The 57,671-nt window shown below is 40.1% G+C and carries 46 protein-coding genes and 1 tRNA gene (1 of these 47 running past the window's edge); 25 read left to right on the forward strand and 22 right to left on the reverse strand.

Features of this window, described 5'->3' with window-relative positions:
• The 4 genes from B155_RS0110260 to rpsL form a co-directional block, all read right to left on the reverse strand.
• On the reverse strand, positions 1–542 hold a 542-nt coding region (locus B155_RS0110260; RefSeq protein ID WP_018128181.1), incomplete at its 3' end, for a GTP-binding protein.
• 27 nt (positions 543–569) lie between these two features.
• A complete protein-coding gene (gene fusA, locus B155_RS0110265) occupies positions 570–2,711 on the reverse strand; it encodes an elongation factor G (RefSeq protein ID WP_018128182.1) in 2,142 nt (713 codons plus the stop codon).
• A gap of 18 nt (positions 2,712–2,729) precedes the next feature.
• Complete coding sequence (gene rpsG, locus B155_RS0110270; protein ID WP_018128183.1) at positions 2,730–3,197, reverse strand: 30S ribosomal protein S7; 468 nt, start codon at positions 3,195–3,197, stop codon at positions 2,730–2,732.
• Between the two features lie 27 nt (positions 3,198–3,224).
• Positions 3,225–3,599 carry a 30S ribosomal protein S12 gene (gene rpsL / locus B155_RS0110275; protein ID WP_018128184.1) on the reverse strand — a complete coding sequence of 125 codons (375 nt, stop codon included), beginning with the start codon at positions 3,597–3,599 and terminating at the stop codon, positions 3,225–3,227.
• A 176-nt stretch (positions 3,600–3,775) separates the two neighbouring features.
• Here rpsL and recG point away from each other — a divergent pair, with 176 nt between their 5' ends.
• A complete protein-coding gene (gene recG / locus B155_RS0110280; RefSeq protein ID WP_040368483.1) occupies positions 3,776–5,860 on the forward strand; it encodes an ATP-dependent DNA helicase RecG in 2,085 nt (694 codons plus the stop codon).
• A 19-nt stretch (positions 5,861–5,879) separates the two neighbouring features.
• On the opposite strand, the gene B155_RS0110285 is transcribed toward recG, so the two are convergent.
• On the reverse strand, positions 5,880–9,986 hold the full coding sequence (locus B155_RS0110285) for a response regulator (protein WP_018128186.1): 4,107 nt from the start codon (positions 9,984–9,986) through the stop codon (positions 5,880–5,882).
• Between the two features lie 395 nt (positions 9,987–10,381).
• On the opposite strand from B155_RS0110285, the gene B155_RS13650 reads away from it, so the two are divergent.
• Complete coding sequence (locus B155_RS13650) at positions 10,382–13,339, forward strand: T9SS type A sorting domain-containing protein (RefSeq protein ID WP_051069987.1); 2,958 nt, start codon at positions 10,382–10,384, stop codon at positions 13,337–13,339.
• 87 nt (positions 13,340–13,426) lie between these two features.
• Positions 13,427–13,609: a PID-CTERM protein-sorting domain-containing protein gene (locus B155_RS0110295; protein WP_018128188.1), complete on the forward strand. Its 183-nt coding sequence runs from the start codon at positions 13,427–13,429 to the stop codon at positions 13,607–13,609.
• A 20-nt stretch (positions 13,610–13,629) separates the two neighbouring features.
• Here B155_RS0110295 and B155_RS13320 read toward each other — a convergent pair whose 3' ends face one another.
• From B155_RS13320 to typA, 3 genes are all read right to left on the reverse strand, one after another.
• Positions 13,630–14,103, reverse strand: a complete 474-nt coding sequence (locus tag B155_RS13320) for a DUF4112 domain-containing protein (protein ID WP_018128189.1) — start codon at positions 14,101–14,103, stop codon at positions 13,630–13,632.
• A gap of 39 nt (positions 14,104–14,142) precedes the next feature.
• Positions 14,143–15,594 (reverse strand): pyridoxal phosphate-dependent decarboxylase family protein, encoded by a 1,452-nt coding sequence (locus B155_RS0110305; protein WP_018128190.1) that lies wholly within the window; start codon positions 15,592–15,594, stop codon positions 14,143–14,145.
• Between the two features lie 145 nt (positions 15,595–15,739).
• The gene (gene typA, locus B155_RS0110310; protein ID WP_018128191.1) at positions 15,740–17,560 is read right to left on the reverse strand and encodes a translational GTPase TypA; all 1,821 of its coding nucleotides are present in this window, start codon (positions 17,558–17,560) and stop codon (positions 15,740–15,742) included.
• 276 nt (positions 17,561–17,836) lie between these two features.
• Between typA and B155_RS0110315 the strand changes: the two genes are divergently transcribed.
• The 4 genes from B155_RS0110315 (at position 17,837) to B155_RS0110330 (ending at position 19,946) form a co-directional block, all read left to right on the forward strand.
• The gene (locus tag B155_RS0110315; RefSeq protein WP_018128192.1) at positions 17,837–18,196 is read left to right on the forward strand and encodes a DoxX family protein; all 360 of its coding nucleotides are present in this window, start codon (positions 17,837–17,839) and stop codon (positions 18,194–18,196) included.
• Between the two features lie 121 nt (positions 18,197–18,317).
• Positions 18,318–18,893: a hypothetical protein gene (locus tag B155_RS0110320; RefSeq protein ID WP_026167315.1), complete on the forward strand. Its 576-nt coding sequence runs from the start codon at positions 18,318–18,320 to the stop codon at positions 18,891–18,893.
• A gap of 103 nt (positions 18,894–18,996) precedes the next feature.
• Positions 18,997–19,455 (forward strand): hypothetical protein, encoded by a 459-nt coding sequence (locus B155_RS0110325; RefSeq protein WP_018128194.1) that lies wholly within the window; start codon positions 18,997–18,999, stop codon positions 19,453–19,455.
• The gene (locus B155_RS0110330) at positions 19,455–19,946 is read left to right on the forward strand and encodes a GyrI-like domain-containing protein (RefSeq protein ID WP_018128195.1); all 492 of its coding nucleotides are present in this window, start codon (positions 19,455–19,457) and stop codon (positions 19,944–19,946) included. Before B155_RS0110325 ends, B155_RS0110330 begins: the two co-directional genes overlap by 1 nt.
• Before the next feature lie 12 nt (positions 19,947–19,958).
• Here the strand turns inward: B155_RS0110330 and B155_RS0110335 are convergent, their stop codons facing one another.
• Entirely contained in the window at positions 19,959–21,041 is a 1,083-nt protein-coding gene (locus tag B155_RS0110335) for a YihY/virulence factor BrkB family protein (RefSeq protein ID WP_018128196.1), read from the reverse strand.
• Positions 20,998–23,736, reverse strand: coding sequence for a S9 family peptidase (locus B155_RS0110340; RefSeq protein WP_157464839.1), 2,739 nt, complete (start codon positions 23,734–23,736; stop codon positions 20,998–21,000). The genes B155_RS0110335 and B155_RS0110340 overlap by 44 nt, the downstream gene beginning before the upstream one ends.
• Before the next feature lie 195 nt (positions 23,737–23,931).
• On the opposite strand from B155_RS0110340, the gene B155_RS0110345 reads away from it, so the two are divergent.
• Complete coding sequence (locus B155_RS0110345; RefSeq protein ID WP_018128198.1) at positions 23,932–24,867, forward strand: YeiH family protein; 936 nt, start codon at positions 23,932–23,934, stop codon at positions 24,865–24,867.
• Between the two features lie 2 nt (positions 24,868–24,869).
• Here B155_RS0110345 and B155_RS0110350 read toward each other — a convergent pair whose 3' ends face one another.
• The 8 genes from B155_RS0110350 to B155_RS0110385 form a co-directional block, all read right to left on the reverse strand.
• The gene (locus tag B155_RS0110350) at positions 24,870–25,448 is read right to left on the reverse strand and encodes a DUF2179 domain-containing protein (protein ID WP_018128199.1); all 579 of its coding nucleotides are present in this window, start codon (positions 25,446–25,448) and stop codon (positions 24,870–24,872) included.
• A gap of 74 nt (positions 25,449–25,522) precedes the next feature.
• Positions 25,523–25,611: transfer RNA gene (locus B155_RS0110355), tRNA-Ser, on the reverse strand.
• Positions 25,612–25,693: 82 nt separating this feature from the next.
• Complete coding sequence (gene hpt, locus B155_RS0110360) at positions 25,694–26,254, reverse strand: hypoxanthine phosphoribosyltransferase (protein WP_018128200.1); 561 nt, start codon at positions 26,252–26,254, stop codon at positions 25,694–25,696.
• A complete protein-coding gene (tilS, locus tag B155_RS0110365) occupies positions 26,251–27,597 on the reverse strand; it encodes a tRNA lysidine(34) synthetase TilS (protein ID WP_018128201.1) in 1,347 nt (448 codons plus the stop codon). Before tilS ends, hpt begins: the two co-directional genes overlap by 4 nt.
• On the reverse strand, positions 27,569–28,354 hold the full coding sequence (locus tag B155_RS0110370; protein ID WP_018128202.1) for a biotin--[acetyl-CoA-carboxylase] ligase: 786 nt from the start codon (positions 28,352–28,354) through the stop codon (positions 27,569–27,571). Before B155_RS0110370 ends, tilS begins: the two co-directional genes overlap by 29 nt.
• Positions 28,355–28,369: 15 nt before the next feature.
• Entirely contained in the window at positions 28,370–29,419 is a 1,050-nt protein-coding gene (locus B155_RS0110375) for a bifunctional phosphoglucose/phosphomannose isomerase (RefSeq protein WP_018128203.1), read from the reverse strand.
• Complete coding sequence (ptsP, locus tag B155_RS13325; RefSeq protein ID WP_018128204.1) at positions 29,419–31,134, reverse strand: phosphoenolpyruvate--protein phosphotransferase; 1,716 nt, start codon at positions 31,132–31,134, stop codon at positions 29,419–29,421. Before ptsP ends, B155_RS0110375 begins: the two co-directional genes overlap by 1 nt.
• A complete protein-coding gene (locus B155_RS0110385) occupies positions 31,127–31,399 on the reverse strand; it encodes an HPr family phosphocarrier protein (RefSeq protein ID WP_018128205.1) in 273 nt (90 codons plus the stop codon). Before B155_RS0110385 ends, ptsP begins: the two co-directional genes overlap by 8 nt.
• Before the next feature lie 135 nt (positions 31,400–31,534).
• Between B155_RS0110385 and gatC the strand changes: the two genes are divergently transcribed.
• The 8 genes from gatC to lysA all read left to right on the forward strand — a co-directional run bounded on the left by gatC (position 31,535) and on the right by lysA (position 43,218).
• Positions 31,535–31,822, forward strand: coding sequence for an Asp-tRNA(Asn)/Glu-tRNA(Gln) amidotransferase subunit GatC (gatC, locus tag B155_RS0110390; RefSeq protein ID WP_018128206.1), 288 nt, complete (start codon positions 31,535–31,537; stop codon positions 31,820–31,822).
• A 1-nt stretch (position 31,823) separates the two neighbouring features.
• A complete protein-coding gene (locus tag B155_RS0110395; protein ID WP_018128207.1) occupies positions 31,824–34,301 on the forward strand; it encodes a YfhO family protein in 2,478 nt (825 codons plus the stop codon).
• The gene (locus B155_RS13330) at positions 34,291–35,589 is read left to right on the forward strand and encodes a glycosyltransferase (RefSeq protein WP_018128208.1); all 1,299 of its coding nucleotides are present in this window, start codon (positions 34,291–34,293) and stop codon (positions 35,587–35,589) included. The genes B155_RS0110395 and B155_RS13330 overlap by 11 nt, the downstream gene beginning before the upstream one ends.
• A gap of 2 nt (positions 35,590–35,591) precedes the next feature.
• Positions 35,592–37,337 carry a hypothetical protein gene (locus B155_RS0110405; RefSeq protein ID WP_018128209.1) on the forward strand — a complete coding sequence of 582 codons (1,746 nt, stop codon included), beginning with the start codon at positions 35,592–35,594 and terminating at the stop codon, positions 37,335–37,337.
• Entirely contained in the window at positions 37,337–38,809 is a 1,473-nt protein-coding gene (locus B155_RS0110410) for an oligosaccharide flippase family protein (RefSeq protein WP_018128210.1), read from the forward strand. Before B155_RS0110405 ends, B155_RS0110410 begins: the two co-directional genes overlap by 1 nt.
• Before the next feature lie 61 nt (positions 38,810–38,870).
• Positions 38,871–40,142 carry a histidine--tRNA ligase gene (gene hisS, locus B155_RS0110415; RefSeq protein ID WP_018128211.1) on the forward strand — a complete coding sequence of 424 codons (1,272 nt, stop codon included), beginning with the start codon at positions 38,871–38,873 and terminating at the stop codon, positions 40,140–40,142.
• A 62-nt stretch (positions 40,143–40,204) separates the two neighbouring features.
• Complete coding sequence (locus tag B155_RS0110420; protein WP_018128212.1) at positions 40,205–42,058, forward strand: cation:proton antiporter; 1,854 nt, start codon at positions 40,205–40,207, stop codon at positions 42,056–42,058.
• Positions 42,058–43,218, forward strand: coding sequence for a diaminopimelate decarboxylase (lysA, locus tag B155_RS0110425; RefSeq protein WP_018128213.1), 1,161 nt, complete (start codon positions 42,058–42,060; stop codon positions 43,216–43,218). The genes B155_RS0110420 and lysA overlap by 1 nt, the downstream gene beginning before the upstream one ends.
• Here the strand turns inward: lysA and B155_RS0110430 are convergent.
• On the reverse strand, positions 43,215–44,423 hold the full coding sequence (locus B155_RS0110430) for a BaiN/RdsA family NAD(P)/FAD-dependent oxidoreductase (RefSeq protein ID WP_018128214.1): 1,209 nt from the start codon (positions 44,421–44,423) through the stop codon (positions 43,215–43,217). The genes lysA and B155_RS0110430 overlap by 4 nt on opposite strands.
• 149 nt (positions 44,424–44,572) lie before the next feature.
• Here B155_RS0110430 and B155_RS0110435 point away from each other — a divergent pair, with 149 nt between their 5' ends.
• Genes B155_RS0110435 through B155_RS0110445 form a run of 3 tightly spaced genes read left to right on the forward strand, consistent with a single transcriptional unit; the run spans position 44,573 to position 48,515 of the window.
• A complete protein-coding gene (locus tag B155_RS0110435) occupies positions 44,573–45,937 on the forward strand; it encodes an aspartate kinase (protein ID WP_018128215.1) in 1,365 nt (454 codons plus the stop codon).
• A gap of 40 nt (positions 45,938–45,977) precedes the next feature.
• Complete coding sequence (locus B155_RS0110440) at positions 45,978–47,957, forward strand: ABC-F family ATP-binding cassette domain-containing protein (protein WP_018128216.1); 1,980 nt, start codon at positions 45,978–45,980, stop codon at positions 47,955–47,957.
• Positions 47,958–48,515 carry a hypothetical protein gene (locus tag B155_RS0110445; RefSeq protein WP_018128217.1) on the forward strand — a complete coding sequence of 186 codons (558 nt, stop codon included), beginning with the start codon at positions 47,958–47,960 and terminating at the stop codon, positions 48,513–48,515.
• Between the two features lie 48 nt (positions 48,516–48,563).
• On the opposite strand, the gene B155_RS0110450 is transcribed toward B155_RS0110445, so the two are convergent.
• Positions 48,564–48,989 (reverse strand): VOC family protein, encoded by a 426-nt coding sequence (locus B155_RS0110450; RefSeq protein WP_018128218.1) that lies wholly within the window; start codon positions 48,987–48,989, stop codon positions 48,564–48,566.
• Between the two features lie 100 nt (positions 48,990–49,089).
• Here B155_RS0110450 and B155_RS0110455 point away from each other — a divergent pair, with 100 nt between their 5' ends.
• The 4 genes from B155_RS0110455 to B155_RS0110470 all read left to right on the forward strand — a co-directional run bounded on the left by B155_RS0110455 (position 49,090) and on the right by B155_RS0110470 (position 52,701).
• On the forward strand, positions 49,090–49,845 hold the full coding sequence (locus tag B155_RS0110455; RefSeq protein ID WP_018128219.1) for an alpha/beta hydrolase family protein: 756 nt from the start codon (positions 49,090–49,092) through the stop codon (positions 49,843–49,845).
• A 65-nt stretch (positions 49,846–49,910) separates the two neighbouring features.
• On the forward strand, positions 49,911–50,837 hold the full coding sequence (locus B155_RS0110460) for a bile acid:sodium symporter family protein (RefSeq protein WP_018128220.1): 927 nt from the start codon (positions 49,911–49,913) through the stop codon (positions 50,835–50,837).
• Positions 50,830–52,110 carry a lysophospholipid acyltransferase family protein gene (locus B155_RS0110465; RefSeq protein ID WP_018128221.1) on the forward strand — a complete coding sequence of 427 codons (1,281 nt, stop codon included), beginning with the start codon at positions 50,830–50,832 and terminating at the stop codon, positions 52,108–52,110. Before B155_RS0110460 ends, B155_RS0110465 begins: the two co-directional genes overlap by 8 nt.
• Positions 52,111–52,164: 54 nt before the next feature.
• Positions 52,165–52,701 carry a superoxide dismutase family protein gene (locus tag B155_RS0110470; RefSeq protein WP_018128222.1) on the forward strand — a complete coding sequence of 179 codons (537 nt, stop codon included), beginning with the start codon at positions 52,165–52,167 and terminating at the stop codon, positions 52,699–52,701.
• A 96-nt stretch (positions 52,702–52,797) separates the two neighbouring features.
• Here B155_RS0110470 and B155_RS0110475 read toward each other — a convergent pair whose 3' ends face one another.
• Positions 52,798–54,246, reverse strand: coding sequence for a glycine--tRNA ligase (locus tag B155_RS0110475; RefSeq protein WP_018128223.1), 1,449 nt, complete (start codon positions 54,244–54,246; stop codon positions 52,798–52,800).
• 197 nt (positions 54,247–54,443) lie between these two features.
• On the opposite strand from B155_RS0110475, the gene asd reads away from it, so the two are divergent.
• Entirely contained in the window at positions 54,444–55,493 is a 1,050-nt protein-coding gene (gene asd, locus B155_RS0110480) for an aspartate-semialdehyde dehydrogenase (protein ID WP_018128224.1), read from the forward strand.
• Positions 55,494–55,558: 65 nt separating this feature from the next.
• On the opposite strand, the gene B155_RS0110485 is transcribed toward asd, so the two are convergent.
• The gene (locus tag B155_RS0110485; protein ID WP_018128225.1) at positions 55,559–55,936 is read right to left on the reverse strand and encodes a hypothetical protein; all 378 of its coding nucleotides are present in this window, start codon (positions 55,934–55,936) and stop codon (positions 55,559–55,561) included.
• 278 nt (positions 55,937–56,214) lie between these two features.
• Between B155_RS0110485 and B155_RS0110490 the strand changes: the two genes are divergently transcribed.
• A protein-coding gene (locus B155_RS0110490) for a lamin tail domain-containing protein (RefSeq protein WP_018128226.1) crosses the window boundary here: on the forward strand, positions 56,215–57,671 show its 5' end (the start). 1,876 nt of this gene lie beyond the right edge of the window; 1,457 of the gene's 3,333 nt are visible here — the first part of the coding sequence; the start codon lies at positions 56,215–56,217; the stop codon falls past the right edge of the window.

Raw genomic sequence — 57,671 nt, forward strand, 5'->3', positions numbered from 1 at the left:
CCGTTAAGCGCGCCTAAAGCAGAACCTTGAATTACTGGAATCTCGTCGCCATCAAATTCGTAGCTGCTTAGTAGCTCACGTACTTCAAGCTCTACAAGCTCTAGAAGTTCTTCATCGTCTACTAAATCAACTTTGTTCATGAACACTACGATCTGAGGTACACCTACCTGACGTGCAAGAAGAATGTGCTCACGTGTTTGTGGCATAGGACCATCTGTTGCTGCTACCACCAAGATAGCACCGTCCATCTGCGCCGCACCCGTTACCATGTTCTTCACATAATCGGCGTGACCTGGGCAATCTACGTGTGCGTAGTGACGATTCTCAGATTCGTACTCTACGTGCGCCGTTGCAATGGTAATACCACGCTCGCGCTCTTCCGGAGCATTGTCAATCTGGTCGAATGCTTGCGCCGTTCCACCATAAGTCTTCGCCATTACCGTTGTAATTGCCGCTGTAAGGGTAGTTTTACCATGATCTACGTGTCCAATGGTTCCCACATTAACATGCGGCTTGGTGCGTTGAAAGGTCTCTTTTGCCATGATTAAATCTCGGTTTTATTAAATTCGTTATGATTGACTTTCGATAATTTCCTGAGCAATCTTGTCAGGAACGGTAGTGTACTCTTCAAACTCCATAGAGTACACAGCTCTACCTTGAGTCAATGAGCGAAGATCTGTAGAATAGCCGAACATTTCAGATAATGGAACATTCGCTTTAACAACAGAACCTTCTTTGTTTGAGTCCATACTTTGAATGATACCGCGACGACTGTTCAAGTCACCGATTACATCACCCATGTATTCCTCTGGAGTTGTTACTTCAACCTTCATAACCGGCTCAAGTAACTGCGGCTTAGCTTTTTTAGCAGATTCTCTGAATCCCATCTTAGCTGCAAGTTCGAAACTCAATTGATCCGAATCCACATCGTGGTAAGAACCATCAAATAAACGAACACCAACATTTTGTACAGAGTAACTTGCTTGGATACCATTTTCCAAAGCTGCCTTAAATCCTTTCTCTACAGAAGGGATGAATTCTCTTGGGATGTTACCACCAACGATTTCGTTGATGAACATAAAGCCTTCATCGCGTGAAATACGATCTTCTTTACCTTCGTAATTATCAAAGTAGCTGATTGGAGCAATTTCAAACTGAATATCAGCGAATTTACCACGTCCACCAGACTGCTTCTTGTAAAGCTCACGATGAGTTACTGGCTTAGAAATAGTTTCACGGTAAGATACTTGAGGAGCACCTACATTAGCCTCTACTTTAAATTCACGCTTTAGACGATCAACGATGATCTCTAAGTGAAGCTCGCCCATACCGGCGATAGTAGTTTGACCTGTTTCGTCATCAGTACGAACCTGGAACGTAGGATCTTCTTCTGCAAGTTTCTGAAGACCTGTAGATAGCTTATCACTATCTGCTTTTGTTTTTGGCTCAACGGCCAACTTAATTACTGGCTCAGGGAAAGTGATTTGCTCTAGAATAACCGGGCTATCTAAGTCACAGAATGTATCACCTGTGTAAACTTCTTTAACACCCACTACAGCTACAATATCACCAGCCTGTGCAAAATCTAAATCTTTTTTGTCGTTAGCATGCATCTCAAGTAAACGACCCACACGCTCTTTCTTACCTGTAGAGGCATTTAAGATGTATGAACCTTTTTCAAGACGACCAGAATACACACGAGCAAAGGTTAATTTACCTACGTAAGGGTCAGTCATGATTTTGAATGCCAGTGCTGAGAACGGAGCATCTACATCTGCTTCACGAACAACTTCTTCGTCTGTCTTAGGATCGATACCATGTACTGGAGGTACATCAAGTGGAGATGGCATAAACGAGATAACTCGATCTAACATCGCCTGAACACCTTTGTTCTTTAATGCAGTACCACACATTACTGGAGTAATATCCTTAGCAATAGTCGCCTTACGGATGGCTGCCAAGATTTCGTCTTCTGAAATCTCTTCTTCCATTAAATACTTTTCCATTAGAGACTCATCGTGATCTGCAATCGCTTCAATCAACTGAACTCTATACTCATTAGCTTTTTCAACTAAATCTTCTGGAATCTCAATTTCGTCGTATTTAGCACCTAGAGAAGCATCATCCCAAACGATACCACGCATGTTGATCAAGTCAACCACACCTTTGAAGTGCTCTTCCATTCCGATAGGAATCTGAATAGGAATAGGGTTCGCGTTTAGTTTAGAATCAAGCTGACCTACTACGTTATAAAAATCTGCACCAGTACGGTCCATTTTATTAACGAAAGCCATGCAAGGAACTTTGTACTTGTTAGCTTGACGCCATACCGTTTCAGACTGAGGCTGAACAGCACCTACAGAACAAAGTACGAATACCGCACCATCTAATACACGAAGAGAACGCTCTACCTCTACAGTAAAATCAACGTGACCAGGAGTATCGATGATATTAATACGGTGATCTTTCCAAATACAGTGAGTAGCAGCTGAGGTAATTGTAATACCACGCTCCTGCTCTTGCTCCATCCAGTCCATGGTAGCTGCGCCATCATGTACTTCACCAATTCTATGGCTACGACCTGTATAGAACAAGATACGCTCAGTAACAGTAGTCTTACCCGCATCGATGTGGGCCATGATACCAATGTTACGCGTGCGACGCATTTGGTCGAGCACTTTGGAGTTTTTTGCTGTTGTTGCTTCTGACATAGTGTTTACGAAATACTTTTAAAATCTAAAATGAGCGAATGCTTTGTTTGCTTCAGCCATACGGTGCACTTCGTCTTTCTTACGAACTGCGCCACCGTCATTATTTGAAGCATCAATCAATTCTCTTGATAAACGAAGAGACATTGACTTGTCGTTACGAGAACGAGCTGAACGAATCAACCATCTCATACCAAGAGCAGTACCGCGTTCCTGACGAACTTCCATTGGTACCTGGTAGGTTGCTCCACCTACACGTCTTGATTTTACTTCTACAACCGGAGTTGCATTTTGCATTGCTGCTTTGAAAATCTCAATACCGGTTTCTCCGGTCTTCTCTTCAATAATTTCAAACGCCTGATAAACAATCTTACGGGCAACATTTTTCTTGCCATCTCGCATCAAGTTGTTTACAAAACGTGTTATCAGCTTGTCCTCAAATATTGGATCCGGCTGTACATCTCGTTTTTCTGCTTTTCTTCTACGCATGCTCGATTAATCTAAATTCTTTATTGTTTACCCTTTTGGGCGCTTAGTTCCGTACAAGCTACGGCTTTGAGTACGTCCGTCTACACCAGCAGTATCAAGTGTACCACGGATGATATGGTAACGAACACCGGGTAAATCCTTTACTCGTCCGCCACGGATTAGCACAATACTGTGCTCCTGTAGGTTGTGACCTTCACCAGGAATGTATGCCGAAACTTCAATTCCGTTCGTCAAACGAACACGAGCTACTTTACGAAGTGCTGAGTTCGGCTTTTTAGGAGTAGTTGTATAAACTCGAGTACATACACCACGCTTCTGTGGACAACTCTGCATAGCAGGAGCTGTTGTTTTTCGAACTTTACTTTTTCTACCTTTTCTAATTAGTTGTTGTATAGTTGGCACGGTTCAAATTGTTTGGTTATTGCCATCAAATCGAGAGCTTGCAAATATAGAGCATTTTCTCGGTTTTATAAAATATTTTCTCAAATAAATTTCTAAAATATTCCAAAACCTTTGCTTATTCTCCCTATCGTTAGATTTCAGTTCAAAAAGAGCCTAATAAATACAACAACCGTTATATATCATTATATCAATTGAGTATTACCAAACTTCACGGACTTAGCACAAAGCGACTCGAAGCCCTACAGAAAGAAGGGGTCTTCAGTGAACGAGATTTACTGAACTATTTCCCCCGGAGATATCTGGATAGAAGTAACGTGCAACTCATCTCACATCTAATGGGAGCTGGAGAAGATGTAACTGTAGTTGGTACAGTGTTAGATGTTCAAGAAGCTGGTTATGGGAAGAGCAAACGACTGGAAGTAAGCATTAAAGACAAAACCGGCATACTTAAAGGTGTTTGGTTCAGAGGGGCTTCTTATTTCAAGCGCGTATTTAAGAAAGATGATAAAGTGGCATTTTTTGGGCAGGCTAAACGCTATGGGCGATCTATTACCATTGCACACCCCGAGGTCGAAAAGCTTTCTGAAAAAAAGGATATTGATAGCTTCTCTAAAATAGTACCTATATATCCTAGCAATAAAGATTTCAGCAAAAGCCGCCTAACTCATAAACTTATCGCTGACTGGGTTCAATCTTTACTCGACACTATAGATATAGAGGAATACCTCCCTCCTTCCATTATGGATACTTTTGGCTTCCCTGGTAGAGCAGATGCATATAGAATGATTCACTTCCCCGCTAATACCAATGAATGGAAGCGGGCCCTTGAGCGATTTAAGTTTGAAGAGTTTCTGATGTTCGAACTAAGTATGGCTAAGCTAAAGCACCGTGTTCAAGAACGAGCTTCAGGGCATATCTTTAAAACATTCGATCAATTTACCCCCCAGTTCTTCAAAAAGGTATTACCCTTCCAATTAACAGAAGGGCAAACCCAAGCACTATCCGACATAAAAAAGGATGTACAGTCGGGCCGACAGATGAATCGACTCATACAAGGGGATGTAGGAGCTGGCAAAACCATTGTGGCTATAGGGGCTTTATTAATGGCTATTGATAATGGCTATCAAACAGCTTTTTTAGCGCCTACTGAAATCTTAGCTGAGCAGCACTACCGAACACTTAGTAAATACCTTGAAGGAATGGGCATTAATATTCGGTTATTGGTAGGTGGACAGAAGTCTAAACTTCGGATGGATGTACTTACTGATATAGAAGGAGGTAATTGCCAAATTGTGGTGGGAACACATGCTATCATTCAACAAGATGTACGATTCCACAAACTTGGTTTAGCTGTTATTGATGAACAACATCGTTTTGGAGTTAAGCAACGCGCCGAGTTATTGAATAAAGGTGAACACCCTCATATACTGGTGATGAGTGCGACCCCAATTCCGAGATCCCTAGCCATGACAGTTTATGCGGATCTGGACATCTCAATTATTAAAGGGCTTCCATCTGGCCGAAAGCCTATCCGTACTGCCATTAGAGGTAGAAAGAAAAGAGAAGATGTCTTCAACTTTGTAGAACAAGAAATCAACAACGGTGGGCAGGTCTATATTATTTATCCATTGGTAGAAGAGTCGGAAGCTTTAGACCTTAAAGATGCTACTGCTGGTTTTGAGAAGATTCAGAAACGATTTCCAGATTTCAAGGTGGGCTTATTACATGGAAGAATGAGTTCGGATGAGAAAGATGATGTTATGAAGGCTTTTATTCGAAATGACTTGCATATACTCGTTTCTACAACTGTTATTGAAGTAGGGGTTGATGTACCGAATGCGTCTATAATGATTATTGAGCATGCCGAACGATTTGGCCTTTCACAACTCCACCAATTAAGAGGTAGGATTGGGCGTGGAGAACGCCAAAGCTATTGTATTCTATTCCCAGATGTAAAGGTGAGTAAGGCTGGCGAATTTCGGCTAAAGACTATGGAAGAGACGAACGATGGATTCAAAATTGCTGAAGCGGATTTAAAGCTCAGAGGTCCGGGTGATTTCTTAGGAACCAAACAAAGTGGATTGCCTGATTTTAAAGTAGGTGATATCATTGAAGACCAGTTTATACTAAGCCAGGCTAAAGAAACCGCACATCGTATCATCTCAAATGATTCAGAATTAGAGCTACCTGAGCATCAGGCATTAAAAACTCGGTTTACTCCATATTATAAAGAGAAGGCTGAGTTTTATGGAATGGGTTAGTAAGTCTTTCCCTATGCTACTATGAACGATCTTTGTTCATTAAATACTCTTTCGGTGAAACCCCATAGTGCTTTTTAAATGCTCTTGAGAAATAGGATAGATGTTTGAATCCCACAGAGTATGCGGCTTCGGAAATCGTTAGCTCTTCTTCTTTTATCAATTTTAACGCCTCTTCAAATCGTAACCGCGATATTAGTTGATTAATTGTTTCAGAAGATTCCTTTTTCCAATTCCGATACAGAGATACAGTACTCATACTTAATGCTTCAGAAATCATATCCACATGTAGGTCCGGGTTCCCAAGATGTCGGCGTATCACTTCTAACACTTGCTTTACCAATATCGACTCTGAATTAACTAACAGATCAGGTGCTTCAGAATGCAATTTCTTTTCACGTCGCAATAGCACTCTTATCTGGGTTTGAAGTAATTTCTTATCCACTGGCTTGGTCATATAGATATCCGCACCCATATTGAGGCCCGTCTCAATTTCTTGCACACTATCCTTTGCCGAGAGGAAGATGAAAGGTATATGCTTATAATTTTCTAGGGCACGAATCTCACGCATCATTTCATAGCCATTCATAACTGGCATCATAATATCTGAGACTACTAAGTCGGGGTTGTATGATTTTAAAAACTCTATGCCTTCTTTACCATTTTTAGCCGTCTTTACTTGATGCTTTTGAGATATCACATTCTTTAAATATTCCCTAAAGTCATCATTGTCTTCAACCAACAGTATTTTATTTGCTGATTTGGAAGACTTATTGAGTTCCTCGCCATTTACATTTTGATAAAACGGGTTATTCACTTTTTTAGGCGAATGACTGTTTATAATATCTGTTTCATTTAGATGCGCCTTTCCCTTTAGTATCTCTACAGAAAATGTAGACCCCTCCCCTATTACAGAACTCACCTTCACGCTGCCTCCCATCTGTTCAACCAACCCTTTAACTAAGGCTAACCCGATACCCGTGCCACCCGAGCGTGTGATGGATGAATTCCCTTGATAATAGGGGTCGAATATAAAGGGTAGGTCTTTGGACTCTATTCCTTGGCCCGTATCACTAATGTTCATGATAAAGGACGCATCAAGTTCTTTAAATTCGATGTTTATACTTCCCTTCTCGGAAGTGAATTTTATGGCATTCCCAATAAGGTTTGTACATATATGAGCCCACGCACTTTGATCAACCCAAACTTCAGCCGTATTCAATGAATCATCGATCTCTATATCAATCTGTTTAGCCTCGAATACATGTTCGAATTGGCTGATATGCTCTTTGGTAGTTCGAATGAGATCTGTTTTCTCAAATGATAAACTCAGCTCCCCTACACTTAATTTGGATACATCAAGTAATTGATTGACCAAGTCTTTCAACTTTACTGCATTTCGCTTTATAAGCTGAAGTGATTTTTTCGCATTACCTTTCGTGGGGTCTTTGGTATCAAGTACGTCTTCTAATGGACCTAGAATTAGTGCTAAGGGAGTACGCAGTTCATGCGTGAAATTGGTGAAGAATTGAGTTTTTGATTCGTGTAGTTCTTTTACTTGCGCTAAGGCTTCTTCCGTTTTTTCCTTTTCTTGAAGCAATTGCTTGGTTCGCTGATTTACAATACTGTTTAGTTTTTCTTCACGGCCTCTTGCTCGTCTCAACATGAATTGTATTAAGCCTGTAAATATTCCCAAGCCCCAAACTACCACTAGCGTCAGGAACCATGTGCTTTCGTAGAAGTACGGAGGAACAATTACAACGATTTCCGTTTTAGCATATTCGTCTAACTCATTAGAGGATGCTCGGATAAATAATTTGTGTTCACCTGCGGGTATATTCGTAAAAACTGCTTGTCTATCTAAACCTACCGTTCTCCAACCTTCACTTACTCCTTCTAATCTGTACTGAATGTTCACTTTGTTTGGACTGTAGAAAGCCGGCAGTGTCAATTTAAATACTACATCACGGGAAGCCTCAGGAAGTATGACCTGCTTTTTTCCTAACAGATATATAGATGAGTCTGGGGAATCGACTCGTTCTATTATAGGTTGCACATCATATGAATAATCTGGAGCTATAAATCTTTCTGGTCGGGTATACAGCAATCCTGATTGATTTGCCATTACGAGCGCACCTGTTGAGGTAATTAAAGATGCATTCTGAACTCCACCATTGCCTTCTAAATTTACGATCCCCTCCTCTTCGGTAAATTTTTGAACCACTACCTCATCGCTCGTTCCGTCTAGATAGTCATTAAGTTTGGCCTTGTGAATTCTCATCACCCCTCTATTGGAGTTAATCCATAGATAACCAAATGCATCTTCTAATAGCGTATGCAAGGCATTATTTGACAACCCCTCGGATTCCGTAAAATTACGAATTGTCTGTCGAGCTTCAGACTTAACCACTCTGCTTAGTCCTTTGTCTTCCGATACTACCCAAAGAGTGTCAGGGTGATCAATAAATATGTCGCGAATAAAATTACTTGATAGTCCGTCACCTGTAGTTATGAAGGATAACTCATTTGATTTGGAGAGCATGGCAACGCCTTGTCCACCTGTAGCGAAATACAGTGTTCCTTCCTCCGTTTCTCGAATTGCTCTAATGCCACTCAAAGAGCTTCCATCATTTGCTTCGTACTTTGTAAGGCCATTTTCCTCGCGAAGAAACAATTCTTTATCCGTTCCAATCCAAAAACGTCCCATTTTATCTTGATATAGAACATCAAGACTTCCGCTTTCTAGGTCTAATTCTTCTTCTCTCTGCCAATCGGCATTTTTTGGCTTCTTCCATAAGTCAAAATTTCCAGCCCATACTTCCCCAGCTTCTGTGGCTAGCAATGATCTAAATAATATAAACTGGCTTCCAAGTTCAGGCTTCGACCATTGCTCTATTCCCTCTTCTGAAATTTTATAAATTCCATTTTGATAGGCGGTGACCCAAAGCTCATTTTCACTTAAGGCCATTCCGTATACATTTTCGAGCCCATCAATTAATTGGTTTCCAATGGTGGTAAATCGTTTATCACGAATTTGATAGACCCCATCCCCATTGGTGCTTACCCAAATGGATCCTTCTTTATCTCTGGTGATATGTGTAATGGGGCGATTGGTAGTGAGTATCGGTTCTCCTTCAAGAAATACTTCATTCTCAACCTTAGTGATGATGGGTTGATTGTAGTTTCTCCAGGAGCTATTAACATAGAAATATTCATCGCCACCTGAACGATCACGAATCTTAAACGACTTGCTTTCTTTATTGAACTCTAAGGTGCCATCTTCAGTACTTATGAGAATGGTAGTCTCACTCAGTTCCGTCATATCCCAAAAAGTAACCTTATCAATAAGTCGTGTACTATGCAGCTCTGCCTTTACTTTTGCTACATCGATGTACACTAAGTTACTTGATTTGCCTAACAGCCAAAGATTGCCATCCGAAGTAGCATTTATACTAATTACATCATCTGGCTTGATGTACAATTCATCCATTGAAAATAGACGAATATGTTGTTCATCCTCATATTTGAATAAGCCCGTATCATTTAAATAGTACAGCCCATTGTCATTAATTAGAGTGGCTTGGGTTTGATGGTTCAAGCTTTCGGGCAATAGTGGTGTAATTACACCTTCTTTATCTGCTACATATAAGGAGCCACTAAGGTTGATAAGGAATCGGTTCTCATCTAAGCATTTTACTTCCTTAAACTCTTTACCGATAAATGGTTCTTGGTCTTGGATATGGGTGAGTTCATTCCCATTCAGCTTATAGAGGTTAAAGTATTGATCGGTGAACCAGAGATCTTTCTCTAGACCTGAAAACAGGTATATAATGCGATTACTTTTTAGCTGCGGGTGAGATTGAGTATTTACCTCAGTGAAGTTTACACCATCAAAACGAACTAGGCCATTTTGTGTGGCCATATATAAAAAACCGTCGGCATGATGTAGTACGTAGTTAACCGCATTAACGGGTAATCCTTCTTTTACTTTGTAATTACGTACTAAATGTTGGTTTTCTACTTCAGCCCAATTAATGTCCTTTTTTAATTGAAATGCTTCAGCATGGCCTGAAAAGGATAAAATGCACCCCATCAAGCACAAAATCACCACCGCCCACTTATAGCCCATCTGATATAATTGTTTAACAATCTGATAGAATAGTATAACTCTAAATCATCAATGATTTATTATCATATTTATTAGAAACTCTTAAAAAGAGTAAAATTAGACGCTCTGGGTTTTTCGGGGTTTAAGTATATAAACTACTTAGAAGAGCATTTATACAGAGGGAATATATGTCCTATGATGGAGTTCATTAGACTGGTGGCTTGAGGGAGCTACCAGAAATCACTTTGACTTGAGGGAGTTAAAGTGTTTAGCCCTTGAGTTGGTCAATGTTGACCTACACTCAAGGGCTTCTTTTTTATACCCTTTTGATAGAGAACGTACACAAGTAGATAGAATAGTATAACGTAGCTTGTACGCAGATTAGATAGTATTTAGCCACTCTTTTGATAATCATAATGAATACTTCGACTATGTGGTTCAACTCTATAATTGATCTCAACTATTTACTTAATCGGGCACTTCGTAACGTTACATTTTACCCAGCATGTTTACTTCTGCTGTTGATTGGTAATTCCTCTGCTACAGCACAAGAAACTTTCAATACCTATACCGACTCCCTTGATGGATACAACGGATTCACTATCTATGGTGCTGAGGTTGAAAGTAAACTCGCCAATGACTTTCTGGTACTAGATTTAAACAATGATGGTATCGATGATTTAGTAATAGGTGAGCCAGGCTACAATAGTAATGTCGGTCGACTACAAGTTCTCTATGGTTCTGAAGAAGGCTTTAGCTATGAGTTTCAAACTTCAGATATCGATAGCACTCAAGGCTTCACTGTTACAGGTGCATCTGCGGGTGAATGGCTAGGCTATGCATTGGCTAAAGGAGATGTTAATAATGATGGTATTGAAGACATCATTATGAGTGCGCACAATGCGAAGGTAAATGGAGTTAATAATCTTGGGCGAGTGTATGTGTTATTTGGCCGAAGTACTCCTTACCCATCAAATATTAATTTAAGCGACTTAACCTCATCAACGGGACTAACTATTTATGGTAATAGCGCCGACGCAGGATTTATAGGTATAGATGTAGCCTCTGGAGATGTTAATAACGATACCTACGACGATATCATTATTGGAGCTCCATATTCAACCGTGAATGGAAATTATAACACTGGCAAAGTAATCGTTGTATTCGGTACTACTTCCTTTGGAACAGACTCGTTAAACATCAACGATATTGATGGAACGAATGGTTTTTATATAGAAGGCATAAACGGTTCTGACGAAACGGGTTATAATATAGAGAGTGGAGATATAAACAACGATAACTATGATGACATTTTTATTGGTGTAATAGGAGATGACACCAACGGCAGTAATGCGGGCAAGGTGTATGTTGTAAACGGAAAAAGCTCATTTAGTACCCCCATTAATCTTATTAACTTCAATAGTTCAACAGGGTTGTATTTCGACGGAATTGCAGCAGGTGATAAAGCAGGTAACGGATTAGGTACCGGTGATATCAATAATGATGGAATTGATGATTTATTCATAGGGGCTACTGAAGCAGATATAGACGGTAAAAGTAGTTCAGGAGAGATTTATGCAATACTTGGCAGCTCAACTATTGATAGCACCCTAACACTTTCCAATTTAAATGGCACTAATGGATTCAAAATTAGTGGGCATACCTACAACCATAAATTGGGATCAAGCTTCTCTGTAGGCGATTTAAACAATGATTTAACGAACGACCTTGTAATTGGAGCAACGAAACCAACTGTCATTTTTGGTGATGGCACTTTCTCAGACTCATTAAATGTAGCACAACTAGATGGTACAAATGGTTTCCTCTTTCAGTCTCACTCATCATATAATACTGTAAGTGTTGCAATAGCAGACGTCAACAATGATGGATCTAATGATCTTATCGCAGGTGATAGAGGAGGAGATTATCCTAGTACTGCCAATAGTGGGGCCATCGATGTATTTTATAATCTTGATACCATAAACTTGCGTGATGGTGCAGGCTTTAAAATGCTTTCAACTCGTTATCATGGCAATATTTTGCAAAGCTTATTGAATAACTTGTGGACCCAAGGAATGGTGGGTGCTGATACCACTGGTGGTTCAGCCAATGTATGGAATTGGGATAGTAGTACTCAAAACTGGGTGGCGTTAACTTCAACATCGGGTACCATTAACGCTGGACAAGGACTTTTATATTACAATTATGAGGCAGATAATATTCCTCCTATGGCGGTTCCACTCTATGGAGGTGCTCCAGATACTACAGCTGATAGCCTAGCTGTATTTAATGGCCTTGCAGATCAAAATTTTGAGCTGATTGGTAATCCTTTTAATAAAGACTTGGACTGGGATGACGCATCTGACTTCAAGAAAACGAATCTAACCAATGTGATATATTCCTGGAATGAAACCGCAAATGCGGGATCTGGCGCATGGGAGAGCTGGAATGGCTTTGCTGGTGATATAGCTGATGGTACATTTTCGCAAAACACCTCTTACTTCGTTCAAGCGGATGGTGTAGGCAGCCTAACGATTTATGACAATTACACACCTCCATGCTGTTCCTTCCCATTTGAGCTCGTTGGTTCAAAACACGAACCAAAAGTATTAAGCCTTAATTTAAATGCTGAAGATTTCAGTTCTCATGCTTGGTTTACATTTAATGATGAAGGGCAACTTTCACGAGATCGCTATGATGCTCTAGCCTTAGAAAGTTATGCAACAAGCTATCTAGAGCTAGCTGCTATTCTTCCTAATGGCGACTTAGTTCAAACTAATTCATTGCCATTGAACCAACGCGAGCGCATGGAATTCCCTATCGTGGCAAATGGTAATATTGGAATAGAAATAGCTGAACTCACTTTTGGCAACTTAGAGCAGTTTGAAGGATGGGACATTTACCTAATTGACTCTAAGACTGGCACAGAATACAAAATAGATAACAATTCTAAGTATTCTATAGAGTTAGGAAATGTAGTAGCTAAGAAAAAAATGAGTCATATACCTACCCCTTCTCCAATTAAAAGAAAAGGGCAAACAAGTCGTTACTCCATAGCTATAATCCCAGGCGAAAATGTTTCTAACGAAGAAGTTGTTGAACTTCCAGAAGCTGTTGAACTCCAGCAGAACTACCCGAATCCATTCAACCCATCTACCACCATCGCTTATGGGTTGCCTCAATCTGGCAAGGTTACACTGGAAGTGTTTGATGTAATTGGACGAAAAGTAGCCACCCTTATTAATGGTGAGACTAAGTCGGCTGGCCGATACACTGTTCGTTTCGATGCACGTAACCTAGCTAGTGGGATGTATATCTATCGCTTACAAACAGGCGCTAAAGTACTATCCAAAAAATTCACTCTCATTAAATAAACACACTCAATGGGAAGCAAGTGGGTATGAATTCCTTACTTCCTATTCTTTGCCAAATCACGATTTTTAACGTTAAATACGACTATTATGAAAGCCATTGCCATTACGATAATTGTATTAGTACTCACACTTTTAGTTAGCACCTTATTATTTGCACAACCAGGCCTTCCAACTGCCCCAGCTCAAGCCCCAATTGATGGTGGACTTGGACTACTTGCTGCCGCTGGTGGTGCCTATGCTTGGAAGAAACTGAAAGCGAATAAAGAATAAGTGGTATCTCTTTTAACGGTTTAGTATTCACCAAAAAGGCGATCAAAGAATAGATCAATAAGTGCAATGATACCGGCAAGTACGCCTAGTATGATAGCACCAAGGACTATAAAAACGACCCACACTATGATTGTACTTACAATGGTCGTCTCTTTTTGCTGATCTTCGTATTTATCGATGAGCTCAGAATTACGTCGATTTGCCTTCCAACTCACATCAAAGAGATCGCCTAAAATTGGGATGCTACCAATGGCTACTTCTAGCAGAATATTAAAGCCCATTCTGAGAATAACTACCACTGGAAGCTTTCGGCGTGAACCCTCCCACAAAAAGTATAGACCAATCAATCCTCCAATGATATCACCTACACCAGGTACTAAACCGATGATGGGATCTAAACCAATCTTAACCTTTGTCCCCGGAATTGTGAAGGCATCATCCAATACCCCCGCTACTTTCTGATGAGCTTTAGATTTTGTCTCCGTCTTTTGCATTTAACTTACCTCGGAATTTAAACCGTTAAGTAAATGTGACTAACGGCTCTTAGTTATTCGACTAGTGATTTCTCTTATAATATCTAATGCTAACTGTACATGTTCCAAATGCGTTCGGAAACATAGAATAGCCACTCTTATATAAAAGGTACCGTCAATAGTTGTTGAGCTTAAAAATACTCTTCCGTCTTTATGAATTTCGTCTAAGAGCTGTTTTGTAACCAGATTCGCATCTCTTCCATCGGGTTGAAAATGAAAATAAAACACGGATAGTTCGGGATCAGGGCCAACTTTAATAGCAGGAATTTTTTGAACTTCTTGATAGAAATACCTGGCCAGTTCTAACTTCTCTTCTAATGCAGCTCTGAATGGTTTAATACCAAGCAACCTTAGGGGCAACCACATTCTAACCCCTCTAAAATGCTTCGTTAGCTCAGGAGATAAATCAGCAGGAGATAATTCACCTTGATTACTCATCGTATCCTGCATGTAATTAGCAGGCAAGTGTTGGGAATTGTATAGCTGCTTTTGATCTCTTACCAAAATAGCTCCAGACCCAAAAGGGAGGAACAACCCTTTATGGGGATCAATCACTACTGAATCGGCTTTTTCTATCCCCTTGAGTTTCTTCTTCCCATATTCTGTAAGTGTAAAGAAGCCTCCATAAGCCGCATCCACATTGTACCATATGTTGTGAGCATTCGCTATTTCACCAATTGCATCTAAAGGGTCTACTGCTCCAACATCTGTGGTACCCGCCGAAGCCATGATCATTAATGGAATTAAACCACGCTCTTTATCTTCCTCAATCATCTTCTGAAGTTCTAAAGGTTTCATTCGGAATTTTTCATCCATGGGTACATGTCGGATTTTCGCCTCTTTTAAACCCGCATTAATTATGGCCTTTGTTGAACTGTGATGGGCGTGATGAGTATAATATATGGCACACCGCTCAAAGTCTTTGGCTTTCACCCCACTTAGTTCACGTGCAGCTACCATGGCTATTAAACTTGCCATAGAACCCCCTGATGTAAGGTTCCCTCCGGATGTTGATTCTGGCAACCCAACTAGATTACACATCCACTTAATCAACTGGTTTTCGAGCTTCACTGCTCCTGGTGCCGCATAGTAAACACCCACATATTTATTCGTAGCCGCTGCAAGATAGTCGCCAAGGGCTGATGCATATATACCTCCACCAGGTATATAGCCCATATGTCCACCAGAGCCTCCATTAATACCAGGAACTAACACTTCCTCATTAAATTCTGAAAGTAGTGCTGCTAAACCCTCGCCTTCTTCAGAAAACCCTTTTAGTCCCTTTAAGTTTTTAAGGTCTTCATCTCTATAAAATGATTTTTCTTTGGGAAGAGACTGAATCCATTGGTCTGTGAATTCAACAATATCATCTACTATCGAGGGCTCCTTACTTGGAGCCATTTCTAATAAGCGTGCTTGCTGTTCTAATTCTTTTAACCTATTCGTACTCATGAATTTAAAATTCCCTAATAGCGTGCTGTTTTTTTATAAAGTATAAAAATACGAGCTAGGATTCAGTAAAAGCCTCATTTTATTCCATAAAAAAAGCTCTGACCTTATTAAGATCAGAGCTTCAAATTCTAAACCAATTTTCTACTTATAAATTGGTTTTCTTCTTCTCTTCGCGCTTGCGCTCGTTATGATCTAAGAACTTCTTACGGATACGTAACGATTGAGGCGTCACTTCAAGGAGTTCATCATTGGCGATGAATTCTATACACTCTTCAAGACTCATCTTCTTTGCTTGCGAAATCTTGATTGCATCTGCCGTTTGTGAAGCACGGTGGTTGGTAAGGTTCTTTTTCTTAGCCACGTTTACAACCATATCATCACTACGGTTATTTAGGCCTACTACCATACCAGTGTATACAGGATCACCTGGTTCAACGAAAAACTGACCACGATCTTGAATTCCTTCCAGTGCATAACCCGTTACATCACCTTTCTCAAGTGCAATCAAAGCACCACGAGTACGGCCAGGGATCTCACCAGCGTATGGCTCATAGCCATCAAACTGTTGGTGCATGATACCTGTTCCACGAGTTTCAGTTAACATCTCGCCACGGAAACCAATTAAACCTCTGGAAGGCACTCGGAATTCGATACGATTGTTCTCGCCTTCCTGGCTCATGCCTTGCATAATACCTTTACGTTTCTGCAAGTTATCAATCACTTTGTTGCTGTAATCGGTATGAACGTCAACCACTACTTCTTCAACCGGTTCGTGAGTAACACCGTCTACTTCTTGCATTAATACTTCTGGACGTGATACAGAAAACTCAAAGCCTTCTCTACGCATGGTCTCAATTAAGATGGCCATTTGTAATTCACCTCGACCCGACACTTTAAATACATCAGGGCTATCTGTAGCCTCAACTCTCATCGCAACATTCGTACGTACTTCTCTTTCTAAACGATCTTTGATCTGATTTGAAGTTACATACTTCCCTTCTAAACCAGCGAAAGGTGAGTTATTCACTCGGAAGTACATCGCAATGGTTGGCTTATCTAAATCAACATATTCTAGTGGAGTAGGATCGGTAGCATCGGTAAGAGTATCACCAATATTTACGCTATCGTAACCAGCCATAGCTACAATGTCGCCAGCGTATGCTTCTTCAACAGGCTCTCTATTTAAGCCATTGAATGTAAACAGCTTCGTAGCACGACCTTTCATCTTCTGATCGCCTTTTCCAGAAATCAGAGCTACTTCTTGATTTAATTTCACAGTTCCTTGCTCAACACGGCCAACAGCAATTCTTCCTACGTAGTCATTCCAATCGATGCTACTTACAAGCATTTTGAATTTCTCATCAACAGGCTGACTTGGAGAAGGTACATGCTCTACAATGGTATCCATTAGTGGAGCTAAGCTCTCGCCTTCATCTTCTAAGTTCTGCTTTGCAATACCGTCGCGAGCAACAGCATACAATACAGGGAAGTCCAATTGATCGTTGGTAGCATCAAGCATCACAAACAGATCAAAAATTTCATCTAATACCGCATCAGGACGAGCATCCTTACGGTCAATTTTGTTGATTACAACAATCGGCTTATAGCCTAGACTTAACGACTTACGAAGTACAAACTTTGTTTGCGGTAATGGTCCTTCAGCAGCATCTACTAATAAGATTACTCCGTTTACCATTTTTAGGATACGCTCTACTTCACCACCAAAATCGGCGTGACCTGGAGTATCCACGATATTTACTTTGGTATCTTTCCAAAAAACAGCCGTGTTTTTTGAACTAATGGTTATTCCTCTTTCCTTTTCGAGGTCACCAGAATCCATTACCCTCTCTTCTACTTCCTGGTTTTCACGGAATGTTCCACTTTGTTTAAGAATTTGATCTACTAAAGTGGTTTTGCCATGATCTACGTGGGCGATAATGGCGATATTTCTAAGTTGCTGTGACATTACATTTATTGACTGAAAAATTACAAGCCTTAAAGATACAGTTATTTCAAACAAATAATGATTATGAATTACTTATTTGTTATGAAGGCATGAGCTAGATTTTTCTCCACTTATTTGTGCATTCCTTCTCTAGGATAGCACCATTACTATCAAAGTTTATACTAGTTATCTATTTTAATTTTTAATTGTTAACTAAAATAATTACTGTTGCTTATGCACTTCTGGGTGCATATAAAAAAAGGGACAATGTGAGTTATATAAATTAAGGGGACAGCCATGAAACCGTGGTATAAATTCATTTATCAATTAGTGATCGGCATAATTGTACTAATAGATATTGATTTGGGAGTTGCTAAAGTCATGTGGTTTGAGCAAACCGAGTCATTTTTCACAAATATAGGTTGGTCAAAAGAGATAGTTGTAGGCTTTGGTATTGGTCAACTTCTGGGAGCTATTTTGCTATTCATTCCACAAACTAGAAAGATAGGAGCAGGTATTAGTCTCATTACCTTTATGCTATCAGCGGGTATTCAATACCATACTGGAAATGTTCAGGAAGGGTTACTGTTATTATTACCCGCAGCAGTCTGTATTTTCTTTATAACTGTATCTTTGCCAATTAAATCATTAGAGTAAGTTCTAGAATCTTTTACTTTACTAGCTTACTATTCTTGATTTGAAACCTATGATAAGCCACCTTAAGCGTATTATACGCTACATTGACTCTTATTCACCTTACCCTGTCTTTTATCCATTTATGATGACAAAGGCAGAAAAGGAAATGTTTGATGCCTACATAAAACAATCGAATATATATTTAGAGTTTGGAGCTGGTGGCACCACGATACGAGCCCTACAAAAATCAAATGCCAAGGTTTTTTGTGTTGAATCTAGTGCAGAGTGGACAGAGCACATCAAATCGTACATCATTGTAAAGAAAAACCACCCTTCTCGCCTACACTTCCATTATGCGGATATAGGCCCTACAAAGGAATTCGGGTATCCAATTCATACTGAAAACCCACAGATCTTTGAAAAGTATATCGTTGACGTATTTGACAACTTTGAATCTTCTTTTCCTGATACCATTCTGATTGACGGCCGTTTTAGAGTAGCATGTGCATTAAAGAGTCTTATTGAAGCAACAAAAAAGGGGGTAACTCCTACTCTACTATTTCATGATTTTTGGAGTCGAGAACATTATCACATCATTCTAAAATTTGTAGACGTGATAAATCAGGTGGATGAATTAGGTGTATTTAAACCGAAAACCGATCTTTTATTAACTGAATTGGAGGCTTGTTATCAAAATTATATTAGCACCGCCGACTAATCATCACATTTTTTAATGTTAATTAGAATTACACCCTTAATTTTCAATACTTCTAGGATTGCTTTAGCTTCAATTATAAAGGCTATATAAATCTGGGGAAATCGTGAAAAATATAAAGTACAAGTTCACTTTAATAGGAACTATCCTATCTGTGTGCTTATTAACTACTGTTTTAGTATTTGAATTAGAATTATTTGAACGCACTATTGACGTCTTAGCTCAACTCGAAAAGTTTGAAATTGATGAATTCATCATCCCGTCTTTAATCTTTTTTGGCTTCCTTTTCGTTGACCTCAATCACCGTCACCACCAAACAAAAGTTGAAGCAGAAAAAGCAAAAATCTACAAAGCCATGATTGGTTCGGTTCAACATGTTTTAAATAACTTTCTGAACCAATTACTCATTTTCAAGATGGAGGCTGAAGAAACCCCAGGCTTCGATACTGAAATCATTGCTATGTATGATAGCATCATTGCCGAAGCCAAAGGCCAAATCAAAGAGTTAAGCTCCGTTATTTCCATTGATGAAGAAACCATAAGAAACTCTGTAAAACCTAAATAATGAATCCAAAGATCACTCAACTATCACCCAAACTTCTCATAGGAATTTCGGCCAAAACAAAGATGGTAGATTATGCGGCTCCACGATTGTGGCAACAGTTCATGCCCAAGCGATCTACTATTCCACATGTAGTGGATCACCGCAATTATTCTATTCAAATCCATGATGAGGCGTATGATTTCGCTCAATTCACACCACAAACATCCTTTACGTATTGGGCGGCAACTGAAGTCCATAAACAAGATGCTATCATGGACGATACGCCATTTTCAAATTTAGAAATTCCAGGTGGTTTATATGCCGTTTTTCTTCATAAAGGCACTATGGAAACCTTTTACCAGACTCTACAAACTTTCTATATGGAATGGCTACCGGATTCTGGGTATAAGGTAGATCAACGCCCTCATTTTGAGTTACTGGATGAGCGCTATCTCGGTCATACCAATGCAGATTCACAAGAAGAAATCTGGGTACCTATCACTCCAAACTAAACAATTCATTGACTACCCCTTTTCCTTTTCGGTTTCTTCAACAACAACGGCGTAATCTAGGGGTTCGACTCCACCTTCCATGATCTCGGAATATTTGGCCGTTAGTTGGGCCCCGAATAATACAATCATAGAGGAGAAGTATATCCAGATTAAGAAAATAACGAGCGATCCCGATGCTCCATAGATACTCTCAAATGAACTATTACCGATATACAGTGCCATCCCTTCTTTACCAAGTGCAAATAATACGGTGGTTATAAAGGCGCCGAACCAAACATTTCGCCATTGCACTTTAGCATCTGGAATCGCTTTAAAGAGGCCGGCAAAAACCAACATGGTAAATAGTAAGATGATGACCGGGTTCAGTAAACTAAACCATTCACCGTTTATAAAAGACTGCTCTACCCATTCTGAATTGCTTAACAGTGAAGCTGTGGTTTCATAGAGCAAAGAGCTGAGTAGTAAAATTCCTATCGATGCGGCAATGACTAGTGAGATCAATCTATTCTTTATAAAGTTATAGAGGTTTTTATCTGATTTTGGCTGAACATTCCAAAACTCATTTATCCCATCTTGTAAAGCCGCAAAAACCGTAGTCGCACTTATCAATAAGGTGATTATACTAATCCAACGAATGCCATTCTCATCGGTGTTTTCAGCCGTATTGGTAAGCAGTCGCTCAATCAATGCCATGCTCTCCCCTCCGAAAATACGCTCGAATTGGGTCATAATACTTTCGCGTACCATCTCATCTGAATAAAAGGTTCCGGCAATAGTGAGTGTAATCACTAGAATAGCCGGCAGTGAAAATATAATGTAGAATGCGATAGACGAACTGTAGTTCATTCCACTCTTTATGGAATAATCTTTTATGGTGTCTTTTAGAACTTGTCCGTATTTAGAAATTGATTGCATGTAATAGTTAGCTTTGTCCCCTTTTCCACATAAAGCCATAATTCCACTCCTATGTTCCCATATCCCCATAAAAAAACTCCCTACCCATAAAATGAGTAGAGAGTTTAAAATAACTTCGTATGCGTAATGGGCTAAGTTAGTTTGCTCTTCGATATTTTTTCTGAATATGAGGAACTCCATTCGTCATCCAATCCGGAGCTTCAATGCCTTTAAGATGATGATCGAAGTATTGCTTCATACGAATTTGAAAATCAATTTGATTTGCTTCACGGCCTAAGTGATGTCCTTCACCTGGGTATGATAAAAAGATCACTTCTTTTCCATTTCGCCTTGCCGCGTTATACAGTTCTAGTCCCTGCGCCCAATCTACAGCGCCGTCATCTGTACCATGTAAAATCAAAAATGGAGTGTTTATGTTTGGCACATGATACATTGGGTTTTCGCGCTGATAGGCTTCTCGTGCCGACCACGGAGTTTTATCTCTACCCATACGCACTTGTCCAATTTCCATAATTCCGTGGTGATTAGTCCCTGAACTTCCATATATATTATTATAGAAGCTCTCTAGGTTCGTAGGTGGAGCACCAATTACAATAGTCTTAAACATATCTGTTTGAGTGAGGATAAATGAAGTTTGATACCCACCCCAACTGTGTCCTTGCAAGCCAATGTTCTCTTCCTCAGCATATCCTTGATCTATAAGTGCCTGTGCTGCTGAAGTAATAGCATCTAATGAACTCGTTCCGGGACTTCCTTCTTCTAAATAGACATCGGGCATGAACACCATATAGCCATTACTCGCATAAAACGACATATGTGGACGATCATCGTAGGTTGGCATAGAGTATTGATGATGGCGATCCGACATTTTTTCATAGAAGTAAATAATCGTTGGATACCTTTTCCCTGCTTCATAGTTCGCTGGTAAAGTAAGTGTGCCTTGCACTTTTCTTCCTTTACCACTCTCAAACTCAACTAGTTTTCTACTACCCCATGCATACTCCGCCTGTTGTGGATTTGCGTCGGTTACTCTGTCTAGTTTTTTGAATGATGAATCCGTCTTATAATAATCTGGGAAGTCTTCGAAAGTTTGTCTTGTAAGCATCACCACTTTGGCATTTTCTGCTTTTCGTGGATTACCAAAGCTTGCATCCTCATACACGAGCATTTTTGGTGATTTACCGATGCGAAGGCTATAGAAACCATCTTTCTTACTTAATTCACCAAAAGCGCTTAACAGAAGTTCCTCCGATGTTTCTATAAACGGTTCTTGGCGGTTCATATTTACGTATCGAAATATGATTTTCTCTTGTTCGCCTTCCCCTTTTGTGATGTTCGTAGCTCCCGAACCATCCAAAGCTACAGCCCATAAATCATACTTCGTGTTCATGATCACCGACTTGCCATTTTTCGTCCACCCAGCAACCCCATACGGTGGGTTTTCATGTGGATAAATGTGCTCATCATTCACGAATCGTGTAGCTGTATTCTTAGTCAGGTCAATCGTTTCATTTTTACTAAGATTGTACACGAATAGTCGAGCGTCATTTTGAACTATTTTTTGATATAAATAGAACTTTCCATCCGGTGAATATCCCAAAGGACGTTTAATCTGTTCTGCAAACTTCACTCTATTACCAGACTTAATATCTATTCGATATAAATCGGCGGGTGAAACGCCCCAGTTCACATCATTACGATAAGGCTCTTCATCGCGCCCAACCATATATTGGTTATGTTCATTGATTACTAAGGATCTCACCATTTCATCCGTTAACTGTGTAATTGAACCACTTTTAGTATTGAAGGAAGCGACATAGGTGTACCTAAGATCTCTATTTAGCTGACGCATTTGCACGGTTTGAATTCGATCATCATTCCAATGCCATACATCTACATTGGCGAGGGTATCCTTACTCATCTCTATTTTTTCTTCCTGCTGTTTTAAGCCAATCAGAACCATTTCACTGTTCGCTGTCCAACTTGGCGATCGATCTTCACTAATGATATATCCATTTGGAAGCTTAGCTGTGTTGGACTTAGTTATTGACGCTTCGCCCATTACATTGCTTACTACTAACAGCTCATTCGATCTATGAACTTCTTCTTTATGGGTATTCCCTTTTAAGACCGCAATTTTATTTCCTTTCTTGTCCCAATCTGACTTCAGTGCATTATGATCATCCCAAGTTAATTGACTGTATGAAGCAGAGTCTGTATCCACAGCTTTTATGGCATTCGATTTCGTATTCAGTAGATATAATCCATTCCCAACTTTATCATTAGCGTCAACAAGGTAAGCTACTGCACTACTTTTCATATTGAAGGCAAACTCAGATACATTACCCACAGTGATTGCTTTTTGTGTACTTAAATCATGAATTACTAAGTCACTTCCTTTGTGTTTAGAATCATCCTCTTCGGGCTTTTCACGATGCACTACCCAATGGCTACTATTATTAGAAAACGAGATGCTTTTACCTCTTTCAATACTCTTCTTTTCACCGGTAGTCAGGTTTAATAACTCAGCTTTTCTAAATACAGCCTTTTTTGATTTCCGAAGCTTCTTCTCTGTTTCTTGATCTGGAGAGATCATGTAACTCACCCATTTCCCATCCCCTGAAAATACTGCATTGTTCGCATTGGGAATTTCATATACATCATCACTCGATAATGATTGAACGAAAAGAGTATCGTCGCCCCCGTTTGGCCGAAGAGCATAGGCAAACCATTTCCCGTCATCTGATAATTCAGTTCCTACAATTCTTGACCATTTTGTGTAGTCATCTATTGTTAGTTGTTTATTCTGTGCTTGGATGCTACTTCCACTCAAAGTAAAAACAAGTACGCCCAATCCCCATAAAAGCTTTTTCATAATTCCATTCCTTCGTTTAGATAAGTTTCTCAAAAACATCTCATTATCTCTGTATTGCTTAAAAGTAGCAAACTCAATTTATGCTGCCCTTTATTCAGTATAACTATGGGTAATCAGGCATAGCCTAATACCATTTCCACTACCCTCTAAAATACTTGACCTTTGAAGCGAATATGACACCAGTTCCAAAGCACATTGTTAAAAACCAGCGCTCTCTCAAGGCTTCTTTTTCTTTTAGTATCTGTTCTAGTACTCCATCCATTTATAGGAGCAGCTCTTGCCTTAAGCTTGGGTATTCTGATTGGTAATATTGGCCGAAATATCTATACAGAAGAGAAGAGGTCTAAGGTCGCTGCTTTGATTTTGAAAGTATCTGTAGTAGGATTAGGCTTTGGTTTGAATTTGAATACAGCAATTGAGACCGGTAATGAGGGATTCTTCATTACTTTCGCTAGCATCCTAATTACCCTAGGATTAGGATATTTATTTGCCAAGCTCTTCAAGCTTGATCGCTCGATTTCCACTTTAATATCCTCAGGAACTGCCATATGCGGAGGGAGTGCTATTGCCACTATATCACCAATTATCAAAGCTGATACTAAGACAATTAGCATGGCATTAGGGGTGGTTTTTGTATTGAATGCGATGGCTTTATTTGTATTCCCACACCTAGGAAATTGGTTCGAGATGAGCGCTTATCAATTTGGAATGTGGTGTGCCATTGCCATTCACGATACCAGTTCTGTAGTAGGTGCGGCAAGTACTTTTGGAGCTGAAGCATTGAAAATAGCAACAACCGTTAAACTTACTCGAGCATTATGGATCATACCCATTGCTTTAATGTTTTCTTTCATCCATTCGAAAGGAAAGTATCAGTTTAAATTACCTTGGTACATCGTCGGTTTCATTGTAAGTATGATATTAACAGAATACGTTCCTCTGATTCAAAGCATTGCACCGCAGGTATTTAATGCCTCTAAATCGCTTTTAAAAGTGGCACTTTACCTAATTGGGAGTAGCCTAACGGTACAAATGATAAAAGGGGTTGGGTGGAAACCGATGCTCTTTGGAGTAGCACTCTGGCTCGTAATCACCCTATTCGGGCTTGTTACTGTTCTATTCTTTTTATGAACTTAGATTCCCTTTCGAAGCCCTAATAATCTATCAGAAGGATTACGTTTCCCGCTAAGTCGATCTATCATTCCTTCTGAGGTTGAGAACTTCACATCTTCTGAAGAATAGAATGCTTTGGGATCTATTGTTTCAATGATAGAAACCACTTCATTCCATCGCTTCCTTTTCAGAACAGTAAAGATGATTTTTACGGGACCAAAGCCTCCTTCGGCATCTAATGAGGTGATGGTAAAACCAGCTATTTTTAGGTGTTCAGTAAGATCTTCGAACTTATTTTGGGTAATCACACGAACTATAATAGTACCCACTTTCAATTTACTCTCAATCAACATGCCTATGTATGTGCCTGTCGCAAAACCACCCGCATAGGCTATATAATTCACCCAGTTGTCTAGATTTTGCAATAGCTCAGTAACTACGATTGTCCATATCAGTACTTCGAAAAATCCTAAGCATGCGGCTTTAAACTTATAGCCTCTTGATACCATAACGATACGAAGGGTACCTAAACTCACATCAGCGATGCGGGCAACAAATATTAAAATAGGAACTGCAAATGCTGGAAATAGATCAAACATGGTAACGAAGGTGGGACGTGAATAAAAAAAGTCCTGTTCAGAAGAACAGGACTTTAGCTTTACATTGGCTTGTGCGGAGAGGGAGGGATTCGAACCCTCGATACCTGTTTCCAGGTATACTCCCTTAGCAGGGGAGCGCTTTCAGCCACTCAGCCACCTCTCCATGTGGTGCCATTGGCTAGCCTTCTATTGAAGGGCACCAAATATACGGTTCATGCTAAGCCTAAGCAATGGTGTTTTTAAATTTATTCTTCTTCGTGAAGCGCATAAATCTGAGCTAGGTTTCTTCCTTCTTGAGCGTAGTCTAAACCATAGCCTAGAACAAACTTAGTAGGGATTTCGAAGCCTACATAATCCACTTGAACATCATGCTTGGTAGCTTCTTTTTTATGCAACAAGGTTATTACAGATACGGATGCTGGATTATGCTTCTTCATTTTTTCAACCATGTATTTCATAGATAGGCCAGTATCTACAATATCTTCTACCAATATCACATGGCGACCTTTTACTTTCGCATCAATTTCTTTGAGTTCAGTAACCTGTCCTGAAGAAACTTTTTCATCGCCGTAGCTTGAGAGTTTCATGAAATCTACCTCACAGGGGATGGTAACACTGCGCATTAAATCGGCAAGAAAGATAAAAGCGCCGTTTAGGATGCCAATAAAAATGGGATGCTTGTCTTCAAAATCCTTGTCCAGTTTTTTTCCAAGCAATTCTATGCGTGCATCAATTTGCTCTTTCGTGATAAAAACTTTGAATAATTCCCCGTTGCAATCCACGGATTCTGGTAAATAAAAACTCATAACTTCTCTTTTAATCTGATGGAGAGATATTGCTTCGTATCTCCATCTACTTTTACTAATTCTGAAATCATTCCCAACCCATTTTTTGTAGGCTCAGGATAAATAATAGCGTAAATAGTACCATCTGTTCCGCATAATACCAAAGATTTATCGCGTAGTGCGTTTGGTATTTTTCGGTTTGTAAGGTGATCCGCAACCGTTTGAGTGCCTTGCATTCCTAAGGGCTGCAAGCGATCTCCTGATTGCCAATTTCGAACTTCTAGGGGCCACATTAAACTATCCGCAGAAAGATAAAACTCTGAACACTTAGAAGTGGAATAATTAAACAGGAAATTTTCAACTTCAACTGTGGTGGATTCTTCGGACGTTGGCCGCTCAATTTGGAAACTCTTTGAATCTGAAGCTTCATCAAATTCTACTACGGTCAATCCCTCTCTTTCTCTCACTATTTTTATAGAGGGGCTATAAACTACACTAGATCCAACTTGTGCCGAGTGTAACGATTGAATTTCCTGAAGTTGACCTGCACTTACATCCACCTTGTGTTGTCCTAAAAATCGTTTTAGTAAGGCTTTACTAACGGCCTCTGTTTCCAATTCAAAAATCTGAAGTGGGAATGTAATATTGGATTCGTATTTGCTTTCAATGGATGCCAAAGACTCATCCATTAACGCGCCCCAATCCTCTAATTTTAGCACATTTTTTTTCCAGCCCGGAAGCAATGCGTCCATTTTCTCAGCGAGTTCATTACGGATGAGGTTTCGGGCATATGCACTTTTTTGATTAGAGCTATCCTCCCGAAATGGAATAGCATGTCCTTTACAATACTGAAGTATCTCTTCCTTGGTAAATCCCAATAGCGGACGAGCAATGGTCCCATCAAAAGCTGACATACCTTGCCATGCTTCAGGTCCACTTCCTCTAAATACTTTTTGCAATATGGTTTCTACTTGGTCGTCTTGATGGTGAGCAACTAAAATTGCTGAGGCGCCCTCTGCATCCATCAAACCTTTAAATATGTTGTACCGCTGATCTCTCGCCCATTGTTGAAAATTCTGCCCTTCAGCTTTACGGCTGTCTAATTGAACAGAACAACATTCCATTCCCCACTCAAAGGCCATGCCTTCCACAAGTTCTTGATCTAAATCAGAATCTTTACCTCTTAAACCGTAATTCACATGAACTACGAATACTTTTTCTTGAAGGGAATGAAGTGCATGAAGTAGAGCCATTGAATCAGCTCCGCCACTCACACCCACAATTAATGAAGATCGTTGGGGTAGAGTAGAATCTAGAAAGGCGGCTAAGGTATATTTAATTGGGATGGACTCTGACTTGCTCATAGGCAAAAGTATTCACTTCAAGGTCCTTATTCAACACTTGAAGTGCACCTGATTCATTCATTCCCAAAAACTTAAAACTATCTGGCTGCATATCGCCCTCTACTTCTAAATGCACCCACTTCCCGAACCCAATTAACTTTGGATTAATTTCCTTCACTAATTCCACGTTTGAAGCCGTCCACCGATGATAGTTGTGTTCGATACGTGTTAATAGTTCAGCTAAAAGCTCTTCTCTCGACCAACTTTTTCCTGTAATAGTGGCCAAAGACCCCGCTGTTTCTTTTAACTCCTTCGGATATTGAGTTTGATTTACATTCAACCCAATTCCTACAACCACCCGGTCTACTTTACTTCCATTGAATACTACTTCTGTAAGTAAGCCTGCTATTTTCTTGGAACCTACATACACATCATTGGGCCACTTCAAGCTAATTTCATCATCGCCTAAGTTTTTTTTCAAAATATCTTCAATGGCAGATGCGCACGCTAAAGTAAGTAATGTAATGCGGTCTGAAACAGGCGGTTTAAAAACCAAACTAAAGGTTAAGTTTTGATTAGGCTCGGTACTCCATGTTTTGGCATGCTGTCCTTTCCCTTGTGTTTGTTTATCCGTTAACACAAGGGTTCCAGCCATAGCTTCTTTTGAACTCAAGCCTTTGGCGTATTCATTGGTAGAACTTACTTCATCTAAATAAAGTAAATTTTGGCCCAGCCAAGACGTTTGTAGTGTTTTTTCGAAGGTGTTTGAATCGAACAAGGGGTTCCTGTTTTTCTACACTTCCGCTAGTTTACTTTTCAGAATATCAATTTTAGCGATTGGTGTAGGGTCAATTTCATTTAATAGCGCTAGATACATACTTATCCAGTCACCAAGTTGAATTAATGAGAATAGTCGAGCTAATCTACTTTTACCGATTGTAGTAACTTCAATAACAGAAAGTGCTTGATCTACAATCAGTTCTTTCACGATTTCCATGCGCTTTATAACACGTGGATTGTCATCTCGATCTTTCAACATTACTACTGTTAACCTACCTGCTAGATGTGCTAAATGTTCCCAACCTACAATCTCGTTATGGTTCATTTCTGGGAAAGTATTGCCGTAGGCTAAGGTTTTTGAGTTTTCTTCAAATTGTCCTCTCCACCTTAAATTCACAGGCTCCATCAATAAGGCATCGGTATAAATGATGGGTAAACTACCGTTCATCTCCTCGGCTAAAGCAAGGGCATCATTGGATGTGAAATCTTTGAATTTCGTTACACCGTCTTTCAGTAAGTCTAGGGTTTCATTCAGTACATCATCCGACTCATCTAGAAATCCGAGTGCAGAAAATATTCTAAATAGTGGCACAAAACTATAGGCTAGCGCAGCTCGTGGTGGCATCCCCCCAGGAATTTGAATGTAATCAAAACCCTCACTTATGGCCTTTTTTTGAAGGTTTCCACCTGAAGTAACCCCAATAACTTGAGCTCCTTTTTCTAATGCATTTGAAAGTGCAGTGAGTGTTTCTTCCGTATTTCCTGAAAAACTACATGCTATAAACAGGGTCTCTTCAGAAATATAACTCGGCAATTCATAATGGCGCACTACTTGCACTGGCACCGGACAAGATTTCAACGAATAAGCTCGTATTAGGTCCGCACCAATTGCAGAACCACCCATTCCAGCGAAGCATACATTCTTTATGCGAGAAACATCCACAGATAATTCTACTTCTTGAGTTTGCTCCATTATTTGTTGCCAATGTGTTGGGAATGCTTCCATAAGCCCCCACATATTTTCACTATCTACACGTTCTATTAATTGTTGATTAATCTTCATTAATGGAGTCTCCACTCTTCAAACTTTGCTTTTATTTCTTCAGTTGTATTAGCGTTTAAAAAATATTGAGCTAACTCACCGAAATCTTTGTCAATATGACTAATTAATTCTTCTTTTACTTTTGGTATTGAGGCCGTGATCATACTTAAGTTTCTAACTCCCAATCCGTATAAACCACAAGCTCCTAAAACATCTCCTGCTAGTTCACCGCAAACGGTCACCTCGGTATTGGTGCTCTCACCAGCATCTACTACTACTTTAATCAATTTCCATAAAGCAGGGTGTTGTTGCTGATATAACCCACAGATTTTTTCATTGCCACGGTCTACGGCTAATGTATACTGTGTAAGATCATTCGTACCAATACTCATAAAATCTACTTCTTTGGCAATCTCTTCAGCCATGAGAGCCGCACTTGGTACTTCAATCATTACACCGATTTTCAAATCTGCGTCCGTCTCTATACCCTCGTCTTCTAATTCTGACCGTACTTGTTCAAGAAGTGTTTTAAACTGAATCACCTCTTCCAACATCGAAATCATGGGTACTAATATTTTCAACCTACCTTTGTGAAATCCTGAACAGGTGAGTAATGCCTTTAATTGATTTCGCAACAAGGTTTTCTCATCTAGCAGCATCCGAATACCTCGCCACCCTAAAAATGGGTTTGCTTCTTCAGCAATACGAGAGTCAATTTTATCCCCACCAACATCAAATAGGCGAACGGTTACTTCACCCTTCACACTCTTCAGAACTGATTCATAAAATGAAGTTTGCTCCTCGTTTGAAATCTTATTCTGAAATAAGAGCCCTTCCGTTCTTAACAAACCAATCTGTTCGGCATTGTACTTTTTAAGGTTTCCAAGTTCGGACTCAAATTCTATGTTAGCCGCTAAATTAAAAGAGGTATTTGATTTCGTTTTATTAGGCTCAGATAGGTTCTTAAGTAATCGCTTCTGAGACCTCTTCAACTTCTTTAATTTCTTTTTGTAGTAATCGAGTGCTTCATCGTCCGGGTTTAGAATAAGCTTACCTTCTCTACCGTCTAGTATAGCTGTGCCTTTTTTAGACTTCCGAAGCGCATTGGGAGCATTTACAACACAAGGTATTTGAAGCGATTGTGCAATTAGGGCTGCATGAGAAGTCACCCCACCTCGCTCCATCACTATTCCAGACAATCCACTTTCGTGATAGCTCACTAATTCAGTTGGGCTTAGGTCTTTTGCTACTAGGATATCACCCTTCTTCAATTTGATCTCATTGTCCTCTTTACACATGTGATCAATGAATCGGTCTCTGAGATTTTCTAAGTCAACAATTCTTTGCTGAAATAGCTCAGATCCACTTTCCTTAAGTCGTTCAATAAATTCACAAAAGGTATGGTACACTGCATAATCGCCCGACATCAATTTATTTTCGATGACGTCTACAACCTTACGTTCAATCTCAAGGTCTAAGGCAATTTGCTTCTGCGTTTCAATGATTGAACGAGAAGTCGAATCAAGATAACCCAGCATTTCATCCAGTTCGGATACTAGTGTTGTGCGAGCCTTAACGAAAGCTTGTTTGTGCAACTCACAGTCTGCAGATGTAATTTCTTTGGGTAAAACTTTTCGACGAGTGTTATCAAGGGGTACTAGTTCACCTATAGCAATCCCAGGGCTTGCGGAAATCCCGTCAATAGTTTGAAGGGCTTCAACATCCATATTACTCATCCTCAAATCCGAACTTATCCTCTATGAGCTGGCAAATAGTTTCCATGGCTTTCTCTTCATCTGGCCCATTAAACTCTAATTCCAATTCAGCACCATGTTCAGCAGCTAGGGTCATAACACCTAGAATACTCTTACCATTAACTTTGTATCCATACATGTGTATGTAAAAATCTGATTTAAATTTACTGGCGTGCTTAACCAATGTGGCTGATGGGCGCGCATGCAAACCAGAGGAATTCTTTATGGTAATTTTCTTCTTTATCATAATGGTGTAAATAGCTGTGCAAAAATGAGTATTATTTCAATAATATCCCAGTATCAAAGCTTTTTTTGATTCTTCGATTAACCTTTCGCTTAATCTTTCTTAAATTCAGCATTATTTCAAACTTGTAAGAGAATTATGTCCGTATCAGAAAAAGACGTTCACTATATAGCAAACCTAGCCAGGCTGCAGGTAACCGATGAAGAAGCTCAATCTTATGCTAAGGATATGAGTAATATCTTAGAATATATGGAGCAATTAAATGAAGTGAACACGGATAATGTGGCTCCTTTAGAACACGTAATCGATTTAGATAGCCGATTCCGAAAAGATGAAGCAAAGGAACCGCTTTCTCATGAAGACGCTCTTAAAAATGCTCCCGATGCTGATTCAGATTACTTCCGTGTACCAAAAGTGATCGAATAATATGAGTAGTAATACAGACTCTTCCCCATTGGGCTTTTTTTACAAGCTATCTGAAACCAAGCAACACCTTATAGCGCTAGCTATTTTATTCTTGGTGCCCTTCTTCATGTTCACCGAGATTACTATTGGCGGCAAAGAACTTCAGCGCCATGATACAACCCAATTTAGAGCGGGTGTTGAGTCTGTTTATGAATACCGTGAGGAATTCAACGAAGACCCACTATGGGTTGAAAACATGTTTATGGGCATGCCTGCATATGTGGTATCTGTTCAAAAAGTAGTTCCCTACATCGATGTGTTTTATAACATTCTGAAACCCATTTTCCCCGCTTTCCAGCACTGGGTTATGCTGTCAGGTATGTATGTGTTACTTGTGATGATGGGGTTTTCGCCTCTTATTGCGCTTTTTGGGAGTTTCGCATTCTCCCTAACATCGTACCTCCCCATAATTATTGGAGCGGGCCATAATACCAAATTTGCAACCCTAGCCTTTGCTCCATGGATTATCGCAGGCTACTGGAAAATAAGTAGATCACATAATCTGTTAGCCGGTTTATTATTGTTTACCGTTGCAATGACACTTAATGTGCGGGCGCTACATCCTCAGATCACCTACTATTTTATGTTTTTATTGGGGTTTCTTTGGTTATCTGATTCTTGGGTTCAACTCAAGCAAAAAGAGTATAAAGCCTTTGCCACCATCACGCTTCTACTGATAGTTGGTGGCATTGTGGGCATTCTTGGTTATGCTCAACAATTCTTAACTCTTCAAGAATATGCTGAGTACAGTATTCGTGGAGGCTCTGCCTTAGATAATACATCGGGATTATCCACAGGATATGCATTTGCATGGTCGCAAGGCATTAAAGAAACACTTACACTTTTTGTAGCTGAATTATATGGAGGAGCCAGCCCAACTTACTTTGGGCCGAAATCATTTACTTCTGGCCCACATTATTTAGGAGCTTTACTACTTCCGTTTATTATCATCGCGCTTCTCAAAAATAGAAACAGAACGATGTTGGTGTTCCTCTTTACAGGAATCTTAGCCATGTTCTTTTCATGGGGTAGCAATTTCGCTTTACTTAATGAAGCCGCATTTGATCTAATACCTTACTTCAACAAATTTAGAGCTCCAGAAACGTGGTTAATCTTAACTGCATTCTGCTTTACTGTTGTTGCTGTTTATGGCCTTCAATGGACCGTTGACACTATCAAAGAACACAAGGATAGCTTCAAAAAACTATACCCTGCTTTGGGAATTACTTTGGGAGTATTCCTCCTTCTTTTTGTTCAAGTAAAGACTATGGACTACACCAAAGATGGTGAAATTGATAATATTGCCAATCAAATTGCACAGCAGAATCAAGTAAGTCCGAATAACCCTCAAGTACGCCAACAAGCAGCTCAATACGTCCAAGCTAATATCGTTCCAGATCGAGAAGAGGCCGCTAACCGTGATGTTCTAAGAACTGGGTTCTTTCTACTTATTGGTGGAGCGATTCTCTTTTTAATGTCGAATAGAAAAATATCCTTATCGATTGGCTTATTGGCTTTACTAATCACTTTAGGCGCCGACCTCATAACTGTAGGCAAACGGTATATTCCTGAACGTCAAATTGTGAATAAAAACATTAACACTGAGCGTTACATCGAATCTCAGAAGAGGGATATCGACCAGTATATTATTGATAATGTTTCCAAAGGCGTTTACGAAGAACGTGTATTCCCTCTCTTAGATGGAGCATTCCAAAATGCGATTCCTTCTTATTTCTACCCAACAATTGGTGGATATACCGGAGCAAAACTAAGTATCGTGGCTGATTTACAACAAAATGGCGGACCACTTTACAAAGGCAATGGTGGGCTTAACCTTCCGCTACTTGGCGCCTTAAACATCAGGTATATTACTTATCAGCCTGGATTAAATATTGAAGGGCTCACACAAGTTTATCAAGGCAATCAAGGTGCTGTTTACGAAAATGAGTATCTATTAGCTCGCGCTTATTTTGTGGATTCCTTGGTAGTAGCTAATTCCCCACAAGAGGCCTTTAATTTCGTCGACCAACCAAATGTTGATTACAGCAAAGTTGCCGTTGTTGAAGGTATTAGCTCTTCAGAAATACAAACATCATCTGACAGTTTAAGCTCCGTTGAATTCATTCAATACAATGGCGCTAATATGGAGCTGAATGTATCCCGATCTACTCCTGGATTCTTAGTACTCAGTGAAATTTATTACCCTGCTGGATGGAAGGCTTATTTAAATGACGAAGAAGTAGAGATACATAAAACGAATTATGTACAAAGAGGTATTCAAATACCAGCTGGTAACCATACATTGAAATTAGAGTTCAAACCAACATCCTATGAATTAGGGGTTACTTTATCTTGGGCTTCAATACTCATTCAACTTGGACTTGCTCTTTTCCTAGGTATCACTTATTTCAGAGGAAAAAATAAAGCGATTGAATCCTAAAAAAGTACTCATTCTAACCTATTACTGGCCTCCAAGTGGAGGCTCAGGGGTCCAAAGGTGGGTCAAGTTTTGTAAGTATCTTCCAGACTTTGGCATTGAACCAATAGTACTTACCGTTCAAAATGGGACATATCCACTTTTAGATACGTCCCTTCAAAATGAGGTAGCACACAACCTAGAGGTTCATAAAACCAATAGCATTGAGCCCTATCATTTATTTTCAAAATTTACAGGGAAAAGTGTCAAGCAGGTATCAAACCCGTCTAATGCATTCAATACAAATGGCAGCTGGAAACAAAAACTCGGAGTCTGGTTAAGGTCCAATTTCTTTATTCCCGATGCTCGTTTAGGATGGGTTCCTTCTGCTCGTAAGAAAGCAACTGAGATTCTGGAAGCAAATGATATTGATACAGTAATTACCACTGGTCCACCAAATTCAACTCACCTTATTGGTAAATATTTAAAAGAGAAAAAATCTTCCTTAAGATGGATTATGGATATGCGTGACCCTTGGAGTCAGATATTCTATAACAAATCGCTACCTCGTGTGCCCTTAGCTTCTCACATCGACCTACATTTAGAAACACAATGCCTAAAAAAAGCAAATGAAGTGGTTGTGATATCTAACAAGATGCTAAAGCTTCAAACTAAGATAGTTAATCGCTCTTATACGGTGATTACGAATGGCTTTGATCATTCAGATTTCACCAACACGGTTGAATCCAAATCATCCGATTTTTTTACTATCAAATATGTTGGAAGCATGTCGATTAATGCCATCCCGCATAATTTTTTCAAAGCTATTTCAAAATTGCCTGCGCAATTGAAATCAAAGCTAAAGATTCAGTTTACGGGTACTTATTCTTCTGAAATCCATTCTATTATAAATCAGTATGGAGTCTCAGAATTGATAGAGTTTCAAGATTACTTGCCTCATTTAGAGGCTAAGAAAGAAATGAAAAATGCCGATCTCTTATTATTAACCATACCAAACACCACTGATAGTGAGATTTTAACGACAGGCAAAATCTTTGATTATATAGCTTCTCAAGTACCTATAATTTGCATTGGGCCACTTAAGGGTGAAGCAGCTTTTATCATAGATGAATATCAGTTAGGTAGAACTTATGATTATGATGAGGTTGAGGCACTGAGTAAGGATTTGGAAAGTGCTGTAAACGAAAACAACTTCCCTTATCAAAAATGGGAGACCGATTTACAGCATCATCCTTTTTCTAGGCTTTCATTAACTAAGGTGTATGCGAACCTTGTACATAATCAAGCTTAGCTATGATTATCATTGATCGTCCACTCACTCCCAATGAAACTGCTGAAGTCGATGGACTTCAAGTATATCATGTTCCTTCTACTCAAGAATCTAAGAGCCATAACGCTTCGCGCATTTATGATTGGATAGATACCATTGATAAGCTAGGAATCAAGGAACAAAGTCCAGTTCAATTTTTTAATTGGAATGGGAAATCCTTTTGGTTACATATTCGAGCTAGACTATTTAATCGATTACTTGAACATGCTCAGTTTTTAGATCAGATTTCAGATTTAGAACATTTACTCATTGAAAAGCCCACCATTTACACTACTGCTGAACGAGCTAAATATTGGAAAAAATGGAGCACACACAGTCAACTTATTTACCAAGAGCAAAGTACTCCATCATCTCCTGCTAAAAGTAGCAATAGAAAGAGGTTTTTTAATGCTTTCAAAGGTCTATTCAATAAAAAATTAACACCAACTAATTCCGTAGAATATCTATTCTATTCACCGTCTAGAAACACACTTAACATTGATGGTAAATTGCACGACAAAACCTTTCAATTGCTTTATGATGATTTGGGTGACAAAGCACTTAGAATAGAATATCAGATTCTTCCCCATTACATCCCTGCCACTACCAATCCTGATTTTTTTAATTCACCTAGGAAATCGCCTACCATTGCTAGCGATACCGCTCTACTTTCACATATTCTAAGGAAACCTTGGTTGGGGTTCGAGGCTATCTTATTGCTTATTCGGTATAATAGTCGGTACTGTAACTATATGTCTGAATTTAAATTTGAATATAGAGATGAAGTTTGGACTCAATTGATAAATGAACTCATATCTTCCTTTAAAATGTCGGTTGTTCAACTGCTATTATTTGAATCCTTATTTAGTGAATTAATGCAACGCTATCAACCAAAGGCAGTGATAGCAACCGGCGAAAGCAACGGTATTGGACGTTCTTTTGTGGAAGCGGCAAAGAATCATAGCATTCCTACTTTTGGTGTGCAACACGGCGATCTTCCTCCAAATAATATTGATTACAGATACAGTGAAGAAATAGCACCTAATGCTAAAACAGACTATTTCTTTTATTGGGGGGAAGAATCTAAAGTGAACTTAATGAAACAGGCGCTTTATACTCCTGATCAGTTAATCCCTGTTGGTCAACTTGAATTTGAACAAATTAAAGCTCGCATTACAGTCAATGAAGAGGTAGAGCAATTCAAAAAGAAAGCCCCCTACCCTGTAGTGCTTTTTGCATCTCAGCCACAACAAAGTAGTGATAGCAGAACAAAAACGGCCTATGCTTTGGCATCCTTTTGCGCAAACAACCAATTAGCATGTGTATTAAAATTGCACCCTGCTGAACAACGAGATGGTTTACATCAAAAAGCATTTGATGAGCTTGGAATTGGGGATCGCATCATTGAGGTTAACGACGACATTTACAACCTTATTTACTCCACAGATTATACCTCTACATGCTACTCAACTACAGCCTGGGAAGCCATGTCGATGAAAAAGCCCGTGATTATCATCGATCCACTTGAATTGGATCTGCTTGGGCTCAAAGATGAAGGGTCCATTTATTACATTGGCAGCGCCACACCAATGCCGTTTGAACAATGGAAGGAAAAAATTAATCGTCATGTTAACCATGCCTATTCTTTAAGTTATCAAAAACTAGGCGACAGAGAAAGCTCTCCTTCTCAGAAAGTCTTAGGATTCATTAACTCAGTAATTAATCGCTAATGGGTATCATTGTACGCCAAGGTATATTTAATGCACTGTTCTCATATGTTGGAGCAGCTATTGGCTTTGTGCTTACTCTGATTATTTATCCTCAGATATTAACCACCGAGCAATATGGCCTTACTCGTGTATTACTATCGATTAGCATACTAGCTGTTCAGTTTGCGACTTTGGGAACACGTTCTTCGATGGTTAAATACTTCCCCTATTTTAAAGAATCCAAAGATGAAAGTACTTTTACTTTATTCTTCTCTTTTACGCACTTACTAGGTTATGCGGTAATCATTGCAGTTTTTTATGTATTCAAAGATGCTCTTTTAGGATACTTTATTGAGGAATCACCTTTACTATCCTCTTACTTCGATCTATTACTGCCGCTCATTTTCTTCAACTTATTCTTTACGTTTTTTACCTCATATGCACGTGTTTACCACTCAACTGTAGTACCTTCGTTTATAAACGATATAGTACTACGAGTACTGATTATAGCTTTACTTTACTCTTACTTTTTTGGCTGGATAGACTTTCAATTATTCATCTATCTGTTTGTAGGCTTATATGGAATAGTTATGCTTGCTCTAGGTATGTACCTAATTGTGGCGTTGAGGCCTAAAATTTCTTTTTCATCTATTCTACCGAATCTCAAAATACGTGGTGATATCATTCGATACTCTATGTATGCCTTTTTAGGAGGGATTACTACGGTAATCATTGGTCGAATTGACATCATCATGTTGAGTTCACTTACAGGCCTATCGGATACGGGCATATACTCCATCGCTTTCTACATTGGAGCCGTTATCGCTATTCCAGTTCGGGCATTAGACAAAATCTCCTTCCCAATTATTGCCGATGCTTTTAAATCGAACAATATGGAAGAGGTGCAAACGATCTATAGAAAAAGCTCCATCAACCAACTCATAGCAGGGTCGTTATTGTACATTGGAGTATGCGCTAACCTCCATAACTTGATGAATATTTTACCCCCCGAGTATCAGGGTGGAGAATGGGTGGTAGTTATTATTGGCTTTGCTTACTTATTCGACATGGCCACGGGTGTGAATGGCGCTATTCTCATATCCTCAAAGTATTACCGCTACGATTTATACATTAACCTAGCACTGGTGATTGCGGCAATTACACTAAATGTACTCCTCATTCCTATGTATGGAATTATCGGGGCAGCGATAGCTACTACTGCATCCATATTTTCATACAACACCTTCAAATATCTCTTTATCCGATTTAAACTAGGTATGTCCCCTTTCGGTAAAGAAACCCTTCAATTAGTTATTTTGGCAGGAAGTATACTTGCTCTAAATTTTCTATTTGAGCCCATGCAATCTCTTTTCGCTGATCTGATTTTACGATCTGTGATTATGGCTCTGGTATTTGGCATTGGTGTTTATACGCTAAAACTTTCTGAAGATGCCAATAGAGTGATTAATAAGTTCTTGAATAAACTCAACTAGCTCAAGAAACTGTCCCTCACTACCCTTATCTTCACCCTTCAATTTTAAAACACAGTTACAGATGGCGAAAGCAAAGTACACCACACATCTTGGTATGGTCGATATTCTTCCAGATGAATCTCCTAAATGGCGAGCATTGGAGCAGATTATCCATGAGGAAGCGGCCCGTTATAATTTTGAAGAGATTCGTACTCCAATTATGGAGCAAACTGAACTCATAAAACGCGGTATTGGTCAGCTTACAGATATCGTTACCAAAGAGATCTTTGCATTCACCAAAGGCGACAGCAACTATGTGTTGCGCCCAGAATTAACAGCTCCAGTTGTACGCTCATACGTTCAACACCATCTTGCACAACGTGGCGGTTCCCAAAAGCTATACTATATCGGCCCCATGTTCCGTGCCGAACGCCCCCAAAAAGGACGGCAACGTCAGTTCCATCAGTTCGGAGTAGAAGTTATTGGAAGTGGTGACCCGGTAGCTGATGTAGAGTGTATCGCTTTTATGATGAGCATCTACAAGCGTGTTGGCATTAAAAACTTCAACTTAAAGCTGAATTCTGTTGGAGACCCTGAAAGCCGTGAGCAATACAAAAACGTTTTAAAGGACTATCTGCGTCCTAACCTCAACCAATTAAGTGAGCTCTCGCAAAAACGTTTTGAAACCAATCCAATGAGAATCCTAGATTCAAAGGAAAAGGAAGATCAAGAGTTCATCAAGAATGCGCCTGTTATTGGCGATCACTTAAACGAAGACTCTGCGGCGCACTTCAAAAAAGTGTGTGACTTATTGAGTTCACTCGAAATAGGGTACACCATCGATCCGCTTCTCGTACGTGGTATGGATTACTATACTCGTACTGCCTTTGAATTAACCAGTCCAGATTTAGGCTCTCAAGATGCTCTTGCTGGCGGTGGTAGATATGACCTACTTGTTGAAGAGATTGGTGGCCAACCTACCCCTGCCGTTGGATTTGCTGCCGGTATGGAACGACTTTTCATAGCTTGTGAAGAACTTGATATCAGCCTTGCAGAACCTAAAACGGTAGATGTATTCATTGCTACTTTAGGGGATACTGCCCGAGATTGGGCCGTAAAAACGCTACCTGTTTTACGCGACCGTGGTGTATCAGCTACTATGGATTATCTAGGACGTTCACTGAAAGCTCAGATGAAAGATGCCAACCGAGAAAATGCGCGTTACGCACTTATTGTAGGCGATAACGAACTCGAAGCTGGTAAATTTACGCTTCGTAATATGCATGAAAGTGATGAAGAGCAGCTCGATTTAGAACAAATCATTCAAAAAGTAGCTCACTTATCAAACGATTAGTTAGGATTCTGAGTTATCGAATCTTATAATCCCAAAAAAGAGAACACTAAACTCAATCTTGTATGTCGGAGTATATTCTTGTAGGACTTAGCAGCGTATTAGCACTTGGTATATCAGCTCAATGGTTAGCTTGGAAAACTAAATTACCAGCCATTCTATTACTTTTAGGGTTTGGTATTATTGCTGGCCCAGTAACGGGTTTACTTGACCCTGATAAGCTCATGGGCGATATCTTAAGTCCATTTGTATCTATTTCAGTAGCCATTATCCTATTTGAAGGAGGGTTAAGTTTAAAGATGTCCGAGTTCCGGAAAATTGGCGGAACCGTGATAAAGCTTATCACTATTGGTGTGGTTGTAACTTGGGTGCTGGCTTCACTCGCATCTCTTTACTTCTTAGGCTTAGGCCTTGAGCTCTCTGTGCTGTTTGGTGCCATACTTATTGTAACGGGACCGACCGTAATCATTCCACTTCTTCGCCAGGTTCGCCCTACCGAAAAGGCCGGTTCTGTTGTTAAATGGGAAGGAATTGTAAACGATCCAATTGGCGCGATGATGGCCGTATTGGTGTTCGAAGTAATTGTAGCTGGTGGTTTTAGTAATATTTCTGGCCATGCAGGGCTTATCATTGTTCAAACCTTAGCATATGGTACTTTCTTCGGTGGAATTGGTGCTGGTATTATGTACTTCATGCTGAAAAAGCATTGGATACCTGATTACCTCCAAAACCCCGTTACGTTGATGATTGTAGTAGGTGTGTTCGTTATTTCGAATCACTTACAGCACGAGTCGGGCTTACTTACAGTAACGGTAATGGGTATCATCCTTGCCAACCAAAAGAGTGTTCGCGTTAAACACATTATCGAGTTCAAAGAGAACCTTCAGGTACTCCTTATCTCTGCACTATTCATCCTACTTGCATCTCGCTTAAAGACCGAGCATTTAGAGTATTTCAACTGGGAAGCTGCGGGTTTCCTTGCCGTTCTAATCCTAATTATTAGACCTGCATCTATTTTCCTATCCACTATAGGTTCCAATCTTAGTTTTAAAGAAAAGACCTTTATTGCTTGGATGGCTCCAAGAGGTATTGTAGCAGCGGCTATCTCAGCCGTTTTTGCACTACGCCTTGAACAAGAAGGTTATGCAGCTGCAGAACAACTGGTGCCTTATACCTTCATCGTAATTATTGCTACGGTAACTATTTACGGACTAAGCGCTAGCCCCCTCGCTCGTTTCCTTGGTGTAGCTAAAGAAGAACCGAATGGTGTACTTGTAGTCGGCGCTCATAATTGGGCACGTATGATGGCCCAAGCATTGAAAGATTTTGGATTCAAAGTATTGGTAGCTGATTCAAACTGGGAGAATATCTCAAAAGCTAGAAAGTCTGGATTGAACACCTATTACGGTAACATTCTTTCAGATTATGCCATGGATGAAATCGAATTTGATGGCATTGGAAAAATCATGGCTATGACTCCCAACGATGAAGTGAACTCACTTTCAGCCATTCGCTTCTCAGAAATCTTTGGTTCAAGCCAAGTGTTTGAACTAGTGCCTCGCTCAAGTGCGAGTAAACGAGAAGTGGAGTCGAACGAGTCGCTAGGCGGACGTGCACTCTTCTCAAAAGATATGAATTTTGATAAAATCGACAGCTTCTCACGCAATGGAGCTTCAATCAGAAAAACTCCTCTTACGGCTGAATTCACCTTTGCTGACTATCAAAAGCATTATGGTGAACAAGCTATTCCTCTGTTTGTTGTAACAGAAGAAGAGACCGTTGAGCCATTCTCATTAGATAATCCACCATCTCCACAGCCGGGCAACATTATTGTTGGTTTGGTTTCTAATGATGCGCCTGATGCAAAACCTGTTGATGTTGAATCTAATGATGAACCTAACCCTACCTTACCCGAGTAATGTTTTCTGAAACAAGGATCTCTCAGTTTAGAGATCATACCACGCCGTTTTACTTTTACGACTTAGACGTACTGAAGCAAACATTACAGCAAATTGATAAACATGGTATTCGAAAAGGATACCATGTTCATTTTGCACTAAAGGCGAATCACCAACCTCGCATATTAGAAGAAATACGTAAAGCAGGCTTAGGTGCCGACTGCGTGAGCGGTGGTGAAGTGCAACGCGCTTTAGATTGTGGGTTTGAGCCTCACCAAATTGCTTTTGCCGGTGTTGGAAAAAGAGATAGTGAGATCAACCTAGGCTTAGAGCACGACATCTTTTGCTTTAACTGTGAGTCGGTACAAGAGCTTCAGGTAATCAATGAATTAGCTGAAGCTAAGGATTGCACCGCTCGAGTAGCACTTCGTATCAACCCGAATGTAGATGCGAAAACACACAAGTATATCACAACGGGCTTGGACGAAAACAAATTCGGCATCAACGAGGAAGACCTTCCACTAATATTCGAATTACTGCCAACGCTTAAGCATATCGACTTAATCGGCATTCATTTTCATATTGGATCTCAAATTGAAGAGCTAAAACCATTCCGTGAGTTATGCGATCGTGCTAATTCGCTGAATCAAGTTTTCTCTGATAAAGGCATTCAACTTAAAGTGATTAATGTGGGTGGTGGCTATGGTATCAACTACGCTGATCCCGACGGCAACGCCATACCTGACTTTGAACACTTCTTTGGCTTATTTGACGAACATCTCAATCTTCGCGATGATCAAGAATTGCACTTTGAATTGGGCAGATCTGTAACCGGACAGTGCGGAAGCTTAATTACCGAAGTGCTGTATACCAAACATGGTCGCCAAAAGAACTTCGCCATCATTGATGCTGGCATGACAGAGCTAATACGCCCTGCGCTCTATCAAGCTAAACACAGTATTCAATTACTTACCCCCATTTCCACCGAAACAGATACCTATGATGTGGTTGGGCCTATTTGTGAGAGTTCAGATACCTTTAGAACCGATCTTGAATTCCCGAAACTGGAACGTGGTAACTTGCTCGCAATTCGTAGCTGTGGTGCCTACGGTGAAGTGATGAAAAGTCAATACAACCTTCGTCAGGGAATCGATAGCGTATTTTCAGTAGACCTAGATTAACTAAGTTTGCCAGCGATAAATCCGGAGGTCCAAGCTGCCTGAAAGTTAAAGCCTCCGGTTACCCCATCTACATCCATAACTTCGCCTGCGAAATACAGATTAGGCTGCACTTTGCTTTTCATTGCTTTGATATCAATGTCCGACAATGATACTCCGCCACAAGTCACAAACTCTTCTTTGAATGTAGTTTTTCCTTCTACTTGGTAAACGTCGTTGGTTAGTACATGCACTAGTCGATTGATGTTCTTCTTACCCATGTTCATCCATATCATGGTTTCATCAATTTCGATTTTTGAGATCAAAAAATCCCATAACCTTGATGGCAACCCAAATGGGTTTACATTGCGAATCTTTTTCTTGGGAGCTGAGTCCACCACTTTTCTCAACTCGGCTCTGATATCCTGCTCACTTAAGCTCCCCGTCCAGTTAATGAGTACTTTGAAGGAATAATCTAACTCATGTAAGATTCGAGCTCCAAAAGCTGACAGTTTTAAAATGGCTGGACCACTCATCCCCCAATGCGTGATAAGCAAAGGTCCTTCACTGCTCAATTTAGTCCCCATTACTTTCGCAGATACTGGTTCCGCTACAACTCCCATCAAATCTTTGATAGGTTCTTTGGGCATATTAAAGGTAAACAAAGACGGCACCGGTTCCTCAATGACATGCCCTAAATCGCGTAACCAATCAAATCCTTCTGTTCGTGGGCTTCCCCCCGTTGCTACAATCACCTTGTCCACTTCTTTAGTTTCGCCACCTTTAAACCCCAACAACCAACCTGAATCTATTGGTTTGAGTCGCTTTATAGACGACTGCAACTTTACCCCTATCCCTAACTGCTGCACTTCACCCATCAACGTATCTATAATGGTTTGGGAATCATCAGTGATGGGAAACATTCGTCCATCTTCTTCGGTCTTTAGCTCCACCCCTCGCTCATTAAACCATGCTACCGTATCGGTTGGTGAAAAAATCCCAAATGCCTTGCGAAGTGGTTTTTCACCTCTTGGATAAAACTTAACGAGCTCACCAACTTTGAAACAATGATGGGTTACATTGCATCGCCCTCCCCCTGATACTTTCACTTTAGAGAGCACTTTGTTGGAACGCTCATAAATGGTAACGCTTGCATCGGGATGATGATGCTTAACTGAGATAGCACTAAAAAAACCGGCGGCACCGCCACCTATTACAGCAACTTTCATTTTTTAACCACAAAGATACCATTAATTCATCCACTTTGAGTACTAAATTGGTCGATTTTAATAGCAAACAGTGCCTAGGAACTTAATTCAGAATCTGGAATGCAATACGCCATAAGAAGCCTTATTTTCTGCACCTAATTAATTACAGCATGGATATACACGTACTCAAATTTGGCGGCACCTCAATGAATGATCATCAAACCTGGAAAAAGGTTCTTGAGATCATCAAAAGTTATGAACATCCCATTGTGGTGGTGTCGGCTACAGCCAAAACTACACGACAACTCATTGAAGCTGGTGAACTCGCTGGCTCAGGAAACTTGGATGCAGCTAGAGAGATTTCAGCTTCTATACACCAACGACATTTAGACTTGGTGAAAAATTTCTTGGATGAAAATCCTCATGCTAAAAATGCACTTATACTTGAAAGCTGTACGCTGAAGCTTGAGCAAAAAATTGGCTTCCTAAACAAACTGCTTAGCTATTGCCATAAGCTCAATGATTTAACACCTAGTTTGAAAGACGCCATTGCCGCCGTGGGTGAGCAAATCAGCTCATATCTACTGGCACAATGTGGATTAGCTACTGATCAACTCACGCAGTTTGTGGATGCTAAAAAAGTTATCAAAACGGATTTAACCTATGGTAATGCCAAACCAAATCTAGGGTTGATCAATCAAAAAATTGAATCCCTTATCACCATTATGGAAGGAGGCTTCACTCCTATTATTGGTGGATTTTATGGGGAAGCTCAAGACGGAACTACCACTACTTTAGGATTTGAAGGATCTGATTATTCCGCAAGTCTTATTGGGGGAGCGGTTCACGCTACCACTATTGAAATTTGGACCGATGTGAGTGGTGTTTTTACAAGCGACCCAAGGTATATCAAGAATGCTACACCATTAGCTGAACTGAGTTATTTCGATGCTACAGAGATGGCATACTTCGGTAGTAAAGTACTCCACCCATCTACCTTAAAGCCCGCACAAGAGCGAAACATCCCTGTGTTGGTGAAAAACATGTTTAAGCCGGAAGATACAGGCACTAAGATTATTCGGGATTCCATAAGCGACCGTGATGCTCTTGCCATTTCGTTTAAGGATAATATGGCTCTACTTACCATCAGCGCTTATGAAACGGTGATGGGCTACAACTTTCTACGCAAGGTTTTCAAAGTTTTAGAAGATCATAAAATCACAGTGGATGCAGTTAACACCACAGAAGCATCCGTGACTATCGCGCTAACAAACTCTCTGGATCTCGATGAGTTTACCAAAGCATTTATTGAAGTGGGCCAAGTGAGCGTTCAGAACAGTAAAGGGTTAATTAGTATCATTGGTTGCAATCTTTCACAGTCAACTGATTTGACCAACAGTATTTTCAAACCACTGAAAGCCTTACCACTTGATATGATTTCCTTCAGCAAAGAGAAGCGTATCATCAATATGGTTGTAAATGAAGACGAGATGATTACATCGGCTCAAGCAATACACGATACTCTTTTTGGCTAGTATATAATTTAATAATCACTTTCAAAACTCAACTACCCACTTGCTACAACTTGAAAAGATATCCCTTTCTTTAGGTGAACGTGACCTTCTCGATGAAGTATCCACTCTTATCAATCCGGGAGAACGAATTGGTTTAGTTGGTCCCAATGGTGCGGGAAAATCTACCCTGCTAAAAATCATTATGGGGCTACGTGAAGCCGATGGTGGCAAAGTGATATTGAGTAAAGAAGAGACCTTGGGTTACCTCCCACAGGATGGTGTTGATCCTGATTTCACCCTAACGGTTGTAGAAGAAGTGGAAACGGTTTATAAACCACTTTTTGAGCTCGAACAGAAGGTTAAAGATTTACAGGTTCAGCTTGGAACCACAGCACCCGATTCAGCCGAGCACGAAAAACTAATGGAGCGCTATGGTGAGCTTCAAACAAAATTGGAAGCTTCAGGTTTATACACGCTTCGTTCTGATGTTGAAAAAGTGCTAATGGGATTAGGTTTCAAAGATAGTGACTTCAACCGCTCTACTTCTGAGTTCAGTGGGGGTTGGTTAATGCGTATAGCCTTGGCCAAACTGCTTCTTAAAAAGCCCACTTATTTACTGTTAGATGAGCCTACCAATCACTTGGATATCGAATCGCTACAATGGATGGAGAACTTCTTAAATAGCTATGAAGGCGCCGTAATTGTAGTATCTCACGATCGTGCTTTTTTAGATACCATTACCACCCGAACCCTGGCTCTTCGCAGGGGTTCATTAAGCGATTACGCTGGTAACTACACCTACTATGAGAACAAGTGGGAAGAAGAACGCGAGCTTCTTATCAACGCCCAGAAAAACCAAGAAAAGCAGCTTAAGGAAACAGAAGAGTTTGTGGAACGCTTTCGATACAAAGCTTCCAAAGCACGACAAGTTCAAAGTCGCATTAAGCAGCTTGAGAAGATAGACCGTATTGAAGTTGAGGATGAATTAGCCAACGTTTCATTTAGTTTTCCATCGCCCGAACGCAGTGGCTTGGTGGTGATGCGACTCGAGAATATCCAAAAAAGCTATGGCTCGAACGTAGTATTCGATGGGCTTGATTATGAAATTGAACGCGGCGATAAAATTGCCGTTGTGGGTCCAAATGGGGCTGGTAAGTCTACCATGATCCGAATTCTAGCTGGCTTAGAAGAATTCCAAGGCGGAGACCGCATCGAAGGCCATAAAGTAAGTACCAATTACTTTGCACAGCATCAGGCCGAAGACTTAAACCTGAATAAAGACCCGCTCGAAATCATGATGGATGCGGGTTCCGGAGAAAAAGAAAGTCGACTTCGATCTATACTAGGTAGCTTTTTATTTACTGGCGACGATGTATTCAAAAAGGTAAAAGTATTATCAGGTGGTGAAAAGAGTCGGTTGGCCTTAGCAAAAATGTTACTGTCGCCTTCTAACTTTCTGATTTTTGATGAGCCTACCAACCACCTTGATATGAGCAGTAAGAACATCCTTCAGCAAGCCTTGCAGCAATATGAAGGAACCTGTGTGATTGTATCTCACGATAGGGCTTTCTTAGATCCTATCGTTACAAAAGTACTGGAAGTTCAACCACAACGCATCAAAACATACCTGGGCAACATCTCTTACTTCCTCGATAAAAAACGAGAAGAAGCAGAATTAGAGAAATCCCAAAATGATGGCAATGGTTCAAGCGGAAGTAACAACTCTTCGTCGGACGACAAACCCGCACTTTCTAGAAAAGAAGAGCGACGTATTGAAGCGGAACGCCGTAATGCTCTCAATAAGCGCATTGGACCGGTTAAAAAGAAACTTCAGCAAGTTGAAGAAGCCATTGAAAAAGCAGAAGAACGTAAGAATGAAATTGAAGCCATGATGGCTGAAACAGATTTCTATGACGATGCCGAAAAGGTGAAGAATACAACACTGGAATATGAACAATTAAAGATGGACCTTACAGCACACTATTCGCAATGGGAAGAATACGCGAATAGGATTGAAGTTATAGAACAAGAGCTCTCATAAATGGTACAACTACGTCTGGCTTTCGTATGGATAGCAATGGTGGCAGTAACCCTAGGTTGCTCTACTTCTAATAACACGATTCAAGATCAACCTGTTGAAGAACCCTCACCTACCCCACCGGTTCAACAGGAAAAAGTAGCCCCTCTTCACGAAATACGAGTTTTTATCAATGAACGAGTGGAATATATCTTTGTTAAGGAAGAAGGAAACTGGGAGGGGATTGTAAAACAGTATAGCACTAACAATCCTGATACTCGTCAGCTTGTAAGAACCATAGCTATCGAGCCTACCCAAGGCTGGGAAGACTTTGAGTTTATCTTAGAAGCGCTAGATATCTACGACATGGAAGATCAATCAAAGATTGAAAGCCGAAAATCAGGTCCAGTTACCAATATCTCAAGATCTTATAGAGTCAAGATCACAAAAGATGGTAAAACGCATACCTATCATTACTTCAATCCTGAAGCCGAAATGATTGACCATTGGCAGTCGCAACAAGTAGCTACTTTTGGCACCTATCTAGCCACCGAAATCAAAGTGATTGAAGAGGGGAGTTAAAGTAAAAAGCCTCGAAAATTTCCGAGGCTTTATAAACTATACCGCCATTTAGGTAGCAAAAATCTGGCTTTTGTCGCCAAATGCTTTGAACTCGAGGGCGTTACCACTTGGGTCTAAGAAAAACATAGTAGCTTGCTCACCCGGCTCACCTTTAAAGCGCACATAAGGCTCAATTATAAAATCTATACCCGCATTTTTTACACGCTCTGCAAGTGCTTCCCATTCATCCATATCGATAATAACCCCAAAATGACGAACCGGAACTCCTTTTCCATCCACCGCATTGGTAGCAGACTTCCCCGCTTCTTCTGGACTTAAATGTGCTACCACTTGATGTCCCCACATATTGAAATCAATCCACTGATCCGAACTACGGCCCGTGCTACAGCCTAAGATTTCAGTATAAAAAGTATGTGTTTCCTTTAAATCGGAAACCGGAAAAGCTAAATGAAAGGGTGCGATTGTTGAACTCATTATAAAATCATTCTGTTAGTTTGTTCTATTTCACGAGAATGTACACTTTATTTTTTGTTTTGTGTACCGTCTCAATCACTTGTTCATATAAAAGTTAGCCATGCCATCTAAAAAAATTACATTCACTGGATCTCAAGGACATAAACTTTCGGCTAAAATGGATTTGCCCGAGGGTGAACCCAAAGCCTATGCTTTATTTGCACACTGTTTTACCTGCTCCAAAGATCTTAAAGCGGTTGGCAATATCACTACTTCACTCGCTGAAATTGGCTATGCTACTTTACGGTTCGATTTCACAGGGTTAGGTCAAAGTTCAGGGGATTTTGAAGACACCAACTTCTCATCCAATATAGACGACTTGATCGCGGCTTATGAGTTTATGCAGCAAGAGTACCAAGCTCCTTCTGTGCTTATTGGTCACTCATTAGGGGGTGCTGCCGTGCTTCAGGCTGCACACAAAATGGACAAAGTACAAGCAGTGGCCACAATTGCCGCACCAGCCGACCCCTCACATGTGATAGAAAATTTTGAGATGAACTTGGAGGAAATCATGGAAAAAGGAGAAGCTAAAGTTCAACTCGAAGGTCGCCCATTTGTGATTAAGAAGCAGTTCATTGAAGACCTTGAAAAAGAACGGATGGAGCATACCATTAGCTCACTCAAACGAGCACTTATCATCTTTCACTCCCCAATCGATAACACCGTAGGCATTGATAACGCCTCTCAGATCTTCAACGCTGCAAAGCATCCACGGAGTTTTATATCTTTAGATACTGCCGATCACTTGCTTTCAAATAAAAGTGATAGCCTATATGTGGGCAAAGTTTTAGGTACATGGGCCGAACGCTATATCTGATGTAATTTCAGCAGAGCCTAAAGCTTTAATAGAAATCGATTTCAAAAAAAGCTTTACATTCCTGCATGACGGAAACTATAGACGCACTACGACTTAACCTTGGTAACGACGGGCTTATGGTGATGAATGTATCACTAGCCGTTATCATGTTTGGGGTAGCCCTTGAGCTAACTATACAAGATTTCAAAGACATCGCGAAAAACCCTAAAGCAACTTTTTTAGGGTCTGCTTCACAGTTTATACTCTTACCCCTTTTAACCTTCGTGCTTGTTTGGATTATGGAACCCGCACCAAGTATTGCTTTAGGCATGATGATGGTTGCGGCTTGTCCGGGGGGCAACATCTCTAATTTCTTTTCCCTACTAGCGCGTGGCAATGCAGCGCTCTCGGTGAGTATGACAGCCATCGCAACTTTATTCGCCATTATATTAACTCCATTAAATTTCACTTTGTGGGCCAGTCTATATCCCCCAACTCAAGCTATACTACAGGAAATAAGCTTAGACTTAGCCAAGGTATTCGAAATCATCGTTCTTATTCTCGGGGTTCCACTTGTTTTAGGAATGATAGTGCGACATACGAAACCGGTGATTGCAGAGAAATTGAGCCCATGGATAAAAGGTTTTGGTGTTGTATTTTTTGCGGGTTTTGTGATTGTAGCATTCATGATGAACTTTGACAGTTTCATTCAATATGTGGAGTTTGTATTTCTAATTGTAATGATACATAATGCAGTAGCTTTAGGCTCTGGGTATGGAATAGCTGCTTTAGCTGGCTTACCGTACGCTGATCGAAAATCAATATCTATAGAAACGGGCATTCAAAACTCAGGGCTCGGGTTACTTTTAATTTTTAATTTCTTTGATGGACTGGGCGGTATGGCCTTAATCACTGCTTGGTGGGGTATTTGGCATATCTTAGCAGGACTAACATTAGGTTGGTACTGGTCGGTTGGTAAAAAATCAATTCAACGCGTACTTACAAATGCGTAAAAACTTCTTATGGTATCACGCTATTCGCTATGGAGTAGCAGGAACAGGTTTAAAATTATTCTACAAAAAGATTCGAATAGACAACAAAAAGAAGGTTTATAAGGACAAGCCTTTATTGTTGGTACCGAATCATCAGAATTCCTTTATGGATGCAATGCTGATTACTACCAATCTGCATCGTAGCACCTCTTTTCTAACCAGAGCAAAGGCATTCAACACTCCTTTTATGAACTGGTTTTTGCGTTCATTAAACATGTTACCGGTTTATAGAGTGCGTGATGGGATGAGCAGTATCCAAAAGAACAATGCCATTTTTCAACGTTGTGTAGATCTATTGTCAGACAATGAATGCGTGCTGATTTTCGCGGAAGCTAATCATGATTTACGCCGAAGGTTACGTCCACTGAGTAAAGGGTTTACTCGCATTGCCTTTGATGCTGAAATTCAAAACAACTGGGAGTTAGATTTATACATTCAACCTGTTGGGGTAAACTACAGCGACCATCAATTATCTCGAAATGAAGTACGAGTGGTGTATGGAGATCCAATTCGTGTAGCTGATTTCAAAGATATTTATGAGGAAGATGAGCGTAAAGCTGCGAATGCACTTAAAAATGCAGTAGCCGAGAATCTGAAACCAATCATCATGCATGTGCAGAAACTTGACCAATACCCATTGGCTAAAGTAGCACTAGATGAACTTGAGCCCGTGCGAAAGAAAGTCGCTGACCCAGAGTACATGAATGCATTAGTGGCCAAAGTTGAAGCAGACCATACTCCCGAACTCATTCAAACAGCGGAAGAAATTTTGGAGACGGCTTCTGAATACGATCTAAACATTCGAAGGATTGCGGATGTTAAAAAACCACGTTGGAAACAAATTCTTCTTGCGCCCCTCTACTTCCTAGTTTGGATAAATAATGTAATTCCCTATCAACCCGTGCGAAGTGTTGTACGTGATAAAATCAAAGACAAAGCCTTTGACGCATCCATAAAATTCGTACTTGGGCTTACCCTATTCCCACTTTTTTATCTTTTTGTAACCATTATACTGCTGATAGCAGGAGTGCCTTTTTGGTATACTTTAGGCTACTTAGCATTTAGTTTAGCTACCTCTACCATGTTTAAAAGTGGTAATGAAGTATTACGCGACTTCAAACAAAATAAAAAGATCAAAGAATTTTCTTCGAAACATCCAGAGGTATATAACACTCTTGTTAAAAAGATTAAAACTATTCAAAACTATAGAGAACGACTTGTTTCTAGTGAATGAATGAATTTTTTTCACTGTTAAAAGTATAAAATCAATAACTAACAAAATTCCCTCATGAAGAACTTATTGCTCATAGCATTATGCATTACCATGTTTTCTTGTACTCAAAAAGAAGAAGTCATGTATGTAAAAGAATTTGACGGCCCTGAAATAACTAAAGCCATCGCTACTGTACATCCTGTTGGTGAAAGCGGTGTATCTGGCACAGTAACCTTTGAAAAAGGTACCGAAGGGGTAACCGTTTCTGCCTCAATTAGCGGACTTGAAGCTGGCAAACATGGTTTCCACATTCACCAATATGGCGACTGCTCTGCAGCTGACGGAACTTCAGCAGGTGGACATTATAACCCTGAAGATGCTCCTCATAACGATCCTGATGCCAACAAACGTCATGTAGGCGATATGGGTAATTTGGAAAGTGACGGTGAGAATGCTACAACTTCACTCACCTATACTGATAACCGAATTCATCTCATGGAGATTGTAGGTCGTGGAATAATCATTCATGCCGGAGAAGATGATTTTGAATCTCAACCATCCGGTGATGCAGGTGCACGTATTGCTTGCGGGGTAATCGGAATTACCGAATAACCTACTTCTTGTATTATATTTTTTATTTGATACAAAAAAAGCCTTGTACTCTTTCGAATACAAGGCTTTTTAATTTCTAAAGGTGAATGTAGATCCCTAGTTCGGTTTCCAGTTATTCATTCCTGTTCTAATCACATCTGCTACTTTATCTAGAGGCACACGTTCTTGGCTCATGTCATCTCGATGCCTAATGGTTACGGTGTCGTCTTCTAAACCATCGAAATCTACCGTGATACAGAATGGAGTACCTGCTTCGTCTAAACGGCGGTAACGCTTACCGATAGAACCTGACTCATCGTATTGAACCGAGAATTCTTCACGTAATTCCATTTCCAGTTTTTTAGCAACTTCCTGCAGAGCGGGCTTTTTGATCAGTGGGAAAATACCTACTTGTACAGGAGCTAACTTAGGATGCAGTTTAAGAACTACGCGCTTATCGCCATCTACTTCTTCCTCACGGTATGCATCACACAGCACCATTAACGTTAAACGATCTAACCCAACCGAAGTCTCAATTACATAGGGGATGTATCTCTTTTGATTCTTCTGATCAAAGTACTCCATTTTTTTACCCGAGTACTCTTGATGCTGCTTTAAATCAAAATCAGAACGGTTATGGATTCCTTCAACTTCCTGCCAGCCAATTGGATATTTATACTGAATATCAGCTGCAGCACGAGCATAATGGGCAAGTTTATCATCTGGATGTGGAGCGGTGCGCAAGTGTTCTTCGCGAATACCAATGCTCTTATGCCAAGCCAATCGTTTTTCTAACCACTCTTCATAAGATGCTTCATCCGTACCAGGTTCAACAAAATATTGCATTTCCATCTGCTCAAATTCACGCATTCGGAATACAAACTGACGAGCTACTACTTCATTTCTGAAAGCTTTCCCCGTTTGTGCAATTCCAAAAGGTACCGACACTCGGCTTGTGTCCATTACGTTCTTGTAGTTCACAAAAATACCTTGAGCCGTCTCAGGGCGTAGGTACACCCCATCTTCTTCACTTGAAGTAGCTCCAAATTGAGTCTTAAACATCAAATTGAATTGGCGAACTTCTGTCCAATCAAAAGCGCCAGAATCTGGAGAACGGATTTCATTTTCGATGATAATATCATATAAATCTTCTGTTAAACTCTTTCGAGTTCCAGAAGTATCTAAGAGCTCTTGAATCTCTTTCGCTTTATCCTCTTTGCCATCTTTTTCCAACTTCATGATATACTGCTCAATGAGCATATCCGCGCGGTAGCGTTTCTTCGATTGCTTATCATCAATCATTGGATCGTTAAACCCCCCCACGTGCCCACTGGCTTCCCAAACTTTTGGGTGCATGAAAATAGCGGCATCAATCCCCACTACATTATCATGTCTACGAGTCATCTCTTTCCACCAAGCATTGCGGATGTTACGCTTCAGCTCTACACCGAGGGGGCCGTAATCGTATACCGCACTAAGGCCTCCATAAATTTCAGAGGATTGAAAAATGAAACCACGTGCTTTTGCTAGCGAAACAATCTTATCCAGACTATCTAAATTCGACATGAAAAATTTTCTGATTTTTGAATTTGATGTAAGCCTATAAGATAGGAATTTGATAACACTCTTATGAAGACATTTTGCAGACGTTGAGGCTTCATTAATTGCTTGTTTAAACCCCTAACATTATTCAGCATCCCGTAAAATGAAATGGTATTTTTAGCCTTTTAAATTAAACCATTCAATCTATTACAACTTCGAACATGAAAGTCGGAATTTTAGGTGCTACTGGCGCCGTTGGCCAAAAATTTATTCGTTTACTGCAAAACCATCCTTGGTTTGAAATCTGTGCACTGGGTGCATCAGAGCGCTCTGCAGGTAAACGTTATAAACAGGCTGCCAATTGGGTAGAAGATGTACCCCTTCCGAATCACATTGCAGAGATGACGGTTGCAACCTGTGAACCCTCTGCTTTTAGTGAAGTTGATTTCGTTTTTTCAGGCTTAGATTCTTCCGTTGCCACAGCAATTGAAGGAGCCTTTGCTCGAGCAGGCATTCCGGTGATATCAAATGCTAAGAACTATAGAATGGATAATTCGGTGCCTTTACTGGTGCCCGAGGTTAACCCAGAGCACATCGCACTCATTCAAAGCCAGTCGTTCACCGAAGATGGAAGCGGATGGATTGTTACCAACCCAAACTGTGTAGCGGTACCGCTCTCATTAGCGTTGAATCCTTTGCATAAAGAATTTGGTATCGAAACGGTTGTGTTAACGACTATGCAAGCCGTTTCTGGTGCGGGATACCCAGGGGTTCCAAGCTTAGATATCCTTGGAAATGTAGTTCCATTCATATCTGGTGAAGAACCTAAAATTGCTCCTGAAACTCAAAAACTGCTAGCCACTTTAAATAATGGCGAATTAGATGAGCCTCATTTTGCTTTACAAGCAACGGCCACTCGTGTGCCTTCCATCAATGGGCATATGATTTCAGCTACGGTGAAGTTTAAACGCACTCCTAAAAACATTAATGAAGTTAAAGAGGCCATTCAATCTTGGGAAAACCCTATTGCTGAATTAAACCTCCCCTCTTCACCTTCTGAAGTTATCAAATTGCATGAAGAAGAACGCTACCCACAACCACGCCTTCATGCCGACCAAGAAGGAGGCATGCAATTGCATATGGGAAGATTACGTATGGCGGAAGTATTCGATATCAGTTTTGTTGCTATGGCTCATAATACTATCCGTGGAGCTGCAGGTGGAGCTATACTTAATGCTGAACTCCTTTATAAAAAAGGAATTCTAAAATAGCTTAACCTTGAATTTAAATGAAGGGTGCTATTAACAATGGCACCCTTTTTTATTTTATAGAAGTATTACTCATCTAGTTCTCGAAGCTTCATTTCCGAAAGCTCGAGATTTACTCTTGAAGCTATGGACGCGGCAATATCCCTATGCTTTTTCTTCACTTTAAGGGTGCGAGATATTAGATCATCTCCCGGGAGATCACTAAACACAGCCGCTTTCTTTGCTTGAAGAATCAACTTGGAAGTGAACAATCCTTTTTTAAACTCAACTAAGTCCAAATCAGAGAAAGAAATCTCGCAATGCATGAGTTCAGATTTGTAGGCTTCAAATAATGAGTCTTTTTTCTGAAACTCGATTGAAAATTTATCGCCATCAACGCTCAGAATTCCTTCCACTTTCATAAACCCTCCGTTTAAATCATCAATTAAAAATGGAAGTGCACGCATAATATTTATTGTTTTTTATGAGTTTATACATGTTAGTCGGCATCAAAAAAAATGTACGAAAAAAATGTAAGGACTTCCTCACTTAATGGTCTAACTAATCGGTTAAGAGAGGTTTATGGTCGTAAGAGAGAGTTAAACTAATCATTGCCTTGGGGGCGCGTAAGCGTTTCCAATGTCCTTCCAGGGGTAAAAGATGGAATATTCTTTTACCCTATTTTTTTGTCTATAAACTCCACAACTCCTATTGACAATCTAAAGCGGGTCAATTATAGTATACCATGTGGCGTTTATGTCTATTGATATTATTTGTTTACCCATGGTCTGTATTTGCCCAAACGGCAAACTTTGAAGACGATTTTAGCGACCAAGATTTATCCGAATGGGTAGGCGATACAAGCCATTTCACTTTTATTCTTGAAGGTGACAATGTATTACTTCAACAAACCGCTCCTTCAGCTGGCACTACTCAAATCATCACTCCGTCTACACAAGTAGTGGGTTATTGGGAGTTTTTTCTAAGGCTTGATGGCTTCAGCCCTTCAGCTGGCAATAAAGCCGAAATCTATTTAATGAGTTCAAGTTCAGATTTAAATAGTGCTCTAAATGGATATGTACTTCAAGCTGGGGAAAATGGATCGGGGGATGTTCTTCGGTTATTCCGAGTTACCAATGGAGTTCAAGACAACCAAGTACTAACGGGAACCACCAGCATTGCTTCGGGTGGTGATTACCGCATCAGAGTGAATCGAGATAACGCTGGGAACTGGACATTGAGTGTAGCAACTTCTTATTCAGCACCTGTGGTTCAAGAAGCAACAGGCACCGACAACACCTTTACAACCGCAACACATTTAGGCCTTAAAACCACATACACTTCCAGCAGGGTCGATAAATTCACCTTCGATTTTAAGATTGACATCCCTCCCATCACGGTAAAAAATGTTGGTATTAACGACACACAAATTGGTGTTTCATTCAATATCCCTTACGCTTCCACCTCTGTTCAAACCACAGACTTCACTTTGAATCCGGGTTCCTTCACTCCTTCATCCATCACAGAAGTAAGTAGTGATTCCGTGCATTTAAATTTTAATGCACCCATACCGAGTGGGGAACTCACTCTAGCTATTTCTTCCATTGATGATGCTTCCAATCAAACTACGCTTGCGGATACTACGCTCACCCTATTCAACTATGATGACTACGTGGAAGGTGCGGTTGTTATTAACGAAATCATGAAAGATGAACCTACTGGCTTATCCGAATACATCGAGTTGAAAAACACCACTTCTTTGTATTTAAACCTGAAAGATTGGGAATTAAGTGATAATAGTAGCCTGTCGGTTTTATCTACTGAAGACCTCACCCTTTTGCCCGATAGTTTCATTGTAATAAGTTCTGATACAGCATCCCTTCAATCATTTGGGAATATCTATTCTCATGAAGTGAGCCTACCTGCATTCAATAATGGGTCGGATCAAGTTCGTGTATACAATCAGAATTCAACCCTCATCGACTCTTTAGAATACGATGAAAGCTGGGGTGGTGAGAATGTAGCTTTGGAACGAAGAAGTAGTGCCGTTTCAGCGATCTATAAAGAAAATTGGGGGAACTCATTAGACCTTGCTAGGGGTACGCCGGGGAGAAGTAATTCTGTTCCGCTAGATAATTCGCCTCCTTCATTAGAGTCGCTAGTTGTAGAAGATGCCCAAAGCATCACTTTAGTTTTTAATGA

It is taken from the genome of Balneola vulgaris DSM 17893 (assembly GCF_000375465.1).
Classification (GTDB): Bacteria; Bacteroidota; Rhodothermia; order Balneolales; family Balneolaceae; genus Balneola; species Balneola vulgaris.

What these genes read in the sequence shown, in the direction of transcription:
- fusA (WP_018128182.1), bottom strand. Translation starts at nt 2,711, where the DNA reads ATGTCAGAAGCAACAACAGCAAAAAACTCCAAAGTGCTCGACCAAATG.
- rpsG (WP_018128183.1), bottom strand. Translation starts at nt 3,197, where the DNA reads ATGCGTAGAAGAAAAGCAGAAAAACGAGATGTACAGCCGGATCCAATA.
- B155_RS0110285 (WP_018128186.1), bottom strand. Translation starts at nt 9,986, where the DNA reads ATGGGCTATAAGTGGGCGGTGGTGATTTTGTGCTTGATGGGGTGCATT.
- B155_RS13650 (WP_051069987.1), top strand. Translation starts at nt 10,382, where the DNA reads ATGAATACTTCGACTATGTGGTTCAACTCTATAATTGATCTCAACTAT.
- B155_RS0110295 (WP_018128188.1), top strand. Translation starts at nt 13,427, where the DNA reads ATGAAAGCCATTGCCATTACGATAATTGTATTAGTACTCACACTTTTA.
- B155_RS13320 (WP_018128189.1), bottom strand. Translation starts at nt 14,103, where the DNA reads ATGCAAAAGACGGAGACAAAATCTAAAGCTCATCAGAAAGTAGCGGGG.
- B155_RS0110305 (WP_018128190.1), bottom strand. Translation starts at nt 15,594, where the DNA reads ATGAGTACGAATAGGTTAAAAGAATTAGAACAGCAAGCACGCTTATTA.
- typA (WP_018128191.1), bottom strand. Translation starts at nt 17,560, where the DNA reads ATGTCACAGCAACTTAGAAATATCGCCATTATCGCCCACGTAGATCAT.
- B155_RS0110315 (WP_018128192.1), top strand. Translation starts at nt 17,837, where the DNA reads ATGAAACCGTGGTATAAATTCATTTATCAATTAGTGATCGGCATAATT.
- B155_RS0110320 (WP_026167315.1), top strand. Translation starts at nt 18,318, where the DNA reads ATGATGACAAAGGCAGAAAAGGAAATGTTTGATGCCTACATAAAACAA.
- B155_RS0110330 (WP_018128195.1), top strand. Translation starts at nt 19,455, where the DNA reads ATGAATCCAAAGATCACTCAACTATCACCCAAACTTCTCATAGGAATT.
- B155_RS0110335 (WP_018128196.1), bottom strand. Translation starts at nt 21,041, where the DNA reads ATGGAGTTCCTCATATTCAGAAAAAATATCGAAGAGCAAACTAACTTA.
- B155_RS0110340 (WP_157464839.1), bottom strand. Translation starts at nt 23,736, where the DNA reads ATGAAAAAGCTTTTATGGGGATTGGGCGTACTTGTTTTTACTTTGAGT.
- B155_RS0110350 (WP_018128199.1), bottom strand. Translation starts at nt 25,448, where the DNA reads ATGTTTGATCTATTTCCAGCATTTGCAGTTCCTATTTTAATATTTGTT.
- hpt (WP_018128200.1), bottom strand. Translation starts at nt 26,254, where the DNA reads ATGAGTTTTTATTTACCAGAATCCGTGGATTGCAACGGGGAATTATTC.
- tilS (WP_018128201.1), bottom strand. Translation starts at nt 27,597, where the DNA reads ATGAGCAAGTCAGAGTCCATCCCAATTAAATATACCTTAGCCGCCTTT.
- B155_RS0110375 (WP_018128203.1), bottom strand. Translation starts at nt 29,419, where the DNA reads ATGAAGATTAATCAACAATTAATAGAACGTGTAGATAGTGAAAATATG.
- ptsP (WP_018128204.1), bottom strand. Translation starts at nt 31,134, where the DNA reads ATGAGTAATATGGATGTTGAAGCCCTTCAAACTATTGACGGGATTTCC.
- B155_RS0110385 (WP_018128205.1), bottom strand. Translation starts at nt 31,399, where the DNA reads ATGATAAAGAAGAAAATTACCATAAAGAATTCCTCTGGTTTGCATGCG.
- gatC (WP_018128206.1), top strand. Translation starts at nt 31,535, where the DNA reads ATGTCCGTATCAGAAAAAGACGTTCACTATATAGCAAACCTAGCCAGG.
- B155_RS0110395 (WP_018128207.1), top strand. Translation starts at nt 31,824, where the DNA reads ATGAGTAGTAATACAGACTCTTCCCCATTGGGCTTTTTTTACAAGCTA.
- B155_RS0110405 (WP_018128209.1), top strand. Translation starts at nt 35,592, where the DNA reads ATGATTATCATTGATCGTCCACTCACTCCCAATGAAACTGCTGAAGTC.
- B155_RS0110410 (WP_018128210.1), top strand. Translation starts at nt 37,337, where the DNA reads ATGGGTATCATTGTACGCCAAGGTATATTTAATGCACTGTTCTCATAT.
- hisS (WP_018128211.1), top strand. Translation starts at nt 38,871, where the DNA reads ATGGCGAAAGCAAAGTACACCACACATCTTGGTATGGTCGATATTCTT.
- B155_RS0110420 (WP_018128212.1), top strand. Translation starts at nt 40,205, where the DNA reads ATGTCGGAGTATATTCTTGTAGGACTTAGCAGCGTATTAGCACTTGGT.
- lysA (WP_018128213.1), top strand. Translation starts at nt 42,058, where the DNA reads ATGTTTTCTGAAACAAGGATCTCTCAGTTTAGAGATCATACCACGCCG.
- B155_RS0110430 (WP_018128214.1), bottom strand. Translation starts at nt 44,423, where the DNA reads ATGAAAGTTGCTGTAATAGGTGGCGGTGCCGCCGGTTTTTTTAGTGCT.
- B155_RS0110435 (WP_018128215.1), top strand. Translation starts at nt 44,573, where the DNA reads ATGGATATACACGTACTCAAATTTGGCGGCACCTCAATGAATGATCAT.
- B155_RS0110445 (WP_018128217.1), top strand. Translation starts at nt 47,958, where the DNA reads ATGGTACAACTACGTCTGGCTTTCGTATGGATAGCAATGGTGGCAGTA.
- B155_RS0110450 (WP_018128218.1), bottom strand. Translation starts at nt 48,989, where the DNA reads ATGAGTTCAACAATCGCACCCTTTCATTTAGCTTTTCCGGTTTCCGAT.
- B155_RS0110455 (WP_018128219.1), top strand. Translation starts at nt 49,090, where the DNA reads ATGCCATCTAAAAAAATTACATTCACTGGATCTCAAGGACATAAACTT.
- B155_RS0110460 (WP_018128220.1), top strand. Translation starts at nt 49,911, where the DNA reads ATGACGGAAACTATAGACGCACTACGACTTAACCTTGGTAACGACGGG.
- B155_RS0110465 (WP_018128221.1), top strand. Translation starts at nt 50,830, where the DNA reads ATGCGTAAAAACTTCTTATGGTATCACGCTATTCGCTATGGAGTAGCA.
- B155_RS0110470 (WP_018128222.1), top strand. Translation starts at nt 52,165, where the DNA reads ATGAAGAACTTATTGCTCATAGCATTATGCATTACCATGTTTTCTTGT.
- B155_RS0110475 (WP_018128223.1), bottom strand. Translation starts at nt 54,246, where the DNA reads ATGTCGAATTTAGATAGTCTGGATAAGATTGTTTCGCTAGCAAAAGCA.
- asd (WP_018128224.1), top strand. Translation starts at nt 54,444, where the DNA reads ATGAAAGTCGGAATTTTAGGTGCTACTGGCGCCGTTGGCCAAAAATTT.
- B155_RS0110485 (WP_018128225.1), bottom strand. Translation starts at nt 55,936, where the DNA reads ATGCGTGCACTTCCATTTTTAATTGATGATTTAAACGGAGGGTTTATG.